This is a genomic window from Sphingopyxis sp. Root1497, from assembly GCF_001427085.1.
Taxonomy (GTDB): Bacteria; Pseudomonadota; Alphaproteobacteria; order Sphingomonadales; family Sphingomonadaceae; genus Sphingopyxis.
In genome coordinates, this window is record NZ_LMGF01000003.1 from 887,866 (window position 1) to 944,233 (window position 56,368).

General features: G+C 66.4%; 56 protein-coding genes (1 of these 56 cut by a window edge). 32 read left to right on the forward strand and 24 right to left on the reverse strand.

The window, feature by feature from the left end:
* Window positions 1-327 precede the first annotated feature (327 nt).
* The 8 genes from glnA to ASD67_RS07635 form a co-directional block, all read right to left on the reverse strand.
* A complete protein-coding gene (gene glnA / locus ASD67_RS07600; protein ID WP_056345560.1) occupies window positions 328-1,740 on the reverse strand; it encodes a type I glutamate--ammonia ligase in 1,413 nt (470 codons plus the stop codon).
* 72 nt (window positions 1,741-1,812) lie between these two features.
* On the reverse strand, window positions 1,813-2,151 hold the full coding sequence (locus tag ASD67_RS07605; protein WP_037518110.1) for a P-II family nitrogen regulator: 339 nt from the start codon (window positions 2,149-2,151) through the stop codon (window positions 1,813-1,815).
* Window positions 2,152-2,379: 228 nt separating this feature from the next.
* Window positions 2,380-4,566 carry a PQQ-dependent dehydrogenase, methanol/ethanol family gene (locus tag ASD67_RS07610; RefSeq protein WP_056345563.1) on the reverse strand — a complete coding sequence of 729 codons (2,187 nt, stop codon included), beginning with the start codon at window positions 4,564-4,566 and terminating at the stop codon, window positions 2,380-2,382.
* A 222-nt stretch (window positions 4,567-4,788) separates the two neighbouring features.
* Complete coding sequence (gene map / locus ASD67_RS07615; RefSeq protein ID WP_056345566.1) at window positions 4,789-5,628, reverse strand: type I methionyl aminopeptidase; 840 nt, start codon at window positions 5,626-5,628, stop codon at window positions 4,789-4,791.
* Window positions 5,629-5,679: 51 nt separating this feature from the next.
* Complete coding sequence (locus ASD67_RS07620) at window positions 5,680-6,747, reverse strand: hypothetical protein (RefSeq protein ID WP_056345568.1); 1,068 nt, start codon at window positions 6,745-6,747, stop codon at window positions 5,680-5,682.
* A gap of 225 nt (window positions 6,748-6,972) precedes the next feature.
* A complete protein-coding gene (gene clpA / locus ASD67_RS07625) occupies window positions 6,973-9,318 on the reverse strand; it encodes an ATP-dependent Clp protease ATP-binding subunit ClpA (RefSeq protein ID WP_056345572.1) in 2,346 nt (781 codons plus the stop codon).
* A 298-nt stretch (window positions 9,319-9,616) separates the two neighbouring features.
* The gene (locus ASD67_RS07630; protein ID WP_056345575.1) at window positions 9,617-9,883 is read right to left on the reverse strand and encodes a hypothetical protein; all 267 of its coding nucleotides are present in this window, start codon (window positions 9,881-9,883) and stop codon (window positions 9,617-9,619) included.
* Between the two features lie 32 nt (window positions 9,884-9,915).
* Window positions 9,916-10,113 carry a DUF1192 domain-containing protein gene (locus tag ASD67_RS07635; RefSeq protein WP_056345577.1) on the reverse strand — a complete coding sequence of 66 codons (198 nt, stop codon included), beginning with the start codon at window positions 10,111-10,113 and terminating at the stop codon, window positions 9,916-9,918.
* 106 nt (window positions 10,114-10,219) lie between these two features.
* Here ASD67_RS07635 and ASD67_RS07640 point away from each other — a divergent pair, with 106 nt between their 5' ends.
* The 6 genes from ASD67_RS07640 to ASD67_RS07665 all read left to right on the forward strand — a co-directional run bounded on the left by ASD67_RS07640 (window position 10,220) and on the right by ASD67_RS07665 (window position 15,429).
* A complete protein-coding gene (locus ASD67_RS07640) occupies window positions 10,220-11,221 on the forward strand; it encodes an NAD(P)H-quinone oxidoreductase (protein WP_082544897.1) in 1,002 nt (333 codons plus the stop codon).
* 83 nt (window positions 11,222-11,304) lie between these two features.
* Window positions 11,305-11,763 (forward strand): MaoC family dehydratase, encoded by a 459-nt coding sequence (locus tag ASD67_RS07645; protein WP_200937990.1) that lies wholly within the window; start codon window positions 11,305-11,307, stop codon window positions 11,761-11,763.
* A 27-nt stretch (window positions 11,764-11,790) separates the two neighbouring features.
* Window positions 11,791-12,414, forward strand: a complete 624-nt coding sequence (locus ASD67_RS07650) for a glutathione S-transferase family protein (protein ID WP_056345583.1) — start codon at window positions 11,791-11,793, stop codon at window positions 12,412-12,414.
* Between the two features lie 232 nt (window positions 12,415-12,646).
* The gene (locus ASD67_RS07655; RefSeq protein ID WP_056347151.1) at window positions 12,647-13,306 is read left to right on the forward strand and encodes a DUF1013 domain-containing protein; all 660 of its coding nucleotides are present in this window, start codon (window positions 12,647-12,649) and stop codon (window positions 13,304-13,306) included.
* Between the two features lie 3 nt (window positions 13,307-13,309).
* The gene (locus tag ASD67_RS07660; protein ID WP_082544898.1) at window positions 13,310-14,452 is read left to right on the forward strand and encodes an MBL fold metallo-hydrolase; all 1,143 of its coding nucleotides are present in this window, start codon (window positions 13,310-13,312) and stop codon (window positions 14,450-14,452) included.
* The gene (locus ASD67_RS07665) at window positions 14,449-15,429 is read left to right on the forward strand and encodes a TraB/GumN family protein (protein ID WP_235535604.1); all 981 of its coding nucleotides are present in this window, start codon (window positions 14,449-14,451) and stop codon (window positions 15,427-15,429) included. Before ASD67_RS07660 ends, ASD67_RS07665 begins: the two co-directional genes overlap by 4 nt.
* Here the strand turns inward: ASD67_RS07665 and ASD67_RS07670 are convergent.
* Complete coding sequence (locus tag ASD67_RS07670) at window positions 15,401-15,676, reverse strand: hypothetical protein (RefSeq protein ID WP_056345586.1); 276 nt, start codon at window positions 15,674-15,676, stop codon at window positions 15,401-15,403. The genes ASD67_RS07665 and ASD67_RS07670 overlap by 29 nt on opposite strands.
* Window positions 15,677-15,808: 132 nt before the next feature.
* Between ASD67_RS07670 and ASD67_RS07675 the strand changes: the two genes are divergently transcribed.
* Window positions 15,809-16,990 carry a DUF481 domain-containing protein gene (locus ASD67_RS07675; RefSeq protein ID WP_235535605.1) on the forward strand — a complete coding sequence of 394 codons (1,182 nt, stop codon included), beginning with the start codon at window positions 15,809-15,811 and terminating at the stop codon, window positions 16,988-16,990.
* 105 nt (window positions 16,991-17,095) lie between these two features.
* On the opposite strand, the gene ASD67_RS07680 is transcribed toward ASD67_RS07675, so the two are convergent.
* Window positions 17,096-17,551 carry a VOC family protein gene (locus ASD67_RS07680; protein ID WP_056345589.1) on the reverse strand — a complete coding sequence of 152 codons (456 nt, stop codon included), beginning with the start codon at window positions 17,549-17,551 and terminating at the stop codon, window positions 17,096-17,098.
* Window positions 17,552-17,561: 10 nt separating this feature from the next.
* Window positions 17,562-19,097 carry a M20/M25/M40 family metallo-hydrolase gene (locus tag ASD67_RS07685; protein WP_056345592.1) on the reverse strand — a complete coding sequence of 512 codons (1,536 nt, stop codon included), beginning with the start codon at window positions 19,095-19,097 and terminating at the stop codon, window positions 17,562-17,564.
* 120 nt (window positions 19,098-19,217) lie between these two features.
* Between ASD67_RS07685 and ASD67_RS07690 the strand changes: the two genes are divergently transcribed.
* On the forward strand, window positions 19,218-20,036 hold the full coding sequence (locus ASD67_RS07690; RefSeq protein WP_056345594.1) for an SDR family NAD(P)-dependent oxidoreductase: 819 nt from the start codon (window positions 19,218-19,220) through the stop codon (window positions 20,034-20,036).
* Here ASD67_RS07690 and ASD67_RS07695 read toward each other — a convergent pair.
* The 6 genes from ASD67_RS07695 to ASD67_RS07720 form a co-directional block, all read right to left on the reverse strand.
* Window positions 20,033-20,917: a hypothetical protein gene (locus ASD67_RS07695; protein ID WP_056345597.1), complete on the reverse strand. Its 885-nt coding sequence runs from the start codon at window positions 20,915-20,917 to the stop codon at window positions 20,033-20,035. The two genes, ASD67_RS07690 and ASD67_RS07695, sit on opposite strands and share 4 nt — an antisense overlap.
* A gap of 12 nt (window positions 20,918-20,929) precedes the next feature.
* Window positions 20,930-22,453 carry a fumarate hydratase gene (locus tag ASD67_RS07700; protein WP_056345600.1) on the reverse strand — a complete coding sequence of 508 codons (1,524 nt, stop codon included), beginning with the start codon at window positions 22,451-22,453 and terminating at the stop codon, window positions 20,930-20,932.
* A gap of 340 nt (window positions 22,454-22,793) precedes the next feature.
* Window positions 22,794-23,660 (reverse strand): hypothetical protein, encoded by an 867-nt coding sequence (locus tag ASD67_RS07705; RefSeq protein WP_200937991.1) that lies wholly within the window; start codon window positions 23,658-23,660, stop codon window positions 22,794-22,796.
* Window positions 23,661-23,692: 32 nt separating this feature from the next.
* Entirely contained in the window at window positions 23,693-24,157 is a 465-nt protein-coding gene (locus ASD67_RS07710) for a Fur family transcriptional regulator (RefSeq protein ID WP_056345603.1), read from the reverse strand.
* 113 nt (window positions 24,158-24,270) lie between these two features.
* Complete coding sequence (locus ASD67_RS07715) at window positions 24,271-24,705, reverse strand: MerC domain-containing protein (protein WP_082544899.1); 435 nt, start codon at window positions 24,703-24,705, stop codon at window positions 24,271-24,273.
* 139 nt (window positions 24,706-24,844) lie between these two features.
* Window positions 24,845-26,512, reverse strand: a complete 1,668-nt coding sequence (locus ASD67_RS07720; protein WP_056345607.1) for an AMP-binding protein — start codon at window positions 26,510-26,512, stop codon at window positions 24,845-24,847.
* 147 nt (window positions 26,513-26,659) lie between these two features.
* On the opposite strand from ASD67_RS07720, the gene ASD67_RS07725 reads away from it, so the two are divergent.
* From ASD67_RS07725 to ASD67_RS07785, 13 genes are all read left to right on the forward strand, one after another.
* Window positions 26,660-27,196, forward strand: coding sequence for a hypothetical protein (locus tag ASD67_RS07725; RefSeq protein ID WP_056345610.1), 537 nt, complete (start codon window positions 26,660-26,662; stop codon window positions 27,194-27,196).
* A gap of 37 nt (window positions 27,197-27,233) precedes the next feature.
* Window positions 27,234-29,081, forward strand: coding sequence for an aminodeoxychorismate synthase component I (gene pabB / locus ASD67_RS07730; protein WP_200937992.1), 1,848 nt, complete (start codon window positions 27,234-27,236; stop codon window positions 29,079-29,081).
* A gap of 135 nt (window positions 29,082-29,216) precedes the next feature.
* On the forward strand, window positions 29,217-30,431 hold the full coding sequence (locus tag ASD67_RS07735; protein WP_056345613.1) for a pyridoxal phosphate-dependent aminotransferase: 1,215 nt from the start codon (window positions 29,217-29,219) through the stop codon (window positions 30,429-30,431).
* A 310-nt stretch (window positions 30,432-30,741) separates the two neighbouring features.
* Window positions 30,742-31,416, forward strand: coding sequence for a peptide-methionine (S)-S-oxide reductase MsrA (gene msrA / locus ASD67_RS07740; RefSeq protein WP_082544900.1), 675 nt, complete (start codon window positions 30,742-30,744; stop codon window positions 31,414-31,416).
* 142 nt (window positions 31,417-31,558) lie between these two features.
* A complete protein-coding gene (locus tag ASD67_RS07745) occupies window positions 31,559-32,698 on the forward strand; it encodes a serine hydrolase (protein ID WP_056345616.1) in 1,140 nt (379 codons plus the stop codon).
* Window positions 32,699-32,702: 4 nt separating this feature from the next.
* Window positions 32,703-33,014: a hypothetical protein gene (locus ASD67_RS07750; protein ID WP_056345619.1), complete on the forward strand. Its 312-nt coding sequence runs from the start codon at window positions 32,703-32,705 to the stop codon at window positions 33,012-33,014.
* A 113-nt stretch (window positions 33,015-33,127) separates the two neighbouring features.
* A complete protein-coding gene (gene sucC, locus ASD67_RS07755; protein ID WP_056345622.1) occupies window positions 33,128-34,336 on the forward strand; it encodes an ADP-forming succinate--CoA ligase subunit beta in 1,209 nt (402 codons plus the stop codon).
* A 107-nt stretch (window positions 34,337-34,443) separates the two neighbouring features.
* Entirely contained in the window at window positions 34,444-35,193 is a 750-nt protein-coding gene (locus ASD67_RS07760; RefSeq protein WP_056345625.1) for an electron transfer flavoprotein subunit beta/FixA family protein, read from the forward strand.
* Complete coding sequence (locus tag ASD67_RS07765; RefSeq protein ID WP_056345627.1) at window positions 35,190-36,128, forward strand: electron transfer flavoprotein subunit alpha/FixB family protein; 939 nt, start codon at window positions 35,190-35,192, stop codon at window positions 36,126-36,128. Before ASD67_RS07760 ends, ASD67_RS07765 begins: the two co-directional genes overlap by 4 nt.
* 2 nt (window positions 36,129-36,130) lie before the next feature.
* Window positions 36,131-37,468: a DUF389 domain-containing protein gene (locus ASD67_RS07770; RefSeq protein WP_056345629.1), complete on the forward strand. Its 1,338-nt coding sequence runs from the start codon at window positions 36,131-36,133 to the stop codon at window positions 37,466-37,468.
* A 103-nt stretch (window positions 37,469-37,571) separates the two neighbouring features.
* Complete coding sequence (locus tag ASD67_RS07775; RefSeq protein WP_056345632.1) at window positions 37,572-38,849, forward strand: serine hydrolase domain-containing protein; 1,278 nt, start codon at window positions 37,572-37,574, stop codon at window positions 38,847-38,849.
* A gap of 203 nt (window positions 38,850-39,052) precedes the next feature.
* Window positions 39,053-40,048, forward strand: coding sequence for a cupin-like domain-containing protein (locus ASD67_RS07780; RefSeq protein WP_162248554.1), 996 nt, complete (start codon window positions 39,053-39,055; stop codon window positions 40,046-40,048).
* Window positions 40,048-40,830 carry an enoyl-CoA hydratase gene (locus tag ASD67_RS07785; RefSeq protein ID WP_056345639.1) on the forward strand — a complete coding sequence of 261 codons (783 nt, stop codon included), beginning with the start codon at window positions 40,048-40,050 and terminating at the stop codon, window positions 40,828-40,830. The genes ASD67_RS07780 and ASD67_RS07785 overlap by 1 nt, the downstream gene beginning before the upstream one ends.
* Window positions 40,831-40,836: 6 nt before the next feature.
* Here ASD67_RS07785 and ASD67_RS07790 read toward each other — a convergent pair whose 3' ends face one another.
* Window positions 40,837-41,652 (reverse strand): energy transducer TonB, encoded by an 816-nt coding sequence (locus ASD67_RS07790; RefSeq protein ID WP_162248555.1) that lies wholly within the window; start codon window positions 41,650-41,652, stop codon window positions 40,837-40,839.
* Between the two features lie 804 nt (window positions 41,653-42,456).
* Here ASD67_RS07790 and ASD67_RS07800 point away from each other — a divergent pair.
* The 7 genes from ASD67_RS07800 (at window position 42,457) to ASD67_RS07830 (ending at window position 48,732) form a co-directional block, all read left to right on the forward strand.
* Window positions 42,457-43,350, forward strand: a complete 894-nt coding sequence (locus ASD67_RS07800; RefSeq protein ID WP_082544903.1) for an energy transducer TonB — start codon at window positions 42,457-42,459, stop codon at window positions 43,348-43,350.
* Between the two features lie 79 nt (window positions 43,351-43,429).
* Entirely contained in the window at window positions 43,430-44,761 is a 1,332-nt protein-coding gene (locus tag ASD67_RS07805) for a phosphotransferase family protein (RefSeq protein ID WP_056345650.1), read from the forward strand.
* Window positions 44,758-45,312 (forward strand): glycine-rich domain-containing protein, encoded by a 555-nt coding sequence (locus ASD67_RS07810; RefSeq protein WP_056345652.1) that lies wholly within the window; start codon window positions 44,758-44,760, stop codon window positions 45,310-45,312. The genes ASD67_RS07805 and ASD67_RS07810 overlap by 4 nt, the downstream gene beginning before the upstream one ends.
* Window positions 45,313-45,325: 13 nt before the next feature.
* Window positions 45,326-46,150 (forward strand): TIGR04222 domain-containing membrane protein, encoded by an 825-nt coding sequence (locus tag ASD67_RS07815; RefSeq protein ID WP_056345655.1) that lies wholly within the window; start codon window positions 45,326-45,328, stop codon window positions 46,148-46,150.
* Window positions 46,151-46,171: 21 nt separating this feature from the next.
* On the forward strand, window positions 46,172-46,768 hold the full coding sequence (locus ASD67_RS07820; protein WP_056345658.1) for an HAD family hydrolase: 597 nt from the start codon (window positions 46,172-46,174) through the stop codon (window positions 46,766-46,768).
* A 74-nt stretch (window positions 46,769-46,842) separates the two neighbouring features.
* The gene (locus ASD67_RS07825; RefSeq protein WP_056345662.1) at window positions 46,843-48,138 is read left to right on the forward strand and encodes an acyl-CoA dehydrogenase family protein; all 1,296 of its coding nucleotides are present in this window, start codon (window positions 46,843-46,845) and stop codon (window positions 48,136-48,138) included.
* A gap of 72 nt (window positions 48,139-48,210) precedes the next feature.
* Complete coding sequence (locus tag ASD67_RS07830) at window positions 48,211-48,732, forward strand: cupin domain-containing protein (RefSeq protein ID WP_056345664.1); 522 nt, start codon at window positions 48,211-48,213, stop codon at window positions 48,730-48,732.
* A gap of 4 nt (window positions 48,733-48,736) precedes the next feature.
* On the opposite strand, the gene ASD67_RS07835 is transcribed toward ASD67_RS07830, so the two are convergent.
* From ASD67_RS07835 to ASD67_RS22985, 5 genes are all read right to left on the reverse strand, one after another.
* The gene (locus tag ASD67_RS07835; protein ID WP_056345667.1) at window positions 48,737-49,042 is read right to left on the reverse strand and encodes an alkylphosphonate utilization protein; all 306 of its coding nucleotides are present in this window, start codon (window positions 49,040-49,042) and stop codon (window positions 48,737-48,739) included.
* A gap of 8 nt (window positions 49,043-49,050) precedes the next feature.
* Window positions 49,051-49,809, reverse strand: coding sequence for a class I SAM-dependent methyltransferase (locus ASD67_RS07840; protein WP_056345671.1), 759 nt, complete (start codon window positions 49,807-49,809; stop codon window positions 49,051-49,053).
* Window positions 49,810-49,876: 67 nt separating this feature from the next.
* Window positions 49,877-50,380, reverse strand: coding sequence for a hypothetical protein (locus ASD67_RS07845; RefSeq protein WP_056345674.1), 504 nt, complete (start codon window positions 50,378-50,380; stop codon window positions 49,877-49,879).
* Window positions 50,367-51,203, reverse strand: a complete 837-nt coding sequence (locus ASD67_RS07850) for an archaeosortase/exosortase family protein (protein WP_056345678.1) — start codon at window positions 51,201-51,203, stop codon at window positions 50,367-50,369. The genes ASD67_RS07845 and ASD67_RS07850 overlap by 14 nt, the downstream gene beginning before the upstream one ends.
* A 7-nt stretch (window positions 51,204-51,210) precedes the next feature.
* The gene (locus tag ASD67_RS22985; RefSeq protein ID WP_156377610.1) at window positions 51,211-51,366 is read right to left on the reverse strand and encodes a hypothetical protein; all 156 of its coding nucleotides are present in this window, start codon (window positions 51,364-51,366) and stop codon (window positions 51,211-51,213) included.
* A gap of 86 nt (window positions 51,367-51,452) precedes the next feature.
* Here ASD67_RS22985 and ASD67_RS07855 point away from each other — a divergent pair, with 86 nt between their 5' ends.
* The 4 genes from ASD67_RS07855 (at window position 51,453) to ASD67_RS07870 (ending at window position 55,431) form a co-directional block, all read left to right on the forward strand.
* Window positions 51,453-52,259: a sterol desaturase family protein gene (locus tag ASD67_RS07855; protein WP_082544904.1), complete on the forward strand. Its 807-nt coding sequence runs from the start codon at window positions 51,453-51,455 to the stop codon at window positions 52,257-52,259.
* An 82-nt stretch (window positions 52,260-52,341) separates the two neighbouring features.
* On the forward strand, window positions 52,342-54,081 hold the full coding sequence (locus ASD67_RS07860; RefSeq protein ID WP_056345682.1) for an N-acyl-D-amino-acid deacylase family protein: 1,740 nt from the start codon (window positions 52,342-52,344) through the stop codon (window positions 54,079-54,081).
* Window positions 54,078-54,389 carry a hypothetical protein gene (locus ASD67_RS07865; RefSeq protein WP_056345685.1) on the forward strand — a complete coding sequence of 104 codons (312 nt, stop codon included), beginning with the start codon at window positions 54,078-54,080 and terminating at the stop codon, window positions 54,387-54,389. The genes ASD67_RS07860 and ASD67_RS07865 overlap by 4 nt, the downstream gene beginning before the upstream one ends.
* Before the next feature lie 34 nt (window positions 54,390-54,423).
* On the forward strand, window positions 54,424-55,431 hold the full coding sequence (locus tag ASD67_RS07870) for a zinc-dependent alcohol dehydrogenase family protein (protein ID WP_056347165.1): 1,008 nt from the start codon (window positions 54,424-54,426) through the stop codon (window positions 55,429-55,431).
* On the opposite strand, the gene ASD67_RS07875 is transcribed toward ASD67_RS07870, so the two are convergent.
* On the reverse strand, window positions 55,428-56,368 hold the 3' portion of the coding sequence (locus ASD67_RS07875; RefSeq protein ID WP_056345688.1) for an aminotransferase class V-fold PLP-dependent enzyme. It continues 187 nt past the right edge of the window; only the last 941 of its 1,128 coding nucleotides appear in the window; its start codon lies beyond the right edge, outside the window; it ends in the stop codon at window positions 55,428-55,430. The genes ASD67_RS07870 and ASD67_RS07875 overlap by 4 nt on opposite strands.

Below are 56,368 nucleotides of genomic sequence, written 5' to 3' on the forward strand. Positions count from 1 at the left end.
TGGGTCAGCCTCTTCGTGCCTTTGCGTCTTTAGGTGAACCAAATAAGGTCGGGGCTGTCGGCTTGGCCCTTGTGGAACGGTAGCGAGCGATCGATTGCCGCCTCATCTCTCACATTGTCATTCCCGCGAAAGCGGGAAGCCAGGGATGGGCCAGCTAACGGACGCTCTGGGTCCCCGCTTTCGCGGGGATGACAAAGTAAGAAAGCTGCAATGTCCGCTTCCCACCCCAACGCCGACATTCTCCGTTGCGCCGCTCGCACCACCAACAAAAAGGGCGCCCGGTCCCCCCGAACCGGGCGCCCCCCTTGGCAACGCTGATCGCGTGGATCAGGCGCTGTAGTACATGTCATACTCGACCGGGCTCGGGGTCTGTTCGACGCGATAGACCTCGTCCCACTTCAGTTCGACATAGGCTTCGATCTGGTCCTTGGTGAAGACGTCGCCCTTGAGCAGGAAGTCATGGTCGGCGAGCAGCGCGTCGAGCGCTTCGCGCAAGGACGCGCAGACGGTCGGGACTTCGGCGAGTTCCTCGGGCGGCAGGTCGTAGAGATTCTTGTCCATCGGGTCGCCCGGGTGGATCTTGTTCTGGATGCCGTCGAGCCCCGCCATCAGCAGTGCCGAATAGCAGAGATAGGGGTTCGCCATCGCGTCGGGGAAGCGGAATTCGACGCGCTTCGACTTGGCGCCGGCACCATAAGGGATGCGGCACGAGGCCGAACGGTTGCGGCTCGAATAGGCGAGCAGCACCGGGGCTTCGAAGCCGGGGACGAGGCGCTTGTAGCTGTTCGTCGTCGGGTTGGTGAAGGCGTTCAAGGCCTTGGCATGCTTGACGACGCCGCCGATGAAATAGAGGCACATGTCGCTGAGGCCCGCATAGCCGTTGCCGGCGAAGAGCGGCTTGCCCTTTTCCCAGATCGAGATGTGGGTGTGCATGCCGCTGCCGTTGTCGTCCTTGATCGGCTTGGGCATGAAGGTCGCGGTCTTGCCATAAGCATGGGCGACCTGGTGGACGACATATTTGTAAATCTGCATGCGGTCGGCGGTTTCGGTCAGCGTGCCGAAGGTCAGGCCGAGTTCGTGCTGCGCCGCGGCGACCTCATGGTGATGCTTGTCGCACGGCAGGCCGAGTTCGAGCATGGTCGAGACCATCTCGGCGCGGATGTCGACGGCGCTGTCGACCGGCGCGACGGGGAAATAGCCGCCCTTGGCGCGCGGACGGTGGCCGAGGTTGCCGCCTTCATAGCTGCGGCCGGTGTTGGTCGGCAATTCGATGTCGTCGATCTCGAAGCCCGACTTGTTGTAGCCGGTTTCGAAACGGACGTCGTCGAACATGAAGAATTCGGCTTCGGGACCGACATAGACGGTGTCGCCGATGCCGGTCGAGGCGACATAGGCCTCGGCGCGCTTCGCGGTGGTGCGCGGGTCGCGGGCATAGCCTTCGCCGGTCGACGGTTCGACGATGTCGCAGAAGATCACGAGCATCGGGGTCGCCGAGAAGGGGTCGTCATAGACCGCGTCGAGGTCGGGCATCAGGATCATGTCGGATTCGTTGATCGCCTTCCAGCCTTCGATCGACGAGCCGTCGAACATCAGCCCGTCTTCGAGTTCGTCCTCGCCGAGGACCGAGGCGACCATCGTCAGGTGCTGCCACTTGCCCTTGGGGTCGGTGAAGCGCAGGTCGACCCACTCGATGTCGTTTTCCTTGATCCGCGCGATGATATCCTTGGGCTTCGTAGCCATCGTCTATGCTTCCTTCTTGCGAAATGGTCCGGCGTGCCGGGGGTTTTCGGGTTTTCGAAAAGTGCGGAGAATTTAGAGCGCGTCCTCGTTGCGTTCGCCGGTGCGGATCCGCAGCGCGGTTTCGACCGGAATGACAAAGATCTTGCCATCGCCGATGCGGCCGGTCTGCGCGGCGGCGGCGATCGCCTCCACCACGCGTTCGGCCATCGAATCCTCGACGATGACTTCGAGCTTCACCTTGGGCAGAAAGTCGACGACATATTCGGCGCCGCGATACAACTCGGTGTGACCCTTCTGCCGACCGAAGCCCTTGGCCTCGGTGACGGTGATGCCGCTGACACCCACTTCGTGCAGCGCTTCCTTCACTTCGTCGAGCTTGAACGGCTTGATGATCGCCTCAATCTTCTTCACGCTTCTCGTCCCCCTTTGGGCTGGCCGCCGCCCCTTGCGCATCGAGCCGGATCAGGTCGGCCTGTCCGGTTCGCCGTCGAGTCGGTGCGGTGTCCCGCCATCTTGCACCAATCAAAAGCCGTGCCAATTGGCGAATCGCAGGGTTTCAGCAAGAATTTTGAAAGCAAATTGCGCCGCTGCCCAAGGGGTGGGCAGCGGCGCTATGTTGCTGCCTAAAAAAGCGGCAGATCAGCGTCCCATCGGCGCCGCGGTGTCGGCGAGGTTGGCCTTGGTCCAGATCGAGCGGTCGACGACGTAGGCGCGGATCGCCTCGGCATCGGCGGGCGTGAGCACCTTGGCGAAGCTGACCATGCCGTTGTCCTTGAGCGCCCCGTCGATGATCACGCCCTTCCACGCATCGGCATTGCCCAGCAGGCCCGAGACGCGCAGGTCGGGGGTGAAGCCGTTGCCGATCGCGCTGTCGCCATGGCAGACCATGCAATAGCGCCCGAAATGCGCCTTGCCCGCCGCGACCTGCGCCGCGGTGCCGAACTGCGCCGGCGGGTTCCAGGCGAGCGCCGCCGCCGCGGGCAGGGCGGGGAGCTTTGCGGTGCCGCCGATCTTCATGACGACGAGGCGCGGGATGTTCGGCACCTTGCGCGTGACGCCGCCGGCAACCCCGGCGACGAGCGGGAAGGCGCCGCCCTTGCTGGTCATGAACGCCACATATTGGACGCCGCCGACGCGGAAGGTCGAAGGCGCGCTGACGATCCCCGACTGCATGTCGAGGTCGAGCAACTGCTTGCCGGTGTCGGCGGTGTAGGCGCGGAAGCGGCCGGTGCTGGTGCCCTGGAAGACGAGGTTGCCCGCGGTGGTCATCGTGCCGCCGTTCCACGCCGCCGGATAATCGACCGCCCAGGCGACCTTGCCGGTGCGCGGGTCGAAGGCGACGAGGCGGCCGGTGGTCGCGGCGATGGCGGCGCGGAAGGCGGCCTTGTCGTCGGGCAGCATCGTCTTGTTGAGCGAGGTGCCGACGTTGAAGCCGAGCACCTTGCGCTTGTCGAGCTCGTCCATGTCCTGGAGATAGCCTTGCGGAATCTGCTGCGCCGGGATGTAGACGAGACCCGTCGCCGGGTTGTAGCTCATCGGGTGCCAGTTGTGCGCGCCGAGCGCGCCGGGGATCGCGATGAAGGGCTTGCCGGTCTTGTAGAAGCGCGCCTCGGGATTCTCGATCGGGCGGCCCGTCGCCATGTCGTAGCCGGTCGCCCAGTTGATCCCGTCGACAAAGGGCTTGGCATCGATCAGTTTGCCGCTGGTGCGGTCGATGGTGAAGAAAAAGCCGTTCTTCGGCGCATGGTACAACACCTTGGTCGGCTTGCCGCCCACCGCCTGCTCGGCGAGGATGATCGGCTGGGTCGCGGTATAATCCCACGTCTCGGCCGGGGTTTCCTGATAATGCCATTTATATTTGCCGGTCGACGCGTCGAGCGCGACGACCGAGGAGAGGAACCAGTTGTCGCCTTCGCCGTTCGAGCGCTCGCCGTGGTTCCATGGATTGCCGTTGCCGACGCCGAGGTAGATCTGGTCGAGATCCTTGTCGTAGACGATCGCGTCCCACACGGTGCCGCCGCCGCCCGACACCTTCCACTCGCCCTTGTCGGACCAGGTCGCGTTGGCCTTGCTCGCGAAAATGTCGTCGCTGACCGCGCCGTCCGCCTTCTTCTCGGGGTTCGGTGCGGTGTAGAAGCGCCAGCGTTCCTTGCCGGTGTCGGCGTCATAGGCGGTGACATAGCCGCGCACCCCGAATTCGGCGCCGCCGTTGCCGATCAGCACCATGTCCTTCACGACGCGCGGGGCGCCGGTGACGGTGTAAGGCTTTGACGTGTCGAAGGTCTGCGTCGACCATAGTTCCTTGCCGGTCTTGCGGTCGAGCGCGATCAGGCGGCCGTCGAGCGCGCCGACGAACAGCTTGTCGCCCCAGACGGCGACGCCGCGATTGACGACGTCGCAGCAGGCCGAAACCGCGCGTTCGCCAGGGACCTTGGGGTCGAATTTCCACAGCAGCTTGCCGGTCGCGGCGTCCCAGGCGCTGACCTTTGACCAGGCGTGGCTGACATAGAGGGTGCCGTCGACGACGACCGGGGTCGCCTCCTGCCCGCGCGCATCGTCGAGATCGGCGGTCCAGGCGACGCCGAGCTGGCCGACATTCTTGTCGTTGATGTCGGTGAGCGGGCTGAACCGCTGTTCGTCGTAGCTGAAACCGATCGCGCCCCAGTCGTCGCCATTGCCGCCGGTCTTGAGCAGGGTCTCGCTGGCCTGTTCCGCCGCGTCGAGCGATCCGCCGCTGCTTGCGCTCTCATTCTTCGATGCGTTGCATGCTGCCAATGCCAGCAGCGCGCCGCCCAGCAGCGCGACCGAAAAGACCCGTTTCGCCATCCCATGCTCTCCCGTTCGACGCCTATGCTTGACGTTAACGTCAAGACTGCGCCCGAAGGGCGGAGCGTGCAAGCGGGAAAATGGGGGGTGAGGGAGGGGGTGGGGCAACTGAGCCGGGCGGGAGGGTGTTCCCCGGCGAAGGCCGGGGTCCAGAGCGAAATGGAGCCGGCTTGCCTTGTAACGCTCTGGGGCCCGGCCTTCGCCGGGGAACGGCTTAGCGGTTTACTGCCAGGGCGGGGCGTTGAGGCCCGTCGGGCTGGCGGTGAAAATCTCGCACCCCGTCTCGGTAATGCCGATGCTATGCTCGAACTGCGCCGAAAGCGAGCGGTCGCGAGTCACCGCGGTCCAGCCGTCGGCGAGCATCTTCACCGCATATTTGCCGGTGTTGATCATCGGTTCGATGGTGAAGAACATGCCGGGGCGCAGTTCGGGGCCGGTGCCGGGGCGGCCGGCGTGGACCACTTCGGGGGCGTCGTGGAACATCTGTCCCAGCCCATGGCCGCAGAAATCGCGGACGACCGAATAGCGATGCTTTTCGGCGTGGGTCTGGATCGCATGCGCGACGTCGCCCATGCGGTTGCCGGGCTTCGCCTGCTCGATGCCGAGCATCAGGCATTCATAGGTGACCTCGACCAGCCGTCGCGCCTTGATCGGGACATCGCCGACCAGATACATGCGGCTGGTGTCGCCGTGCCAGCCGTCGATGATGCTGGTGACGTCGATGTTGACGATGTCGCCGTCGCGCACCGGCTTGTCGTCGGGGATGCCGTGGCAGACAACATGGTTGATGCTGGTGCAGCAGCTGTGGGTGAAGCCGCGGTATCCGAGCGTCGCCGGAATACCACCGCCGTCGAGCATCATCGTGCGAACGAGGTCGTCGATCGCACCGGTGGTCACCCCGGGCTGGACGAAGGGGACGAGCGCGTCGAGGATTTCGGCCGACAGCCGCCCCGCCTTGCGCATCCCGTCGAAGCCCGCCGCATCGTGCAGCTTGATCGTGCCGTCGCGCACGGGGGTGGTCGCGCCGGGCTCGCGGGTGGTCACGGAGACATAGTCGTACATGCCGGTGATATAGGCGCGGAGGGCGGAAAAAGCGAGAGCAGCCGCCCCGCGTCAAGACGCCCGGCTGAACAGCCCGAACAATCCGCCGCGCGGTGCTTCCGGAATTGCGATCGCGTCGGGGTCGTCGCCGATCTTTTCGGCGCGCTGGCGCTGCCAGGCATAGAGCAGCATCTCATATTCATGGTCCGACAGCTCGTGCGACGGGCGGCCGTCGCCGAGGCCGGTGATGCTGTGGAACATCGCGTCCTGCGCGATGCTGAGGTCGATGAACGCCTGCTGCTTGTCGGCGCGGAGCTGGCGGCGCGTGATCACGTTGCGGCGGTCGCGCCATTCGGCGATCTTCATTTCGGTTTCGGCCTGGAAGCGCGCCCGGTTCGCCTCGTCGCGCGCGTCGAGGATCGAGGCGATCTTGTCGTCGCCGGCGTGCGCGGTTTCGCACCAATAGCCGGCTTCATACCATGGATCGACGTCGTGCGCGCCGCCGAGCAGCACCATCGGGCGGGGCAGACCCTCGTTCGTCGCGTCGCGGACGAGCGCCTGATGGAAGCGCAGGGTGATGAAATAGCGGCCGAGTCGGTCGGCGACGACATCGACCGGCGCGGGTTCGCCGAAGGGAATGCGGCCGGGGGCATTGGCCGAGATCGCGCGATAGATGCGGCCGAGCCCGACGACGGTCAGGCTGTTGACGATGTCGCGGAACTCGCCCTGCCAGGGCGTGCTGGTGTCGGCGGCGGCGGCGTTGATGTCGGTAAGGTCGCCGTCGCCGAACGGGAAGGCCTCATCGTCGTAGAAATTGACTTCGAGCTGCCAGGCGTCGTCGTCGGGTTCGCAGTGCGCCGACAGGTCGACACCGATCGCGGTGACGGGGCCTGCGGCGGCGTGGCGTTCCTCGTCGCGCAGCACATCGGCGGCGAGTTCGTCCCAGCCGGTGACCCGCACCGCCGACAGCGGCCGCGCGAGGCAGAGCGAGGTGATCGGATGGACATGCGCGAGCAGCTCTTCGGTCAGGAAGGCGTCGAGTTCGTCGAAATTGCCGCTGCGCATCACGCTGTCGAACCAGCGGTCGAATTCGCGGAGCATATTCGCTTCGCCCAGCCATTGCTGCAATTGTGTCGTCATCGTCTGCCCCGGTCCCCCATTGTCAGGAGCGGCGAGCATAGCAGCGGGGGGTTGCGATCCGTTTAACGCGAACCAAGCATCAAGCGCCTCCCCTTCAGGGGAGGGGTTGGGGTGGAGGCCAGCGGCCTTGTGCAAGGTCGATGGCCCCCACCCGCTGCTACTACGGCCCGGCTACGCCGGTCCAAGTCTCGCTGCCCTCCCCTGAGGGGAGGGCGTTTTCGGTCGCTATTCGGCTTCCTTCTTCGCCTTGTCGGCTTTAGGCTTGGCTTTCGCCTTGGTCGCCTTGGGGGGCGCCGAGACGATTTCGAAGGTCAGCGGGTTGCCGACCTTGGCATCGTCGCCGGTCTTCATCTTCACCTTGACCTCGCCGCCATGGACGAGCTTGCCGAATAATAGTTCCTCGGCGAGCGGCTGCTTGATCTTTTCCTGGATCAGGCGGCCCATCGGGCGGGCGCCGTACAGCTTGTCATAGCCCTTGCCGGTCAGCCATTCGCGTGCGGCTTCGTCGAGCTGGATATGGACGTTGCGGTCGGCGAGCTGCATTTCGAGCTGGAGGATGAACTTGTCGACGACGCGCGCGACGACTTCGGGCGGCAGGTAACCGAACGGCACGATCGCATCGAGGCGGTTGCGGAATTCGGGAGTGAAGAGATTCTTCACCGCTTCCTCCTGGACATCCTCGCGGGTGAAGGCGCCGAAGCCGATGCCTTCGCGCGCCATGTCGCTGGCGCCGGCATTGGTCGTCATGATCAGGATGACGTTGCGGAAATCGACGGTCTTGCCGTGATGATCGGTCAGGCGGCCATGATCCATCACCTGCAACAATATGTTGAACAGGTCGGGATGCGCCTTTTCGATCTCGTCGAGCAGCAGCACGCAATGCGGATTCTGGTCGATCGCATCGGTGAGCAGCCCGCCCTGATCATAACCGACATAGCCCGGAGGCGCGCCGATCAGGCGGCTGACCGAATGGCGCTCCATATATTCGGACATGTCGAAACGCTGGAGCGGGATGCCCATGATCGATGCGAGCTGCTTGGCGACCTCGGTCTTGCCGACGCCGGTGGGGCCGCTGAACAGATAGTTGCCGATCGGCTTTTCGGGATCGCGCAGGCCCGCGCGGCTCAGCTTGATCGCCGACGACAGCACCTCGATCGCGGTGTTCTGACCGAAGACGACGCGCTTCAGGTCGGTTTCGAGATTGGCGAGCGTCGCCTTGTCGTCGCTCGACACCGATTTGGGCGGGATGCGCGCCATCGTCGCGATGACCTGCTCGATCTCCTTCGCCGTAATCGTCTTTTTGCGCTTCGACGGAGCGACGAGCATCTGCATCGCGCCGACCTCGTCGATCACGTCGATCGCCTTGTCGGGCAATTTGCGGTCGTTGATGTAGCGCGCCGACAGGTCGACCGCGGCGTTGATCGCATCCTGCGTATAACGCACCTGGTGATGCGCCTCGAACGCGCTGCGCAGCCCGGCGAGGATTTTCTTGGTATCCTCGAGGCTCGGTTCGATCACGTCGATCTTCTGGAAGCGGCGCAGCAGCGCGCGATCCTTTTCGAAGTGATTGCGGAACTCCTTGTAGGTCGTCGAGCCGATGCAGCGGATCACGCCGCCCGACAGTGCGGGTTTCAAGAGGTTCGACGCATCCATCGCGCCACCCGAAGTGGCACCTGCGCCGATGACGGTGTGAATCTCGTCGATGAACAGGATCGCGTGCGGCAGCCCTTCGAGTTCGGTCACGACCTGTTTCAGCCGTTCCTCGAAATCGCCGCGATAACGCGTGCCCGCGAGCAAGGCGCCCATGTCGAGCGAATAGATGACCGCGGGCAGCAGCACCTCGGGCACGTCGCCTTCGATGATCTTGCGCGCGAGACCTTCGGCGATCGCGGTCTTGCCGACGCCGGGATCACCCACATAAAGCGGGTTGTTCTTCGACCGGCGGCAAAGGATCTGGATCGTGCGATCGACCTCGGCGGTGCGGCCGATCAGCGGGTCGACCTTGCCGACCTTGGCCTTTTCGTTGAGGTTGACGGTGAACTGGTCGAGCGCGGTCTCTTTTTTGTTCTTCGCGTCGGCCTTGTCCTTCGTTTCTTCCTTTTCCTCGGGCTCGGCCTGCGGCGAGGGCTTGCCGCCCTTGCCGACGCCGTGGCTGAGGTAGGAGACCGCGTCGAGGCGCGTCAGGTCCTGCTGCTGCAGGAAATAGACGGCATAGCTTTCGCGTTCGGAGAAGAGCGCGACGAGGACGTTGGCGCCGGTCACCTCATCCTTGCCCGACGACTGGACGTGCAGGATGGCGCGCTGGACGACGCGCTGGAATCCGCTCGTCGGCGACGGGTCGCTGTGTCCTTCGACCTTCAGGCTGTCGAGTTCGGTGTCGAGATAATGGACGACCGCCGATTGCAGGTCGTCGAGCGCGACGCCGCAGGCGCGCATCACTTCGGCGGCATGATCGTCGTCGATCAGCGCGTAGAGCAGATGCTCGAGCGTCGCATATTCGTGATGGCGCTCGGAAGCCGCCTTCAGCGCATTGTGCAGGGTCTTTTCGAGGCTCTCCGAAAAGGACGGCATAGGCTTATCTCCTTGGGGACAAGCCGGGGAGAGGCCCGCCCGATAGACACAAGGTGGCGACGCCGCCGCCAGCCTGCAAGGGAAAAGCGGTCGGTGCCACGAATTTGCGCAGATCGGGGTTGGAATATGGTTAACGCGGCGTTGGGGATTGGGGTGGGAAGCGGACCTTGCCGATCCTCCCTGTCGCGCAGCGATGGGGAGGTGGCAGCCCGTAGGGCTGACGGAGGGGCCGACGCCGTCAAAGACTGGCGCGCGGCCGCGGCCCCTCCACCACCGCTNTTATGCCCGCAACCGGTGGTCAGCCGTCATCCTCACCCGCCCGGTCGACCATATCCATGAAATCGCGGGCCAGATCGCGCTCGCCCGCGTCCTTGAACGCGACATCGAGGTCGGGCGCGACGCCGAGCATGTGCATCAACGCCCACAAGGCAAAGCGGCGGCCGGGGTTGGTTTCGAGGCCGAAATCGACGCGCATGCGTTCGGTGCCCGCGGCGAGCGCCTCGGGGTGGATCGCCGCAAGGTCGGCGGTGCCGAAATAGCGGGTCAGCTGGTCGTTGAAATCCATGGCGCCTTATGGAGGGAGTCCGGGCCGCGCGGCTAGCTTTTCTTGAACAAGGCGTCGGCGCTCAGCTTGTGGCTCGTCGCAAAGCTGATCCGCGCGCGCGTCCGTTCGATCTCTTCCTGCAAGACGACGATGCGGTCGTTCAGTTCGTCGACCGACAAGGGGTCGAGCGGCTGTTTGGTCAGCGCCGCCAGCACATCGTCGTGGCGGCGGGGTTCGTTGTCGTCGTCCATCGCCCGGATCCTTTTGTCCTCATCCTCTTGATTGGCGGCGAAGTTGTTGACCCGCCGCCCCGCGCTGTCAATAAGGCGCGCCTGTGGGAAGCAGGGGGACCAAGACGTGACCAGCGTGCCGGAAAGCATGACCGCCATCGCGATAAGCGCGCCGGGCGGCTCCGAAGTTTTGGTGCCCGAAACGCGCCCCGTGCCGCGGCCGGGACCGGGCGAGGTGCTGATCCGCGTCGCCGCGGCGGGGGTCAACCGCCCCGACGTGCTGCAGCGCATGGGCTTTTATCCGCCGCCGCCCGGAGCAAGCGACCTGCCGGGGCTGGAGGTCGCGGGGACGATCGTCGCGGTCGGGCCGGGGGGCGATCCCGAACAGCTGGGGCAGGCGGTGTGCGCGCTGATCGCGGGCGGCGGTTACGCCGAATATTGCACCGCGCCGGCGGGCAGCTGTTTGCCGGTGCCGAACGGCTTTTCGATGGCCGAGGCGGCGGCGCTGCCCGAAACGGTGTTCACCGTGTGGCACAATCTGTTCGAACGCGCTTGGGTGATGGAGGGCGAGACGGTACTCGTCCATGGCGGCACCAGCGGCATCGGCACCACCGCGATCGGGCTGTGTAAATTGTTCGGCATCAAGGTGATCGTGACCTGCGGCAGCACCGACAAATGCGCCGCGGCGACCGCGCTCGGCGCCGACTTGGCGGTCGATTATTCGAACGACGACTATGTCGCGGCGGTGAAGGCGTTCACCGACGGCAAGGGCGTCAATGCGGTGCTCGACATGGTCGGCGGCGACTATGTGCCGCGCAATCTCGAATGCCTCGCCGACGACGGGCGCCATGTCACCATCGCTTTCCAGCGCGGGGCGAAGGTCGAGATCGACATCAGCCAGCTGATGCGCCGCCGCCTGACGATGACCGGATCGACGCTGCGCGCGCGCAGCGCCGACTTCAAGGCGGCGCTGGCCGACGAAATCCACCGCACATTGTGGCCGCGCCTGGCGGAGGGCGCGTGGAAGCCCGCGATGGACCAAACCTTCCCGCTCACCGAAGCCGCCGCGGCGCACGCGCGGATGCAGGCGGGCGCGCATGTCGGGAAGATCGTGCTGACGGTGGGCTAGGCCGCCGCGCCTGCGGTTGACAGAAGCGACGGGACCCATCACCCGGCGTAGCGGGTGCGGGGGCATCGGTTCCGGAGATGATTTTGGCTGCGCATTCGCTCTTTCTCGAAGACCTTGAAATCGGGCAGGTCTGGACTGGCGGTCCGATCGAGATGACCGAGGCGGACATCATCCGCTTCGCCCGCGAATATGACCCGCAGCCGATGCATGTCGATGCCGAGGCAGCGGCCAGGGGACGCTTTGGCGGCCTGATCGCCAGCGGCTGGCATGTCGCTGCGGTGGTGATGCGCGAATTCGTCGATTCGGCGCCCTTCGGCGACACGCCGCTGCTCGGCCTCAAGGTCGACGACCTGCAGTGGCGGAGCGCGGTGCGGCCGGGCGATCTGCTGTCGATCCGGCGCGAAATCATCGATGTTCGGCGGTCCGACAGCAAACCCGATCGAGGGGTCCTGACCATGTTGATGACCGTGACCAACCAGCACGGCGCGGTGGCGATGTCCTTTGTCAACCTGATCCAGATACCGGCGCGCCAGGCCACTTAGCCGCGCGGAAAGAGCCTTGGGGGCATTATGAGCGAGAGACCGATCCTTCACGAATATGCGGCGAGCGGCAATTGCTACAAGATCCGGCTGACCGCGGCGCTGCTTGCCTATCCGATCGAGCGGCGCGAATATGATATCATCGCGGGCGAGACGCGGACGCCTGCGTTTCTGGCGGAGGTCAACCCGAACGGGCGCATCCCGGTGCTGCAGATCGGCGACAAATTCCTGCCCGAAAGCAATGCCGCCTGTTTCTGGCTCGCCGACGGCACACATCTGGTGCCGCACGATCGCTTCGCGCGTGCCGACATGCTGCACTGGATGTTCTGGGAACAATATAATCACGAACCCAATGTCGCGACCTTGCGTTTCTGGATGAAGTGGATCGGCGAGGCGAATCTGAGCGATGTGCAGCGCGCGCTGCTGCCGGGGAAGCGCGAGGCGGGGGCGGCGGCGCTGGCGTTGATGGACGGGCATCTGGCGGCGCGCGACTGGCTGGTCGGCGCCGGGCTGACGCTCGCCGATATCGTGCTCTATGCGTACACGCATGTTGCCGAGGACAGCGGGTTCTTCGCGCTGGCGGACTATCCGGCGGTGCAGGCGTGGATCGCGCGGATCGAGGGCGAGCCGGGGTTTGTGGCGATGGGGGATTAGTGGGAAGGCCGTATCGGACGGTTGCGGATAAATCCCGTTCGACACGAACGGAAATGGAGGGCGGTCTGGAAACCGCTCCAAGTCCGACATCTGCCCCGCCAATCCCCGCACTTGCCCCTTTTTCGAAACCGGCATATAGCCGCTGCCAATGTCCGGCCGCCCCGCGAGGGGCGGCCCTTATTATTTGCGCTTTTGGAGAGCAGTCATGGTCAACCCCGACGCCACCCCGTTGATGCCGCATGCGACCGCCGCCTGGCTGGTCGACAACACCGGCCTCACCTTCGTCCAGATCGCCGATTATTGCGGCATCCACATCCTCGAAGTGCAGGCGATCGCCGACGAAACCGCGGCGACCAAATATACCGGTCGCGATCCGGTTCGCGCGCACGAACTGTCGATGGACGAGATCGAAAAGGGTCAGAACGACCCGAACTACAAGCTCAAGATGAGCAAGCAGGCGCAGGACACGATCCGCCGCACCCGCGGCCCGCGCTATACCCCGGTCAGCAAGCGCCAGGACAAGCCCGACGGCATCGCCTGGATCCTGAAGAACCATCCCGAGGTTTCGGACGGCGCGATCGGCAAGCTGATCGGCACCACCCGCAACACGATCGGCGCGATCCGCGACCGCAGCCACTGGAACAGCGCGAACATCGTCGCCAAGGACCCGGTGACGCTCGGCCTCTGTTCGCAGCGCGAACTCGATGCGCTGGTCGCCAAGGCCGCGAAGAAGGCCGGTATCGCCGCGCCGACCGACAATCGTTTCGAGGGCGACCGCGAGGCGCTGCTCGAGGAACTGCGCGCCGAGCGCATCGCCGCGAACGAGCTGCGCGCCGCGGAGGAAGCCAGCGAAGCCGCGCTTGCCGCCGCGAACGACGAAACGGCGGCATAAGGCGTGGCGTCGGTCAGTGACGAAGAGGGTATTCCGGCGGCCAGCGGTTCGCCGGACGCCTCGCTGACCCAGGACGACAGTTTCACCGCGACGAGCCGCGCCGGGCTGACCTATCCATGGGGCGACGCCGCACCGGGGGTGGGCGAGACGATCCGCATCGCGCCGGGAATCCGCTGGGCACGCATCCCGATGCCCGGCTCGCTCGGCCATATCAACAGCTGGCTGCTCGACGATGCTGCCAGTGACGGAGGGGACGGCGTCGCGGTGGTCGACACCGGCGTCTGCCTGACCATCTGTTCGGACGCGTGGAAGGCGCTTTATGCCGGCGCGCTTGCCGACACGCGGATCACCCGCGTTATCGGCACCCACCTGCACCCCGACCATATCGGCCTTGCCGGCTGGATCGCGAAGAAGAAGGGCGTCCAGCTGTGGATGACGCGCGGCGAGATGCTGACCGCGCGAATGATCGTCGGCGACACCAGCGATACCGCGCCCGACGAGGCGCTGGCGCAGTCGCGCGCCGCCGGTTGGGACGAGGCGGCGATCGAGCGGCAGAAGAGCGAGGGTTGGGGCCGCTTCGGCCTGATGGTCTATCCGCTGCCGCGCAGCTACCAGCGGATCAAGGACGGCGATGTCCTCGACATGGGCGCGCACCAGTGGCGCGTCGTTGTCGGGTCGGGGCATAGCCCCGAGCATGCGTGCCTGTGGAACGAGCGCGAGGGCGTGCTGGTGTCGGGCGACCAGGTGCTGCCGCGGATCAGTTCGAACGTGTCGATCAACATCACCGAACCCGGTGCCGATCCGCTGGGCGAATGGCTCGATTCGATCGACAAGCTGATCGCGACGGTGCCCGGCGACGTCCTGACCTGCCCTGCGCATGGCGAACCGTTCAAGGGATTGCACGTCCGGCTGATGGCGCTGCGCGACGAGCATCGCATGCGGCTCTATAATCTGGCCGAGGCGATCGCGAAGGCGCCGATGCGCGCGGTGGAGTCCTTCCCGCTGCTGTTCAACCGCCCGATCGGCCCGGACCAGCTGGGCATGGCGACCGGCGAGGCGCTCGCGCATCTGAAGCGGCTCGAGGTCGAAGGGCGCGTCCAGCGTGAGGATCGCGACGGGGTGTGGTGGTACCACGGCGTCGCGTGACGGCGCGCGGCGTTCTGATCGCCGCGCTGCTGGCGGCGACGGCGCCGCATGCGATGGCGGCGGAGCCAGCCGCCGGCCCAGCCGCGACAGGCGAAATCACCGACGAGATCGTCGTCACCGCGCGCCGGTCGGGCGCCCCGATGTGGACGATCAAGACGCCCACGGGCGCGGTGATCCTGGTCGGCGAAATCCGCAACGTGCCGAAAGCGACGCCATGGCGTCCCGAGCGACTGGAGGGCGCGACCGAGCGCGCGCAGCGGGTCATCCTGGGGACCAAGGCGAAGGTGTCGCCGGGCGACATATTGCGGCTGATCTTCAAGGGTGGCGGACTGACCAAATTGCCCAAGGGTCGCGTCGCCGCTGACTATCTCGACGTGCATCAGATCGCGCGGCTGCGGGCGCTCGAGGCGCGGTTCGATCAGGATTATGCGCAGAAGAATTTCCTGATGACCGCGTTCGATCTGCTCGCCAAGCGGCTCGCCTTCAACCGCGACACGGCCGACGACGCGTCCGATATCGTCCGCAAGGCGGCGAACCGCGCCGACATTCCGGCGCAGCCGGTGGGCGAGATGCGCGGCGAGGACATGCTCGACAATCTGTTCGCGGCGGCACCCGCAACGCATATCCCCTGCCTCGACGCGGCGATGACGGCGACCGAGGCCGGCGGCGATATCGTCGCCGCGCGCGGGCAGGCGTGGACCGAGTTCGACGTGCCAGCGGTGATGGCCAATCCGCTCGAAAGGGCACTCGGGCGCTGCTGGCCGTGGACCAACGACGGCTTCGGCCCGGCGCTGCGCCAGCAGTGGGTCGGCGCGATCAGCGATGCGGCGGCGAAGCCCGGCGTGACGCTGGCGGTGGTGCCGTTGCTGGTGCTCGCCGAACCCGACGGGGTGCTCGACCGGCTGCGGGCGCAGGGCCTGCCGATCGTCGGGCCGGCGTGGACCGCGCCTATTTCGGCCGGTGCATCACCCAGCTGAACGCCATCGCGTTGAAGATGGTGTAGAGGCCGTAGAGCAGCAGCCCGGTGAACCAGTTGCGCGTCGCGATCGCCATCGCGCCGACGAGTAGCAGGAACTCGAAGACATAGGTGATATTCGGCCCGACCTTGTCGGTGAACGGCCGGAGCATCTCCTGCACCAACGGGTCGTCGCTTTCCATGAACGCGCGGTGCATCGCGAAATTGCCGATGCCGGCGCCGAAAATGGCGATGATCGCGATCCACATAGGTTTGCAAATGGGACAGCCGGGGTGGAAATGCCAGCGACTTTCGGGTTATAGGGCGCCATCGAACGTGCGCAGGCCCGCGCGATCGGTCGAACGAACCCGGCTTCTGCCCCCAAGCGAAGGACGTCTTCGGTGACCTCTCTCCCCCGACTGGCCGCGCTTTGCCTGCCGCTCGCCCTTGCGATTTCGCCCGCGCATGCGGCACAGGATCCCGCGATGCCGCTCCAGCCCGACCCGGCGCTCGCCGACCCGTTGCTGGTCGAACCGCTCCCGCTGATGCTGATGGACCCCGACCCGCCCTTGCCCGATGCGGTGCGCGCGATGATCGACGCCGCCTTCGCGAGCGGCGAGGACAGCGATGTCGAAGCGGTGGTCAGGCTCGCCCGCAGGACCAATCCGGGCAGCCGGGGCGAGATCGACGCGCTGATCGCCTATTACCGGAGCGCGAACCCCGCGGTGGTGCCGCCCAATCCGGTGAGCGACATGCTGACCGCGGCCATCGCGAGCGGCAAGGACGCCGATGTCGAAGCCGTCGCCAAGCTGGCGAAAGCGGCCAATCCCGACGATGCGGCGGAAATCGACGCGCGGGTCGTCGCCTATCGCGCCGAACGGCAACGGCTGAAGGACGAAGCGGCGGCGGCGGCGCGCGCCAAATTGGCGGCGGCGAAATTCTGGGAAAACTGGAAGGGCGAGGGGCAGATCGGCGGATCGCTGAGCACTGGCAACACCAAATCGGCGGGGCTGAGCGCGGGGCTGGCGCTAGCGCGCAAGGGGATCGACTGGACGCACAAATTGCGGTTGCAGGCCGATTATCAGCGTACCAACGGCCGCACCTCGATCGAACGTTATCTCGGCGAAGTCGAGCCGCAATACCGGCTGAGCGACCGCGGCTTCGTCTATGGGCTGGGGCGCTGGGAGAAGGATCGCATCCTCGGCTACGACAGCCGCTGGAACCTGTCGGGCGGGCTAGGTTACAAGCTGATCGACAGCAAGTCGGTGGCACTCAGCCTGAAGGGTGGGCCGGCATGGCGGCGCACCGATTTCGTGCGCGGCGACATCGACAATGAACTGACCGCGCTCGCCGGACTCGACTTCGGCTGGCAATTGTCACCGACGCTGCGGTTGACGCAGGTCGCCTCGACCGTCGTCGGCGAGGCAAACAGCTCGACCAGTTCGCTGACCTCGCTCAACGCCAAGCTGAGCGGCAAATTGTCGGCACGGATCGCCTATTCGGCACAGATCGATTCGAGCCCGCCGCCGGGGGTGGAGAGCGTCGATACGCAGACGCGATTCACGTTGGTGTACGGGTTTTAGGTCAGCGTCATTGCGAGCGAAGCGAAGCAATCCAGGGCGGATTATGCCACGCTGGATTGCCGCGTCGCTTTGCTCCTCGCAATGACGAAGTGCGAGAACGGCCAGCTAGTCGAACACCTCCGCCCCGCCGATGGTCTCGCCCTCCGCCAGCAACCCGACCCCCGGCACATGGTTGAACTCGATGCGGATGCCGTCGGGGTCCTCGAACAGGATCGAATAATAGCCGGGCGCCCAGGGTTCCTCCTGCGGGCCGTGGACCAAGACGATGTCGCCGCGATTCTTGAGGAATTCATGGATCGCATCGACCGCGGCGCGGTCGCGCAGGCGGAAGCAGGCGTGGTGGAGGCCGGGGGCGCCCTGGTCGAAACGCTTGCCGGCGTTCTCGGGGCTGCCGGTGCGGATGCCGATCGCGGTGCGCCCGCCGACGCCATAGAGCATCGCGTCGCTGTCGAGTACGATCTTGAGATCGAGATAGGTGATGACGTCGCGCCAGAAAGCCGTCGAGCGGGCGAAGTCGCCCGCGGTCAGGATGACGTGCGCGACGCCGGTGAGGTCGGTCATTTGCCCCTTCCTATTTGATGGCGGCGAGGGTGTAGAGGAATTCGGCGAAGCCCATCGTCGCATCGACCAGCCCCGCGACCTTGGGGTTGGTCGAATCGATCAGATAATATTCGTTCGGTGCGTGCGCGCCCGCGCCATGACCGGTGCCGAAATGGCCCGCCGGGATCGACACCGGCGGCGCGGTGAAGGTCGCGCCGGGCCAGCTGCCCGCGAGCCGCGCGTTGATGTTGGTCGCGATGCCGAGTTTTTTGTAGGTCGCGAGTTCGGTGCGGATCAGGCGGCTGTCCTCGGCGACCTCGGTCGGATCATAGCCGCCCGACACATTCATCTCGACGTCGGCGAAGCCATGTTTGTCGAGATGGGCGCGCAGCTTCTTTTCGGCCTCGGCGCGGGTCTGGTTGGGGACGAGGCGCAGGTCGAGCTTGGCGACCGCGCGGCCGGGCAGCACGGTCTTGCCGCCGGGGCCGGTGTAACCCGCGACCAGCCCCTCGATATTGACCGTCGGTTCCTGCGCGAGGCGGATCAGCGCGTCGTCATAGCTGAGATTGTCGATCCAGGTCTGGACCCCCAGCGCCTGTTTTTCGGCCGCTTCGTCGGCGCCCTTCGCGGCTTCGCGGATCAGCGTCTTTTCGCGGTCGGTGAGCGGGCGGACATTTTCGAACCAGCCCTCGATCGCCGGGGTGTTGCCGTCGGGGGTGACCAGCGTCTGTAGCGCCTGCACCAGCCGCCAGGCGGGCGAGTCGATCATCGCCTTCAGGCTGCTATGCACGTCGCCCTTCGGCCCGCGGCCCCATTTCTCGCCGCTCGCGACCAGTTCGAGTTCGATGATCCCCTTCGACCCCAGGTTGACGTCGACCGCGCCGGTCTTGTCCTGCGACGGGAAGGGAATGAAGATGCCGTCGCATTTCTTGAGCGCGGCGAGGACATTGGGCTTGGTCGCGACCTGGCGGAAATGCGGCGAGCCGATCTCTTCCTCGCCCTCGCAGATCAGCACGATGTTGACCGGCAGCGTCGCCTTGGCGGCGCGGATCGCGTGGAGCGCGGCGAGGAAGGCGGCTTCGGGGCCCTTCTGGTTCGTCGCACCGCGCCCGACGATCGCGGTTCCGAGGCCTTCCTTGGCGACGAACTTGCCCTCGAGCGGCGGCGACGACCATTCGGCGGGGTCAAACTGTTTGACGTCGTACATAAAATAGATGCCGAGGGTGCGTTTGGCGCCGACGTGGATCGTGCCGAAGACGCCGGGATGGCCGTCGGTCGGCACGATCTCGACATTGGTGAAGCCCGCGTCGCGCGCGAGTTCGGCCATATAGGCCGCGCCCTCGGGCATGTTGCGGTTCTCGGCGGCGATCGAGGGGAGGGCGATCCAGTCGCGTAGTCGCTTGATCGAGGCTTCCTTGCCCGCTTCCGCCGCCTTGCGGATGCCGGCCATCGGGCCGGTCGCGGCGAGCGAGGGCAGCGGGCGCATCAGCATGGCGCCGGCGCCGAGCATCGTGGTGCCGCGAATCAGGTCGCGGCGGTTCAAGCGGTCGAAGGTGCGGAAATCCATGCTGCGTCCCCTATGCGGTTTGGCCCCGGCAAGTCTGGACGAACTGGCGTGGAAGGCAAGCCGGCGATTGACGATCGACGCGGGGCGAGCCTAGCCTGATCCGCAAGGGAGGGCCGAGCGATGGATTTTGCTGGCAAATGCGTCGTGATCACCGGCGGCGCGACGGGGATCGGTTTTGCACTGGCGAAGCGGCTCGGGGTTACGGGGGCGAAGCTGATATTGTGCGAACCGCGCGAGGCGAGGCTGGCCGAGGCGGCGGCGGCGCTGGCGGCGCTTGGCATCGATGCGCGTGCCTTCGTCGGCGACGTGACCGATGCAGCTTCGGTCGAGGCGCTCGCCGACTTCGCCTGGGCGGCGCATGGCCGCGCCGATGCGATCATCGCCAACGCCGGGATCGGCGGGCCGCGTGCATCGGTGATCGATTGCGATCCGGCGGCGGCGCGCGCCTTGTTCGAGGTCAATTTCTGGGGGGCGTGGAACTGTATCCGCAGCTTCGGGCGCCGTTTTCAGGCCGACGGGCTTCCGGCCGGGATTTATGCCACCGCGTCGGAAAATGCGCTGTTCAACGCGGTGCGCGTGAAGGGCGGGGCCTATGTCGCGAGCAAGCATGCGGTGCTGGGGCTGATGGACATGCTGCGGAACGAGGTGTCGTCCGCGATCGAGGTCGGCGTGATCATCCCCGGCTGGGTCAAGTCCGACATGACGCGCCATGCCGAACCCGCGATGGATGCCGATGCCTTTGCGGCGCGGATCGTGCCGCAGATGGAGGCGGGGCAATTCTATCTCGTCAGCCACCCCTATAATGTCGTGCGGATGGAGGAGCGCTGGGCCGAGGCCTATGCGGCGTTCGCCGATTATGCGCCGCGCGAGGAAGGCGACGAAGCGATGGACGTGCAAATGGTGATCGAAAGCGGCGCGGCGGTGAAGCGCCGCGACTAGGGCGTGTCGCCCGCCGCAAAGGGTTTGGCGTCGCTCACCCATTCCCAGACGCAGCGGCCCTGCGGTTTCAGCTTGAGCGCGGCATTGAGCGCCTCGACCGCGCCGTCGGGCAGGGCCGCGATCCATGCGCCCTGATCGGTCCACAACCAGGCGAAGCGGCGGCCGGCCTTGGCGGCATCGAGGTGCAGCGCGAGCGCGTGCTGGATGTGGCTGCTCGCATATTTGACGTCGCCGTCATAAGCGATGGTGAGCGGCGCGCCGTTCACGGTCAGGGAGATGCGGACGGGCATGATCCGCTCGGCTGGCGGCCAGACGGCGTCGATAACGACGTCGGATATCCGCAGCGCCCCGTCCGCGAGCCGTTCGAGGTCGGCGATTTGCCCGCGCAGATAATCGGGATCCTGCTCGGTCTTCGCATCGAGCATCGCAAGATTGGCCATGAAGCGCGCGGGGTCGGTGCCGGGATGATAATGGTCGAGTTCGCCGAGCGCGGCGAGGACGGTGTCGGGCTTCACGCTCTCGTCCATGTCGGCGACGCCGGGAAAGAAGAGCGCGGGATCGGGGGTTTCGGGCGCGAAGAGGTCATGTGCGGCCAGGACTGCCACGGTCTTGCGCACCGCCGCTTTGCGCGCGGGCGAGAGGTCGGGCGGCGGCGCGCGCGGGACGATCGGCGGCTGCGGTGCAGCGCAGCGACGGGCCAGGCCGGCGAGGTCGCGGAGGAATGACAGGATCACCGCCGCGCCGCCGGTGATGAGGCCGCCCATCAGAATCGAGAAAAACGCTCGCGCGCCGGTGCTGGTGCCGGGGCCGAAGGGCACGGCGAGGAAGAACAGCGCCGCGACGCCGATGGCGACGGTGAACCAGATCGGGAAGCGGCTCATGGCCGCCGGACCTTATGCCTTCTCCAGCAACCCTTCGTCCTTGATTCGCCTTTGCCACAGCGCGGGGGCGTTGACGTGGACATTCTGGCCCTCGCTGTCGACCGCGACGGTCACCGGGAAGTCCTGCACCTCGAACTCGTAGATCGCTTCCATGCCGAGGTCGGCGAAGCCGACGACCTTGCTGCCCTTGATCGCGCGCGCGACGAGATAGGCGGCGCCGCCGACCGCCATCAGATAGGCGCTCTTGTGCTTCGCGATCGCCTGCGTCGCGGCGGGGCCGCGTTCGGCCTTGCCGACGCAGGCGAGCAGGCCCTGATCGAGCATCATGTCCATGAACTTGTCCATGCGCGTCGCGGTGGTGGGACCTGCGGGGCCGACGATTTCTTCGCCGACCGGATCGACCGGGCCGACATAATAGATGACGCGGTCCTTGAACGCGACGGGCAGCTCTTCGCCCTTGGCGAGCATCTCGGCGATGCGCTTGTGCGCGGCGTCGCGGCCGGTGAGCATCTTGCCGTTGAGGAGCAGGCGGTCGCCCTGCTTCCAGCTCGCGACGACTTCGGGCGTGAGATTGTCAAGGTCGACGCGGATCGCCGCCTGGTCGGGTTTCCAGTCGATCTGTGGATAATCTGCGAGTTTCGGCGGTTCGAGAAACGCCGGGCCGCTGCCGTCGAGGGTGACATGCGCGTGGCGGGTCGCGGCGCAGTTGGGGATCATCGCGACGGGCTTCGATGCGGCGTGGGTCGGCCAGTCGGCGATCTTGACGTCGAGCACGGTGGCGAGGCCGCCGAGGCCCTGCGCGCCGATGCCGAGCGCATTGACCTTTTCATACAGCTCGACGCGCAGTTCCTCGGTCGGGTTCGACGGACCGCGCGCGAGCAGTTCGGTCATATCGATCGGGTCCATCAGCGACTGCTTCGCCAGCAGCATCGCCTTTTCGGCGGTGCCGCCGATGCCGATGCCGAGCATGCCCGGCGGGCACCAGCCGGCGCCCATCTGCGGCACCATTTCGAGCACCCAGTCGACGATGCTGTCGGACGGGTTCAGCATCTTGAACTTCGACTTGTTCTCGCTGCCGCCGCCCTTCGCGGCGACGTCGATCACGACCTTGGCGCCGGGGACCATTTCGACATTGAGCACCGAGGGCGTGTTGTCCTTGGTGTTGACGCGGCTGAACGCCGGGTCGGCGAGGATCGAGGCGCGCAGCTTGTTTTCGGGGTGGAGATAGGCGCGGCGCACGCCTTCATCGACGACCTGTTGCAGGCTGCGGGGCGAGTCGAGGCGGCAATCCATGCCCCATTTGATGAAGACGGTGACGATGCCGGTGTCCTGGCAGATGGGGCGATGCCCCTCGGCGCACATGCGGCTGTTCGACAATATCTGCGCCATCGCGTCCTTCGCGGCGGGCGAGACCTCGCGCTCATAGGCGGCGCCCAATGCGCGGATATAGTCCATCGGGTGGAAATAGCTGATGTACTGGAGCGCGTCGGCGATGGTTTCGACGAGGTCGTCCTCGCGGATGATGACGGTGTTCATGGGTGCAGTCCCCTTTGCCCTGTGTCAGGATTCGCCCGTGTCCCTAGACCCGCCGCGCCGCGACGAAAAGAGGCTAAGGGTCCGTACTCCCTTACAGCACCGTCGAGGCGCCCAAATGGCGAACAGGTCGGACCGAAAGGTGCGCCGGGAAGGCTGGTTGCCTTTCCAAGCGGCTTTCGGTTCGAGATGGAAGCCATTTGGGCGTCCCGAAGGGGTTTGACCAAAATGGCCCATTGCTTCGTCGAGAAGTCTCGAAATATTGACATATGTCTTCGCCTTCTCTCCTCGCAGTGGGCCATTTTGCCTCAAACCTCGACGGTGCTGTAAGGGAGTACGGACCCTAAATATCTTCCTTTCGGCGCCCGAAATGGCGGCGCTTGCCGGGCGCGAGCGAAATTTCGGGTTCGTCGCGATCGGCGGCGCGGCGGTGCGGGGTTTCGGGATCGAAATTGACCAGCGGCTCGCGGCGAACCAGCGCGTACCATGCGCCGATCGCCGCCATGACGAGCAGCGCGAACCAGCCGGCGCCGATGACCGCGGTCAACGTCCAGCCGAAGGCGGCGGGGGCGATCAGCGCCATGATCGTGGCGAGGCAGGGGATCAGGACGAGCGTGCCTGCGAACTGCCACCATCGCCCCATCTGCACCATGGCATAGCCGATCGCGACATTGGTCAGGGTGAGCGCGAGGAATTTGGCCGCGACCGGCCAGGGCAGGCTGGCCATGGCGGGCGAATAGTCGCCCAGCGTGAAGGCCGCCTGGATGTCGAACAGCAGCCAATTCTCATAAGCGTCGCAGAGCGCGGCGAAAATCGGCAGGGCGACAGCGGCGAGCAGCCAGCGCAGCCGGAGTTCGCGCCACAGCGCGAAACAGCCGCTGCCGAGGAAGGCGGCGTAGAGCAGCATGAACAGATAGTCCTGCTCGTTGCCCGCGCGCATCGCGGCGAGGCGGGCGACCTGCAACGGATCGGCGCTGGTGCCGAAGACCGCGAACAGATCGGCCTCGCCGCGTGCGAATTCGAAGGCGATGACCGGCGCGCCATAGCCGGGGTGGATCGCCGCGGCATCGGCCGGGAAGACCCGCCCGAGGTGAAGGCCGAACAGGAGCATGGCGGCCCCCATCGCGACGGTCAGCACCCACCAGCGGGTCGGGGCGGGCGGGCGCGTGCGCTGCGCCTCGATCCAGCGATGGAGCCCCCCGCCAGCCATTTACGGGTCCGACGGGGTGCGATCGGGGCGCCCTATTGGCACTCGGCGCATTTGCCGCGCACTTCGATCACCGGGCGTTCGGCGGCAAAGCCGGTCGCGTCGGCGGCGGCGCGGACGCCGTCGGACAATTTGTCGTTGTCGATATGAACGGCGGACCCGCAGCTGTCGCAGATCAGGAAGATGCAGTCGTGGAGGCAACCGGGATGGCTGTTGGCGACAAAGGCATTGGCGCTTTCGACCCGGCGGACGAGGTTGTTCGCCACGAACAGGTCGAGGATGCGATAGACGCTGTTCGGCGCGACGCGCTTGCCGCGGTTCTTCGACACGATGTCGGCGATTTCATAGGCGCTGGCGGGCTTGCCGATCTCGGCGACGGCGTCAAAAATCTGCGCGCGCATGTCGGTCCAGGCTTCGCCCGCAGCCTCGAGCGCGGTCTGCGCGGCACTGGCGAGCGAGGCGCCACTGGCCTCGACGTGCGGATGATCATGCTTGCCCATCGGCGTTTCCTTATGCGCGTGGCCGAAATGGCGCGCGCCAATCTGCCCAACTGGGCACAATGTAGGCTCTTTGCAGGGGTGCCGCAAGCGGCGGACCGGTCCGTTTCGGCGCGCTAGTGCCGTGCCCGCCGGTTGAGGTCGTGGCCGAGCGCGACGATCGCGACGCCGATCATCGTCGCCAGCACTTCGCTGCCGTCATGCGGCCGCGACAGCGCGCCGCCCATCATGCCCAGCCCGAAACTGCCGACCGCGAAGGGCATCATATAGCCATGGCTGAGCACACCCGAGACGAGCGTGATCAGCGCGAAGCCGATCGCGACGACGAGGCCGACTTCGTGGAACAGGTGATTGTCGAACATCACCCCGCCGACCGAGGCGATCGAGGCGAAAAAGACCGTCGTCGCGAGGCAGTGGACGAGGCACAGCCCCGACAGGCCCATCGCCAGCTGGTCGCCCGACAGCGAGGTCAGCGGCTTCGAATCGCGCGCAGCCCGGACCAGCGCGCCGAGGCGCGTCGTGGCATGGTCGTGGCTGGCGACGTGGGTCACCCGATTCTCCGTTGGGGCAATTGCGATGGTGGATATGGCATATCATGACAAAGGTTACAATGTCTCATTGTCACAAGTCGCGCCCTCCCGTCACCCCCGCCTTCGCGGGGGTGACGAAGAAAAAGGGTGGCGGCACAATTCACGCCCCTTCCTCCGCGCGCAAGGCCTTGCGATCGAGCTTCCCGATCATCGTCTTGGGCAAATTCAGCCGCACCTCGACCGCGTTCACCCGCTCATGCTTGCCGAGCTGCGGGTTGAGCCAGGCGGCGAGCGCTTCGCCCGAGACGTCGAAACCGTCCTCGAGCGTCACAAACGCCTTGGGCGCCTCGCCGCGATAGGCGTCGGGGACGCCGAGGACGATCGCTTCCTTGACTGCGGGATGTTCATAGAGATGCGCCTCGATGACGCTGGGGTAGACCTTGAAGCCGCCGACCGCGATCATGTCCTTCAGTCGGTCGACGATCCGGACATAGCCGTCTTCGTCGATCACCGCGACGTCGCCGGTGCGCAGCCAGCCGTCTTCGGTGAAGCTGTCGCCATCGGCGTCGGCGCGGTTCCAATAGCCGCGCATGATCTGCGGGCCCTTGACGACCAGTTCCCCTGGTTCGCCCGCCGGGGCGTCCTTCATCGGGTCTTCCTTGTCGACGAGGCGGATGTGCGTCGCGGGCAGCGGCTGGCCGATCGTGCCGGCCTTGACCGGACCGTCATAGGGGTTGGTCGAGACGACGCCCGAACTTTCGGTGAGGCCATAGCCCTCGACCAGCGAAGCACCCGTTGCAGCGACGAATTTCTCGCGCAGCTCGGCGGGCATCGGCGCCCCCCCCGAAATGCAGACGCGCAGGCTGGAGAAGTCGGTCTTCGCGAGGTTGGGATGGTCGAGCAGCGCCTGATACATCGTCGGCACGCCGGGCAGCGCGGTCGTTTTTGTGCGGGTGATCGCCTCCAGCGCCTGTTTGGCATCGAAACGTGGCAGCATCGCGATCATGCCGCCGTTGAGCACCGTGCGGTTGAGGACGCAGGTGTTGGCGAAGACATGGAAGAAGGGGAGGACGCCGAGGATGCGGTCGTCGGCGTCGTGATCGGGGTCGATGCTGTTGACCTGCCGCGCGTTTGCGGTGAGATTCTGGTGGGTCAGCATCGCGCCCTTCGGCGTGCCGGTGGTGCCGCCGGTGTACTGGATCAGCGCGACGTCGGCTTCGGGATCGATCGTTGCGGGTTCGTAATGGCCGTCATTGGCGACCAGCGCCGAGAAGCGGGTGACGCGGCTGTCGTCGGGCAGCGCCGAGACCTCCTTGCGGCGCAGCATCCGGTAGAGCAGCGACTTGGCGCCGGGCAATCCGCCAGCGACCGACCCGACGATCAACTGTTTCAAGCTCGATCCGTCGAGCACCTTCAAGGCGGTCGGCAGCAGCGCGGTCGCGCTCATCGTAAAGAGGATTTCGGTACCCGAATCCTCGACCTGCGCCTCGAGTTCGGTCGCGGTGTAGAGCGGCGAGAAATTGACCACCGTCGCCCCGGCGGCGAGTGCGCCATAATAGGCCGCGACATAATGCGGGACGTTGGGGAGGAAGAGGCCGATGCGCGTCCCCTTGCCGATGCCGCGTTCCTGCAGGCCCCTGGCGACGCGGGCGACCCCGTGCGCGACCTCGTTGTAGCTGAAATGGCGTCCCATGAAATCGAGCATCGGCGCATCGCGGCGCTTCGCGACGCTTGCGGCGAGCATGTCGGGGAGCGAGAGCGGCGGGAAATCCTGGTCCCAGGGCGTGGGGTGGTTGTACTTCGTCGACCAGGAAAAACCGCTATCCATCTCTATGCCAGATCCTTTTTCTCGGGGGGAAGCTTCCTGACACTAGGGTAAGCAAGCCAGTGTCGCAACAGGGCCAGCTTGCGGCGCGGCGGCGCGGCGGCTAGGCAGGGGTGATATCGTCCGCACGCCATATTTCAGGGGGTTTCGATGCTGCATCCGTCTTTCCGGCTGATCGCGCCGCTCGCCATTATCGCGACCGTCATGGCGGTTCCGGCCGTCGCCAAGGACAAGGCGCCGCCGCCGCTTCCGACGCAGATTCAGGAACTTTACGCGTGCCGCGACATCGGCGACGCCGCCGCGCGCCTTGCCTGTTTCGACCGCGAGGTCGGCGAGTTGTCGGCGGCCGACCAGGCGAAGGAAATCACCTTCACCGACCGCGAGACCGCCAAGAAGACGCGGCGCGGGCTGTTCGGCTTCTCCTTCCCCAAGCTCGGCGGGATTTTCGGCGGCGACGAGGACGAGATCAGGGAAGTCGAAACGACGATCCGTTCGGCGAGCATCGACCGGTCGGGCAAATATACGCTGGTGATGGAGGACGATGCGGTGTGGGTGCAGATCGACACCACCAAGCTGCCGCGCCAGCCGAAGCCGGGGCAGAAGGTCAAGATCAAGACCGCGACGATGGGCAGCTATTTCGCGACGATCGATGGCGGCCGCACCATCCGCATGAAGCGCGACCGCTGATCGTGGCGGACGGCGGGGGCGACCCGCCGGGACGGAGATGATCGACGCAGTCGCCTTGCCGCTCCCCGGCCCGGGATGCGCGCCTTTCGTCCTGCTCGACGATGCGCGCGTCGAGGATGCCGTGGCGGCGCGGCTGTTCGCCGATCCGGTCGAGATTTTGCGCGCCGACGGCGCCGCCGAAATCCCCGCGCTGCTCGACGCGGTCGAGGCGGCGGCAGCGCGCGGGCTGCATGTCGCGGGCTATCTCGCCTATGAAGGCGGCAAGGGGCTGGCGCCGGCGTGGCGCGGCGGTGCGCCCGCAGGCGACGGCACGCCGCTCGGCTGGTTCGGCCTGTTCGAGCGGGTCGAGCGGATCGACGCCGATGCCGTGTCGGCGCGGTTGCCCGATCCGGCGGCGAGCTGGATCGGCGCGGTCGAACCGGGAATCGCGCGCGCCGGTTACGAGGCCGCGGTCGAAGCGGTGCTCGCCTATATCCGCGCCGGCGACATCTATCAGGCGAACCTAACCTTTCGGGCCGCGGTGCCGGTCATCGGCAATCCGCTCGCGGTCTATGCGCGGCTGCGGCGGACGGCACGGGCGGGCTATGGCGGCTTTATCTGGACCGGCGAACAGGCGATCGCGTCGCTGTCGCCCGAGCTGTTCTTCGGCTTGCGCGGACGCGAGGCGATCGCGCGACCGATGAAGGGGACGGCGGCGCGGCTGGCCGATGCCGAGGCCGACGGGGCGGCGGCGCGACTGCTTGCCACCGATCCCAAGCAGCGCGCCGAAAACCTGATGATCGTCGACCTGATCCGCAACGACCTGTCGCGCGTCGCGCGGCCGGGGTCGGTCGCGGTGCCCGACCTGTTTCGCGTCGAAAGCTTTCCGACGATCCACCAATTGGTGTCCGACGTCACCGCGACCTTGCCCGCCGACAAGGGCGCGGTCGACGTGCTGCGCGCCGCCTTCCCGTGTGGATCGATCACGGGCGCGCCGAAGGTGCGCGCGATGGAGGTCATCGACGAACTGGAGGCAAGCCCGCGCGGGCTTTATACCGGCTCGATCGGCTTCATCGAGCCCGGCGGTGACGCGGCCTTCAACGTCGCGATCCGCACGCTTGTGTTTCCGGCACCCTGCTCGCCGCTATCCGGCTTGCAGGACGGGCCGATTCGCGCCACGCTGGGACTGGGATCGGGCATCGTCGCCGACAGCCTGCCGTCGGAGGAATGGCGGGAGTGTCTGGCCAAGGGGGAATTTGTGGGGGCAGCGCGCGAAAGTTTCGACCTGATCGAAACGATGCTTTTCGATCCTGTCGAGGGGGTGCAGCGGCTTGAGGGGCATCTGGCGCGGATGAAGGCGAGCGCGGCGGCGCTGGGCTTCACCTTCGACCGGCACGGTGCGCGCAACGTCCTGCAATCGGCGACTTTCCGCCTGCGCAGTGCGGCGCGGGTGCGGATGCGGCTGGCGCCGTCGGGCGCGCTCGCGGTCGAGGTGTCGCCGCTGCCGCGCCTCGCCGAACTGCCAGTCCCCGTCGCGGTACGGCCGGCGCCGATGGCTGCCGACGATTTCCGCCTCGTCCACAAGACCAGCCTGCGCGCCGCCTTCGACGCCGCACGCAGCGAGGCCGGAACGGCGGAGGTGGTGTTCGTCGACGAACCTGGCTTCGTCACCGAGGGCAGCTGGAGCAGCATCTTCGTCGAGCGCGCCGGCCAACTGCTCACCCCGCCGCTGTCGCTCGGGCTGTTGCCCGGGGTGCTGCGCGCCGAACTGATCGAGAAAGGGCGCGCGGTCGAATCGCATCTGCGCCTCGCGGACCTTGCCGATGGCTTTTTCATCGGCAACAGCTTGCGCGGGCTGATCCCGGCGCGGCTCGCCGACGGGACTCAAACCCAGTCGCCGGGATGACGGGCGGAGTTTAGGCCTGCATAGGTAAATTATCCCCGCATCGCCTTGCGATTTGCGGGCGGAAGCTTTAGGCGCGGCCCCGCGCAATTTTCTGCCAAATCGCTCGCTTCCAGTGCCAATCAGGGGACGCTTTCCATGTCGACCTTTCCGCCCCATGTCTCGGCCGCGCTCGGCCGTATCCAGCCTTCGGCGACGCTCGCGATGACCGCGCGGGTGACCAAGCTGAAAGCGGAGGGCGTCGACGTCATCGGCCTCAGCGCCGGCGAACCCGATTTCGACACGCCCGATTTCGTCAAGGAAGCTGCGATCGAGGCGATCCGCAACGGCCAGACCAAATATACGCTCGTCGATGGCACCGTCGCGCTGAAGGACGCGATCCGCGGCAAGTTCCGCCGCGACAACGGCCTCGATTTCGGACTCGACCAGATCTCGGTCAACGTCGGCGGCAAGCACACCCTGTTCAACGCGCTCGTCGCGACGGTCGATCCGGGCGACGAGGTGATCATCCCCGCGCCCTATTGGGTCAGCTATCCCGACATCGTCGCCTTCTGCGGCGGCACGCCGGTGATCGTCGAAGGAACGGCGGCACAAAACTATAAGATTACCTCGCAGCAGCTCGACAAGGCGATCACCAAAAAGACGCGCTGGGTGATGTTCAACTCGCCGTCGAACCCGTCGGGCGCCGCCTATTCGGGCGAGGAACTCGAAGCGCTCGGCGAGGTGATCCGTCGCCACCCGCACGTCATGGTGATGACCGACGATATGTACGAGCATGTCTGGTACGCCGACTTCGCCTTCACCACCTTCGCGCAGCGTTGCCCTGACCTTGCCGATCGCATCCTGACCGTGAACGGCTGTTCGAAGGCCTATGCGATGACCGGCTGGCGCATCGGCTATGCCGCCGGCCCGGCGTGGATCATCAAGGCGATGGCCAAGCTGCAGTCGCAATCGACGTCGAATCCCTGCTCGATCGCGCAGGCCGCCGCCGCCGCCGCGCTCGGCGGGCCGCAGCAGTTCCTCGACGACCGCAACGCCGCGTTCCGCAAGCGCCGCGACATGGTGGTCGCGATGCTCAACGACGCGCCCGGCCTCAACTGCCCGACCCCCGACGGCGCCTTTTACGTCTATCCCGACGCCAGCGGCTGCATCGGCAAGAAGACCCCCGACGGCAAGCTGATCGACACCGACGAAGCGCTGATCGACTATTTCCTCGACAGCGCCAAGGTCGCGGCGGTGCACGGCGGCGCGTTTGGTCTGTCGCCGGCGTTCCGCGTGTCCTATGCGACGTCGGAAGCGGTGCTGAAGGAGGCGTGCGTGCGCATCCAGCAGGCGTGCGCGGCGCTGAGCTGATTTTGCTCCCCTCCCGCAGGCGGGAGGGGCAGCTGTTTCTGAACCCCGGACAACCAGCCGGTTCACCGGAAAGTAAGGCCTGCCGCCTAAAGGTGACCCACGTCACTGCACGACGGCTCGGGGCGCGTCATATCGTTCGGTGTAACCAACAAGGCTTCGGCCACGAACGATAGATATGACAGGACAAACCGATGCTCTCCATGATTCGCTCCGACTGGTTTCCGACCATGCTCGCAGGCTTCGCCATCGGCGGGCTGCTCGTGATGATGCAGCAGCCGGCGCTCGCGATGACGCTGTGAAACCGATCCGGATGAATTTCGCCCGCCATGTCATCGTAGCGCTGGCGGGGGTCGTCATCTTCACCCATGTCTGGCCGGCGCAGGCGGAGACGGTGGTCAAGCTGCCCGCCGCCGCGGTCGACCCAGCGGTCAAGGCGAAGCGCGCGACCGCGGTACTCGCCGGCGGCTGCTTCTGGGGCGTCGAGGGCGTGTTTTCGAACGTCAAGGGCGTCGTCTCGGTGGAATCGGGCTATCATGGCGGCAGCGCCGCGACCGCGAAATATGAGCTGACCCACGATGGCAAGTCGGGCCATGCCGAGGCGGTACGGATCGTTTATGATCCCACGCAGGTGAGCTATGGCACCCTGCTGCGCGTGCTGTTTTCGGTCGTCGCCGACCCGACGCTCAGGAATCGCCAGGGTCCCGACACGGGGACCCAATATCGCGCCGCGATCGTGCCGATGGACGCGACCCAGCGCCAGGTCGCGACCGCCTATCTGTCGCAGATCGGCAAGGGCAAATTTTTCGCCAAGCCGATCGTCGTGCCGGTCGAGTCCTACAAGACCTTCTATCGCGCCGAGGCCGGTCATCAGGATTTCATGAAGCGGAATCCGTCGAACGGCTACATCGTCCGCTGGGACGCCCCCAAGCTCGCGGCGTTCAAGCGACTCTATCCCAATCTCGTGCGGGCCACCCCGGCCCCCTGATCCGGCGAAAGGTTCCGCCGCTCATCGTGCGCAAGGAATCGTTCGTCGCAAACCGCTGGTCGCCGCACGGCCGGTGCGGGACGGGTGAAACCGGCCAAAAAGGCCGGGATAGAATGACGGTCGCAGTCGCTTCGGGGTTTGAATGAAAGTCGATTTTTCGGGCAAGGCGGCGTTCGCGGTTCTGATGGGTGCCATGGTGCTCGCGGGTTGCGTCAGCAGTGCTGCCGTGGTGCCAACGCCGCGCGCGGTGCCGCCGACCAAAAATCCCCCCGGCGCGGTCAGCGTGCCGATCGGGCCGCCGGTGCGCAGTTCGACGCCGACGCCGCAGCTTCCCGCTGACCCGGGCTTCCGCCGTGCACCGGCGGGTCTCGACGACCGAATCTTCCAGATCTGGAAAGCCTTTCCCGGCAAGACCGGAATCGCGGTGCAGCGGATCGACGGTGAATGGACGCTCGCCCAGCGCGGCGCCGAACTGTTTCCACAGCAGAGCGTATCGAAATTCTGGGTCACGCTGACCGTCCTCGACGCGGTCGACAACGGCCGGCTCAGCCTCGACCAGAAGGTTCGTATCGGCCCCGAGGATCTCACCGTCTTTCACCAGCCGATCGCGGCGCGCGTCCAATCGCAGGGGGCGGTGACGATGACTGTCCGCGATCTCATCGAAACCGCGATCACCCACAGCGACAACACCGCGAACGACAGCCTGCTGCGCACCGTCGGTGGTCCCGACGCGATCCGGCGCTTCATCGACAAGAAGGATCTCGGCGCGATCCGCTTCGGTCCCGGCGAGCGGCTGCTGCAGGCCGGCACTGCGGGCCTCAAATGGCAGCAAAGCTATTCGAACGCGCGCAATTTCCAGACCGCGCGCGCGGCCTTGCCCGAGGCGACGCGCAAGGCGGCGATGGATGCCTATCGCGCCAATCCGCCCGACGGCGCCAGCCCCGTTGCGATTGCGGGCGCGCTCACCCGGCTGGCGCGCGGCACGTTGCTGTCGTCCGAATCGACCCAATATATGCTGGGCGTGATGAGCCGCACCAAGAGCGGGCCGCAGCGCTTGAAGGCCGGGCTGCCCGCCGGCTGGACCTTCCTCCACAAGACCGGTACCGGGCAGGATTACAAGGGCATGACCGTGGGGTATAACGACATCGGCATCGCGACCGCCCCCGACGGCACCCGTTATGCGATCGTGGTGATGATGGGCGAGGCGACGTCGCCGATCCCGGCGCGGATGGCGACGATGCAGGCGGTGTCGCGCGCGGTCGCCGAATTTCATGGAAGATAAAGCGATGAAAAAGCTGTTGCTGGGTCCGGTGCTGGCGGCGCTGACGCTGACGGGTTGCGCGACCCCCGAGACGCGGCTGCGCACGGGGCTCGTCGATGCCGGTCTGTCGCAGCGCGTCGCCGGATGCATGGCCGAACGCATGGTCGACCGGCTGTCCGTCGTCCAGCTGCGACGGATCGGCTCGCTCGCCAGCCTCAAGGACAAGAATGCCAGCGACCTGTCGCTCAATCAATTTCTGCACAAGGTCCGCGCGCTCAAGGATGCCGAGATATTGGCGGTGACGACGAGTTCGGCGGCGGTGTGCGCTTTTGGCTGATCAAGAAAAACTGTCGGCGCCCTAGCGGGAGCTAGGGGTAGCCTTGGCGTCTGACTTGTGCTTAGGCGGCGCCAATTCTCCCCGCCCCAGACTCGAAAGGCCCGGCAGACCTCATGAACATCCACGAATATCAGGCGAAAGAACTGCTCGCGAAATTTGGCGTCGCCATCCCCAAGGGCATCGCCGCGATGAGTGTTGAAGAAGCCGTCGCCGCTGCGAAGCAGCTTCCCGGGCCGCTCTATGTCGTGAAATCGCAGATCCACGCCGGTGGCCGGGGCAAGGGCAAGTTCAAGGAACTCGGCCCCGACGCGAAGGGCGGCGTCCGTCTCGCCAAGACGATCGAAGAGGTCGAAGCGCACGCCAAAGACATGCTCGGCAACACGCTGGTGACCATCCAGACCGGCGACGCCGGCAAGCAGGTCAACCGCCTCTACATCACTGACGGCGCCGACATTAAGCAGGAATTCTACCTTGCTCTGCTCGTCGATCGTGGCTCGAGCCGCGTCGCGGTCGTTGCCTCGACCGAGGGCGGCATGGACATCGAAACCGTCGCGCACGACACGCCGGAAAAGATCCACACCATCACCATCGACCCCGCCACGGGCCTGCAGCCGCACCACGGCCGCAGCGTTGCCGCGGCGCTCGGGCTGTCGGGCGACCTCGCCAAGCAGGCCGCGAAAGTGCTCGCCGGGCTTTATGACGCCTTCCTCGCGACCGACGCCGAGCAGATCGAAATCAACCCGCTCGCGGTGTGCAAAGGCGCGAATGGCGACGAACTGCTCGTCCTCGATGCCAAGGTCGCGTTCGACGGCAATGCGATGTTCCGCCACAAGGACCTCGCCGAGCTGCGCGACCTGACCGAGGAAGACCCGGCCGAGGTCGAGGCGTCGGAATATGACCTCGCCTATATCAAGCTCGACGGCAATATCGGCTGCATGGTCAATGGCGCCGGCCTCGCGATGTCGACGATGGACATCATCAAGCTGAACGGCGAATTCCCCGCCAACTTCCTCGACGTCGGCGGCGGCGCCTCGAAGGAAAAGGTCACCGCGGCGTTCAAGATCATCCTCAAGGACCCGGCGGTGAAGGGCATCCTCGTCAACATCTTCGGCGGCATCATGAAGTGCGACATCATCGCCGACGGCATCGTCGCGGCGGCGAAGGAAGTGAATCTGTCGGTGCCGCTGGTCGTCCGCCTCGAAGGCACGAACGTCCAGGAAGGCAAGGATATCCTCGCCAATTCGGGCCTGCCGATCGTTGCGGCCAACGATCTGGGCGACGCCGCACAGAAGATCGTCGCCGAGGTCCGCGCGGTCGCGTGATAACCAGCACCCCCTCCTCGAAGAGGGGGTGCGGGACTGCTAGTTGACGTTTACGTAAACGCCAATTATGGCGCAGTGCACAATTTTTGAGAGGAGCTTTAAAAGCCATGAAAATCCTCGTCCCCGTGAAGCGGGTGCTCGATTATAACGTCAAGCCGCGGGTCAAGTCCGACGGCACCGGCGTCGACCTGGCGAATGTCAAAATGTCGATGAACCCGTTCGACGAGATCGGGGTCGAAGAAGCGATCCGCCTGAAGGAAAAGGGCGTCGCGACCGAGATCGTCGCGGTTTCCGTCGGCCCGCAGAAGGCGCAGGAAACGCTGCGCACCGCGCTCGCGATGGGCGCCGATCGCGCGATCCTGGTGCAGACCGACGATGCGGTCGAGCCGCTCGCGATCGCCAAGATCCTGAAGGGCATCGCCGACGCGGAGCAGCCCGGCCTTGTCATCCTCGGCAAGCAGGCGATCGACGACGACAACAACCAGACCGGGCAAATGCTCGCTGCGCTCACCGGCTGGGCGCAGGGCACCTTCGCCAGCGCGGTCAATGTCGACGGCGACAGCGTCAACGTGACGCGCGAAGTCGATGGCGGCCTCGAGACGGTGAAGCTCAAGCTTCCTGCCATCGTCACCACCGATCTTCGCCTCAACGAGCCGCGTTATGCCTCGCTGCCGAACATCATGAAGGCGAAGTCGAAGCCGCTCGATACCAAGACCCCCGCCGACTACGGCGTCGACACGACGCCGCGCGTCAAGGTCGTCAAGGTTTCGGAACCGCCGGTTCGCTCGGCCGGCGTCAAGGTCGCCGATGTCGATGAACTGGTTGCCAAGTTGAAAGCCATGGGAGTGCACTCATGAAAACGCTCGTTTGGGTCGAACATGACGGTTCGTCGGTAAAGGACGCCACGCTCGCGGTGGTCACTGCCGCATCGAAGCTTGGCGAAGTCCATCTGCTGGTCGCCGGTAGCGGCGTCGATGGCGTCGATGGCGTCGCCAAGGAAGCCGCGCAGATCGCCGGCGTTGGCAAGGTGCATGTCGCCGACAACGCCGCTTTCGGTCACAATCTGCCCGAAAATATCGCACCGCTGGTTGCCGAACTGATGGCAAGCCATGACGCGTTCCTCGCCCCCGCAACCACGACCGGCAAGAATATCGCGCCGCGCGTCGCCGCCTTGCTCGACGTGATGCAGATTTCGGAAATCCTGTCGGTCGAGGGCGACAAGAGCTTCACCCGCCCGATCTACGCCGGCAACGCGATCGCGACCGTCGAATCGAGCGACGCCAAGCTGGTCCTTACCGTGCGCGGCACCGCGTTCGACAAGGCCGCGACCTCGGGCGGTTCGGGTACGATCGAAGCCGTCTCGGCGGGCGGCGACGCCGGCCTGTCGAGCTTCGTCGGCGCCGAAATCGCCAAGCAGGATCGCCCCGAACTGACCTCGGCGAAGATCATCGTGTCGGGCGGCCGTGCGCTGGGTTCGAGCGAAAAGTACGAAGAAGTCATCGTCCCGCTCGCCGACAAGCTCGGCGCTGCGCTCGGGGCTTCGCGCGCCGCTGTCGATGCGGGCTATGTCCCCAACGACTATCAGGTCGGCCAGACCGGCAAGATCGTCGCGCCGCAGGTCTATTTCGCGATCGGCATCTCGGGCGCGATCCAGCATCTCGCCGGCATGAAGGATTCGAAGACCATCGTCGCGATCAACAAGGACGAAGACGCCCCGATCTTCCAGGTCGCCGACTTCGGCCTCGTCGCCGACCTGTTCAGCGCCGTTCCGGAGCTGACCGGCAAGATCTGACGATGACCGGCGATCATCCCGGCGTGCCCGGTCTCGGCGATGCCCCCTTCAACGCGGGCGGCCGACGGGCAACGCGGAATGACGCGAATGACGAAGCGGTCGGGGGCGACGACGCCCTCGACCGCTCGTTGATTCTGGCGAGCGTCGCGCGCGACGCACGGCTCGACAAGAAATTCCTGCTCCTGATCATCCTCGCTGCCGCGATCGCGACGCTTGGCCTGCTGCAAAGTTCGACCGCCGTGGTCATCGGCGCGATGCTCGTGTCGCCGCTGATGGGGCCGATCATGGGCCTCGGCTTTGGCCTGGCGACGATCGAAAGCCATTTGATCAAACGCTCGCTGGTCACGCTCGCGGCAGGCATGGCGGTGGCGATCCTCGTCGCGGCGCTGATCATCTGGGTCTCGCCGATCGCCGACGTTACGCCCGAACTGCGGGCGCGGACCCAGCCGACGCTGCTCGACCTCGGCGTTGCGGTCGTTGGCGGTATCGCCGGCGTCTATGCGATCATGCGCAAGCTGTCGGGGGTGATGGTGGGCGTCGCGATCGCGACCGCGCTGGTGCCGCCGCTGTCGACGGTCGCGTTCGGACTGGTCACCGGACGAATGGATTTCGCGCTCGGCGCGTCGCTGCTTTTCCTGACCAATACGCTGGCGATCGCCTTCGCCGCAACGATCGTCGCCCGCCTGAACCATTTCGGTCCGTCGCTGACGCGGCAGCATACGGCGATGCAGGTCGTCGGTATCGTCGGGGCGCTCGGGGTTTTATCGATCCCGCTGGCGCTGTCGCTCAACTCGATCGTTCGCGAGATCGGCGCGCGCAATGCCGTGCAGAGCGAACTTGGCGGCCTGCTGGCAAAGGACGACCGGGTCGACAGCCTGAACGTGCGGATCGAGGATGACGCGGTCGCCGTCGACGGTGTGGTCCTTGTCGACCGCTATGCGTCGCAGCTCGACAGCGACCTCGCGCGGAAGGTGCGCGCCAAGCTGAAACGTGACGTGCGCGTCAGCATCGTCCAGATCCGGCAGCAGAGCAATGCCGCGGCGCAGGTCGAGGAACAGCTCAACCGCCGCCTTTCGGCACTCGAGCAGCGCGAGGATGACAGCCGCAACATTCTGGCCGGGCTGACCGTCGGTGAGCTGGTGCCGCGAGACCGGGTGCTGATCGACGCGCAGGCGCGCCGCGTCGTCGTCGCGCGCGACCGCGAGGCCGAAGGCGAACAGGTCGCCGCCGCGATCGACCGCATCATGGCGTCGGTGCAGGCGGGACACCCGCAATGGCTGATCCAGAATGGTGCGCTGACCGAGGCCGAAACGCCCGAAGAGTCGGCGGCGGCGCCCTGATCGGCTTGCAGACCTATTCAACCGCGGCGCGTGCTGACGAACGCGGTTCAATCCGGTAGGTAGAGCCTAAGGCCCGCCAGGAAGGGCCGTGGGAGATGGCTTTATGCGGACCGCGCGAATAGCACTGGCTCTGGCTGCGGCAGCGGTCGCGCTGGCGCCAGCCATATTGCCCGCACAGGCGCAGACCGCGACCCCATCGCTAGCCATCGACAAGGCCCGGATCGACGCGGCGCTCCAGCGGATGATCGCCAGCGACCGTGCGGGCGGCGTCTCGGCGCTGATCTGGCAGGACGGGCGCGAGGTCTATTTCGGCACCGCCGGCATGGCCGACCGGGCCGCGAACCGCCCGATGCGTCGCGACACGATCGCGCAAATCTATTCGATGACCAAGCCGGTGACGGGCGTCGCGTTGATGCAGCTGTGGGAGGCGGGCAAGGTCCGCCTCGATGACCCGCTGTCCAAATATCTGCCCGAATATGCGAGCATGCGCGTCTATGCGGGCAAGGACGATGCGGGGCAGCCGCGCTATGTTGCCACCGAACGGCCGATCACGGTGCGCGACGTCCTCCGCCACACTGCGGGCTTCGCCTATGGCGCGGGACCGACTCCTGCGCACGACGCCTATGTCGCCGCCGCGCCGCTCGCGCTCGACATCGACCTCTCCGAGGCGAACCGCCGCCTCGCGACCGTGCCTTTGCTGTACCAGCCGGGCAGCCAGTGGGAGTATAGTATCGCGGTCGATGTGCAGGCGGCGCTGGTCGAGAAGCTCTCGGGCCAGCGTTTCGCCGACTATGTCCGCACCCATATCTTCGAACCGCTGAAGATGACCGAGACCGCCTGGCGCCAGCCCGACACGCGACTGCCGCGCTTTGCCGCCATGTACGAGAAGCGCGACGGCAAGATGGTGCAGCAAGATGCGGCGACCGCGCAGGTGCTGAACTTTCGCGATCACAAACTGACCCCCGGCGGCTTCGGCCTCGCCTCGACGCTCGACGATTACCAGCGTTTCGCGCGCATGCTGCTCAATGGCGGCAGCCTCGACGGTGCGCACATCCTCAAACCCTCGACGGTCAAGCTGATGGCGAGCGACCAACTCGACCCGGCGATCAAGGAGCGCTCGTGGTTGCCGAGCAAAGGCAATGTCGGGTTCGGTTTCGACTTCGCGGTGCGCAAGGGGCAGCCGCTGAGTGCCGAGGAAAGCCGGGGCGCGGCGGGCGAATTTTTTTGGGACGGCATGGCCTCGACCTTGTTCTGGGTCGATCCGGCGAACAAGCTGACCGCGGTCTTCTTCGTCCAGACTTTGCCCTATGACGGAACGCTGCACCGCGATTTCCGCGCGGCGGTCTATGGGCCGGCTTACAAGGGGCCCATGGGCGACTGAGAGCGATCCTCCCAGTCGCGTAGCGATGGGGAGGGGGACCGTTCGCGAAGCGAATGGTGGAGGGGCCAGCAACGTCGCGCCATAGCCCCTCCGTCAGCGCTTCGCGCTGCCACCTCCCCATGGCTGCGCCACAGGGAGGATCGGCGTTATCGTCATCCTTTTGTCATCGAGATGACGTTGGGCGGACCCAAGGAGATTCTGCCGTGGCCCAATCCGACAAGCGAGCGTTGATCGCCGAAGGCCTCGCCGCCGGCGACGATGATGCCGCGCTGCAGGCGCGGCTCGTCGGCGCAGGGGTGTCGGCGGCCTCGGCGAAGTACGAGATCGACCGACTGGTAAAGGACCCGATGGCGGCGATGCTGCGGCGGCAGGCGGCGCGCATCGCGAAGCAGCGCTGGATCTTCGCGAACCAGGAACGGCTGGCGCGCGAGGCCGAGGGCGGCTTTGCGCTCGACCTGGTGGAGACGCCGGCTGCCGATCATTTTTACCGGCACTATTATGAGAGCAACCGCCCGGCGAAACTCACCGGGCTGATCGACCATTGGCCGGCGCTGACGCGCTGGTCGCTCGACCATTTTGCCGCCGTCGCGGGCGATGCGGTGGTCGAGGCGCAGGTCGAGCGCGAGCGCGACCCCGATTACGAACTCGCCAAGGATGACCACCGCCGCCTCATCCGCTTCGGCGACCTGATCGGCTGGCTGCGTCAGGACGAGGCGAGCAACGACATCTATCTGACCGCCTACAACAGCGGCACCAACGCCGCGGCGCTCGGGCCGTTGTGGGACGATTTGGCGCCGATCGAACTGCTCGATACCGGTCGGACCCGCGACGGGTTTTTCTGGCTCGGCCCCCGGGGCACGCTCACCCCCTGGCACCACGACCTCACCAACAATCTGCTGGTGCAGGTGCTGGGCCGCAAGCGCGTGCGGATGGCGCCGCCCTGGGCCTTTGCGCGGATGAAGAACAGCCGCCACTGCTTCTCCGACTGGGGCAACGAGCCGTTGCCCGCCGGGGCGGGCGATGCCGATACGCCGCCGGTGCTGGAAACGATCATCGGACCCGGCGAATCGATCTTCCTGCCCGTCGGCTGGTGGCATCAGGTCGAGGCGCTCGATTTGTCGGCGAGCATGAGTTTTACCAGCTTTCGTCGGCCGAATGTCCATGTAGAGGATTACGCATCCTATGGAGAAATAGCCTGATGTCCCTCGTCCTCATCACTCGCGACGACGGTGTCGCCACCGTCACCCTCAACCGCCCCGAAGCGATGAACGCGCTGTCGAAGGCGCTGCGCGCCGACCTCGCCGCCGCGATGCGCGAGGTTGCCGGCGACGACAGCATCCGCGCGATCGTGTTGACCGGGGCGGGGACACGCGCGTTCACCGCGGGGCTCGATCTCAAGGAACTCGGCGCCGATACCAGCAACCTCGGCGCCGCCAATGCGACCGGCGCCGACGAAAATCCGGTGAAGGCGATCGAGCTGTGCCCGCAGCCGGTGATCGGCGCGATCAACGGGGTCGCGATCACCGGCGGGTTCGAGGTCGCGCTGGCGTGCGACATCCGCATTGCATCGACCAACGCGCGCTTCGCGGACACCCATGCGCGTGTCGGGGTGATGCCCGGCTGGGGGCTGTCGCAGAAACTGTCGCGGCTGATTGGCATCGGCCGCGCCAAGGAATTGTCGCTGACCGGCAATTTCCTCGACGCGGAGACCGCGTGCACCTGGGGCCTCGTCAATCGGGTGGTCGCGCCCGACGACCTGCTGCCCGCCGCGCAGGCATTGGCGCGCGATATCGCGAGCGCCGACCCGGCGATGGTGCGCGCGTACAAGGCGTTGATCGACGACGGCTATGCGCTGCCCTTCGGCGCGGCGATGGCGCTCGAGCAGGAGCGCTCGTCGGCGGCGAACCGCAGCGTCAGCGCCGACGAAGTCGAGGCGCGGCGGATCGCGGTGATGGAGCGCGGGCGCGAACGCGCGGGGTGACGCCCTCTACTGCGGAATTTTCCACATGATGCGGCCGAGGTAATAGCCCGTCACCGGTGCACCCGCTGCGTCGCGCGCGGGCTCGAATTTGGCGCGTCGCCGGATGAGCGGGCAGGTGCCGTCGTCGAGATTGGCAAAACCGCTGCTGCTCGCCACGCGGCACTCGCTGACATTACCGTCGGTTCCGATCGTGACGAGGAAGCCGACCTCGCCTTCCTCCCGCGCGCGCATGGCCGATGAAGGATAGTCTGCGTTTGTCGCCCAGTAGCCCGGTACGTTTGCGGGCTTTGCCGACACGGGCGCTGCGCGCACGATCGACGTATCGACGCCCGCCTGCGCGAGGACTGCGTCATGGCAGCCGCCGAGTTGGCGAAAGGCCTCACCCGCTCCGGACCAACTCAGCTCGGCGTCGAACCTGCCGCTTGAAAACCGGAAATTCTGGTCATCCTTTACGAGCGGCGGGAGGTAAAAGTCATGCGCGTACCATTGCAGCAAGCGTTCTTTCCGGTTCGGTACGGTGCCGGTTTGCGCATCGAATTCGCGTGCGGCGTCCGATCCCGCCAGCGCCAGCTCGACTTTGCCGGGGCGGACGTCGCGCAGCGCCGTCGCGCTGGCGAGCGTGACCCGATAGGTCGCGAGCGAGAAGGTCGTCTGGAACTGGACGAGCAACCGTTCCTCGCCGACCGTGAATTCGCGCGACAGCGTGCATTGCGTCGGCTGCTGGTCGAGCCGCGCCGGTCCGGCTGGCTGCCACATTGTTGGCGCCGCGGTGGCGGTGCCCGTGACGGTCAGAGCGGATGCCGCGAATATTGTGAGGAGCATAGATCGCATGGCCCGATGTTCGCCATCGCCGGGCAAAGGTCAAGCGCCTGTTATCGGGCTGGTAACCGCATTTGGCTAAAGCGGCATGCGGAGGGCGATGCATGGCATTCACGAGCGACTATCAGCAGCGGCAGATCCGCGACGGTGAACTGCGCCGCTTCGACCGCTGGTTCGTCGAGACCGCGATGGGCCCCGCCTATCGCGGCCGCGACGGGCGGGTGCGCGGGGTGAAGGCCGACGAGGTCGCGCGCTGGCGCGCCGACCTGGAGGCGCATATCGACGCGATGATCGCGGGGCTGCCGTTCCAGGCGATGTGGGCGGTCGGCGGCTTGCTGACGGTGGTCTTCCTCGGCGGCTGGCTGCTCGACCTGCTCGCGATCGAGCCGCGCTTTCATGGCCCCGCGATCGGCCTCGCGATCTTCATCGTCGAGGCCGGCACGATCGGGATTGAGGCGTGGGATTATATCGGCGGCTGGCGCGAGCGGCGCGACGCCATCGAGGCGGCGGTCGCGGCGCGCGCGCCGCTGCCNATCGATCCGCAGAATATCGCGAGCGGCCATAACTGGTATCAGATCGGGGTCTATGTCGTCATCGCGCCGGTGATCCTGCTCGCGATGTTCGGGCATCTAGGCGGCGACACGATGATCGAGAGCATCCAATGGGGCTGGTTCCTCGCCGCGGTGCCGCTGGCGTGGGGGCTGCACTTCGCGGCGAAATGGCACGACCGGCGGACGAAGGGCCGCTTGCGGCGTTAAGGTCCGCCGCCGGATTGCGCGCGCCAAAACAGCGGTGTAGCATCGCGCCATGGGAAGCAGGATGGGAATGGCGGGCCTTGCCTCGCTGATCGTGGCGGCGCCGTCGATGGCGGCCGAGAAGGCGCCGGTCGAACTCGCGCCGACGACCCCGTGGAATGTGCCTTATGCCGATGATTATTGTCGGCTGGCGCGTTTTTTCGGCGAGGGCAAGCAGCGGGTCATCCTGTCGATGGAACAGGGCGAGCCGGGCGACGGCTTTCGGTTGACGCTGGCGGGGGCGATTCTCGACGGGCCAGGCGGCAAGGACGAAGCGTCGATCACATTCGGCGAGCTGGGCGAGCAGAAGCTCCAGTTTTTCCCGGGGACGGTTGGCGACGATATGCCGGCCTGGATTTTCAGCGGCAACATCCGGATCCGCCCCTATTCGACCGACGACGGCCGTTTTGCCGCCAAGCATGGTTATTATCCCGATTCGGCGGGACCCATCAGCGAGGCCGACAAGGCCGCGGCGGCCAGCCTGCTGATCGGACGGCCGCTGCGCCAGCCGGTGCGGTTGAAGACGGGGCCGATGAAAGCCGCCTTTACCGCGATGAACAGCTGCACCGACGAGTTGCTCGAGCATTGGGGAATCGACGCGGCGCGGCACCGCGAACGGTCGCGGTCGGCGATGCCGGTCGGATCGCCGGGAAAATGGTTGAACAGCAACGACTATCCACCCGCCATGCTCGCGAAGGGCCAACCGGGTCTTGTGCGTTTCCGGCTGTCGGTCGGTGCCGATGGGGTTCCCACCGCTTGCCATATCCAGCGCTCGACCAACGGCAAGCCATTCGACGATGCGGTGTGCAAGGGCGTGATGCGCCGTGCGCGCTTTGAGCCAGCGCTCGACAAGGACGGGCAGCCGCTGGCGTCCTATTATGTCAACGCGGTCCAGTTCCAGTTCTGACCGCCCGTGTAGGCGCACTTCGTTCGTTGAAAGCCGAAAACGGCTTGCGGTGATCCGAAAAGCTTAGCATCGGAAAGTAATGACCGATCTCGACACCCTGCTCGCCGCTTTCATGACCCGCGCCGTCGGCCCCGGAACGCTCTCGGGCCTCGGCCGCCTGTCGGGGGGCGCGAACATGGAAAGCTGGGCGTTCGATTTCGCGGGCGAACCCTATGTGCTGCGCCGCGCGCCGTCGGCCGAATATATGGCGGACCGCCCCTATGGCCATGTAACCGAAGCGGCGCTGGTGATGGCCGCGCATGCCGCCGGGGTGAAGGCGCCCGAAGTCGTCGGCGTGCTGGCGGACGGCGACGGCATGGGCACCGGCTATGTGATGAAGCGCGTGATCGCCGAGGTGAACCCGGCGAAGATTCTCGCGAGCCCGCCGCCATCGCTCGTCGCAGACCTGGGGCGCGAACTCGCGCGCATCCATGCGATCCCCGCCGAAACCATTCCCGACGCGATCCCGCATATGGACACCGCCGCGGCGCTCGCCGAATTGAAGGCGCGCTTCCTGACCTATGGCGGCGACCGGCCGGCGATCGCGCTCGCGATCAAATGGTGCGAGGATCATCTGTCCGAACCGGCGCCGCCGGTGCTCGTCCATGCCGACTATCGCATGGGCAATATCATGGTCGATGCCGATGGCCTTGCGGTCGTACTCGACTGGGAACTCGCGCATCGCGGCGACGCGCACGAGGACCTCGCTTTCGGCTGCATGACCGTGTGGCGTTTCGGCCGGCTCGACAACCCCGCCTTCGGGGTCGGCAGCCTCGACGAATATTTCGCGGCCTATGAAGCCGCCGGCGGCACCCCCGTCGACCGCACCCGCTTCCGCTTCTGGCTGGTCTATCGCACCTTGTGGTGGGCACTCGGCTGTTTGCAGATGGGGCAGGCCTGGCGCAGCGGTGCCGACACCACGGTCGAGCGCGTCGTCGTCGGGCGGCGCACCGCCGAACAGGAACTCGACCTCGTGCTCCTGCTCGAAGAGGAAGCGCCCGAGGCCGAACGCGCGCGCGCGCTGCCGGCATCGCCGCCCGCCGCCGCCGCACCGGCGGGCGAGCCGACCAACCGCGAAATCGTGCAGGCGGTGCGCGACTGGATCGAGGGTGCGATCAAGCCGCGCGCCGAGGGCCATGCCAAGTTCGAAGCGGTGGTCGCGATGAACGCGCTGGGCATCGTGATGCGCGACCTAGACGCCGGGACGCGCGCCGAGGATGCGGCCTTGTCCGCCGCCTTGATGGCGGGGACGACGACGCTCGCCCAACCCGGCCTGCTTGCGAAGTTGCGACGCGCGGCGATCGACAAATGCGCGGTCGACAGCCCCAAATATGCCGCGCTCGGCGCGGCGCGCAGCCTCTGGGGCGGATGATCGCCACAGAGCATCCGCTCTGGATTGTCCTTCGCGAGTATCGCGTCGGTCCCGCCGACGCCGTCCTGACCTTCGAGGCGCGGCTGGCCCGCGAAAATGGCTGGTCCGCCGCTTTTTCCGAAACGGTGATGGACGAATATCGCCGCTTCCTGTTCCTCGCCATGACCGCGGGCCATATGGTCGTGCCGTCCGACGCGGTCGACCAGGCGTGGCACCTGCACCTTACCTATAGCCGCGACTATTGGGATCGCTTGTGCGGGCAGGTGTTGGCGGCGCCGCTCCACCATGGCCCGACCAGCGGCGGCGCCGAGGAAGGCCGGCGTTATGCCCATTATTACGCCGAAACGCTGGCGAGCTATGAGCGGCTGTTCGGCGCCCTTCCGCCCGAAAAAATCTGGCCCTCGGCGTGGCGGCGCTTTCATGTCGACCCGCACGCGCGCCGCGTCGCGCTCGCCGATGTGTGGATCGTGCCGCGCCGCACCCTTCGCCTTGGCGCCACCGCCGCGGCTGTGATAGCGCTGGCCGGGGTCGCGCTGTGGGCATGGGGATGAGGATGCGCCGGAGATGAATCCGCTCGATTGGGACCCGCTGGCCTTTATCGGCATATATTTCCTGTTGTTGATGATCGTCGGACCGGTCGCCTGGCTGCTGCCGCGGCTGCTTCGTCCTGCGGGCCGGGTGCAGCGACTGCACGACCCCGACAGCCTCGCCTATCTTGCCGGCCGCGGGGCGCGCTTTGCCGACACCGTCGCGACGCGCGCCGTCGCGTCGGGTGCGATCGCGGTCGAGGGCAAGATTTTCCGCACGGCGGACGGGGCGGCGTCCTCGGGCGCTGAGCGCGCGATCCTCGCGCTGCGCTCGCCGTTCGGCTGGGACCATATCGTTGCGGCGTTGCAGCCCGAAACGGTCGCCCTGCGTCGCCGGCTCGAATCAGCAGGCCTGCTGCTCGATCCCGACGAGCACCGTCGCCTGCGGCTGCTGGCGATCGCGCCCTATGCGGTGCTGTTGCTGTTCGGCGCGATCCGACTGCTCGCCGACATCGCGCGGGGCGGCCCGCTTTTCGTGCTGTCGCTGCTGATGCTGCTGACGCTAATCCCGCTGGCGATCCGCTGGCGCTTCGTCAGCGACCAGACGCGCGCCGGCCGCGCGGCGGTCAAGGACGCGCGCCGCGCGCATCAACGGCTGCGGCGCGCACCGACGCGGCGCGAAAGCGACCTCGCCGTCGCGCTGTTCGGCACCGGTGTCCTCGCCGGATCGGAACTCGCCGCCTTCTATCAGCTGCGCAACCCGCACAACTCGCCCGAGGGCTCCAATTCGAGCGGCAGCTGCGGCAGCAGCTGCGGCGGCGACAGTGGATGCGGCAGCGGTTGCGGCGGAGGTGGAGATTGAGATACCGGTCTCCAAATCACAATGAACAACCTACCTCTCAATAAGCGGCGCCATCTGCTCGTCCTCGATCTGGACGAAACTCTCATTCATGCCAGCGAGACATCGCTGCACCGGGCCGCTGACCATAGGGTCTATGGCTATCATGTGTATCGGCGGCCGCATCTGGACGCGTTTCTGGCAAGCTGTTTTGAGCATTATTCGGTTGGGATCTGGTCGTCGGCGTCGGACGAATATGTCGAGGCGGTTGCCAAACTGATCGTTCCCGATCCGGGGCGGCTCGAATTCATTTGGGGTCGAAGCAAGGCAAGCTTCAGCCGGGTGCGACGCGACGATGATGACTACACCTTCTTCGATCCGTGGAACCACCGCCACTATCTGAAGCCGCTCGCCAAGCTCAAACGCTTCGGCTGGACGCTCGACCAGATGCTGATTGTCGACGACACCCCCGAAAAATGCGTCCGGAACTACGGCAACGCCATCTATCCGCGCGAATATGACGGGCGGGAAGATGACGACGAACTGCTGCTGCTCGCACATTATCTCGAACGGCTGAAAGACGCAGCCAACCTGCGGAAGCTCGAAAAGCGGCATTGGCGGGCGCAGGTCCAAGAAGATTAGTCTACGAAGCATTTTGCGCTTTTGCGGCTCGCCGAACGCTGGCAAGGCAGGGGCGACAGCCAAAGGAGAGAGACATGGATTTTGCCGTACCGGCCGATTTGCAGGCCTATCTGGACGAACTCGACGCCTTCATCGAGGCGGAGATCAAGCCGCTCGAACTCGCTGACGACAATATCCGTTTCTTCGACCACCGCCGCGAACATAGCCGCACCGACTGGGACAATCAGGGCCTGCCGCGCCACGACTGGGAACAATTGCTGAAGGCGGCCACGCGCAAGGCCGATGCCGCGGGCCACTGGCGCTTTTCGGCGCCGAAGAAGTACGGCGGCAAGGACGGGTCGAACCTGTGGATGGCGGTGATCCGCGAGCATTTCGCCGCTAAGGGCCTCGGTCTCCACAACGACCTGCAGAACGAGCACAGCATCGTTGGCAATTTCCCCTTCGTCCAGATGTTCGAGCAATTCGCGACGAGCGAGGAGCAGAAGCAGGAGTTCATCCTCGGCGGGTTCGAGGGCAAGCGCCGCACCGCCTTCGGCCTGACCGAACCCGATCACGGGTCGGACGCGACGCATATGGAAACGCGCGCGGTGCGCGAGACCCGCGACGGGGTCGAGGGCTGGCTGATCAACGGGCGCAAGATGTGGATCACCGGCATGCATGTCGCAACCCACTGCGCGACCTTCTGCCGCACCGACGGTGAGGACGGCGACGCGAAAGGCATCTCCTGCCTGCTGGTGCCCACCGGCACCCCGGGGATGACGGTCGACGAATATATGTGGACCTTCAACATGCCGACCGACCACCCGCGCATGACCTTCACCGATGTGTGGGTCCCCGACAGCGCGCGGCTCGGCCCGGTCGGCGGCGGGCTGTCGATTGCGCAGAGCTTCGTCCACCAGAACCGTATCCGGCAGGCAGCATCGTCGCTGGGTGCGGCGGTCTTCTGCATCGAGGAAAGCGTGCGTTATGCGCGCGAGCGCAAGCCGTTCGGCGAGGCGCTGGCGAAGAACCAGGCGATCCAGTTCCCGCTCGTCGAACTGGCGACGCAGGCCGAAATGCTGCGCCTGCTGATCCGCAAGACCGCGTGGGACATGGACAATATGCCGCACAAGGAAATCGAGCGGAACCTGTCCGACAAGGTCAGCATGTGCAATTACTGGGCGAACCGCCTGTGCTGCGAAGCCGCCGACCGCGCGATGCAGGTGCATGGCGGCATCGGCTATTCGCGCCACAAACCGTTCGAGCATATCTATCGCCACCACCGTCGTTACCGGATCACCGAGGGGGCCGAGGAAATCCAGATGCGCAAGGTTGGCGCCTATCTGTTCGGCTATCTCGGACCGCGCCGGGAAACGCTGGGCAAAATCTGACCGGGCTATGGACTCTCCTCCTCCCGTTGCGGCATGATACGTCGCAAATCAAAACGGGAAGAGGAGAGAGCCATGGCCGAGGCCGATCGTAAGCCGGACGCAGCGCCGTTCCGCGTCTATCGGGGCATCGATGCCCCCGACCTCAACGAGACCGAAAAGATGACGCTCGTGGGGCTGACCCCGATCGTCGAGGCGGGCATCGGCCGCTGGGTCGCGGCCGGGGTGGACGAGGGCAATGTCACCAAAGTGCTGTTCGCGCTGCCGCACATGAGCCTGACCTATGCCTGGTTCAAAAGCGGCTTCGCGCTGCCGCTGCACAGCCACGACGCCGACTGCCTCTATTATATCATCGCCGGATCGCTCAAACTCGGCACCGAGGAACTGGGCGCGGGCGACGGCTTCTTCGTCGGGCGCGACGTCCCCTATACCTACAAGCCCGGACCCGAGGGGGTCGAGGTGCTCGAGTTCCGCACCGTCGATGCGTTCGACATGAAGTTCCAGGGGCGGACCGAGGCCTATTGGGACAAGGTCGTCGCCGGCATGGACGCGGCGCGCCCGAACTGGAGCGCCGAAAAGCCGCCGTCGCAGCACTAACGCGTCAGCGCTTGCGCACGAACTCCGCGCGCAGCACCAGCCCCTTGATGCCGTCGTGGCGGCAGTCGATTTCCTGCGCGTCGCCGGTCAGGCGGATCGACTTGATCACCGTGCCGACCTTGAGCGTCTGGCCCGCGCCTTTGACCGTCAAATCCTTGATCAGCGCCACGCTGTCACCGTCGGCGAGCAGATTGCCGACCGCGTCGCGCACCTCGGGACCTGCCGATGCGGCAGCATCGCGCGCCGCGATATCGCTTGCGGACATCCATTCGCCGCTCGCTTCGTCATAGACATAATCATCGTCGGCCATGTTGGTCCCTATTTCGGTTTGCGGAAGCGTAGCGCGAACTGGTCGGTCTTGCCGCGAATGGCGGGGTCGAAGACGTTCGTGGTGCGCGGGTCGTCGGGGCGTTTATAGATGTCGCTCGTCGCATCAAGCCTGAAACCCGCCCGGGTCAATGCTTCGACCACCGCGGCCTGGTCGATCCGGTGCAGGCTGTCGGACAAGGTCGTGCCGCTGCCGTCGGCGGCGCTGTGATCGACGACGACGAGCGTCCCGCCCGGCTTGAGCGCCGCGAACAGCGCCGCGCTCGCCCGGGCGCCGGTCCCTTCGGGGAAGGGTTTGAGGTAGAGGTCGTGGAAATTCTGCACCGTGATGATCGTGTCGAGCGGCACAGGAAAGGCGGGCGCGGCGAACGCCCCGCCGACCGCGTCGACATTGGCATAGGCGGCATCGACCGCCGCCTGATCGTCGCCATATTGTTTCTTGAAGGCGATGAATTCGGCGGGCTGGAAGGCATAGACCTTGCCCTCGGGGCCGACCGCGGCGGCGAGCAGTCGCGTGACATACCCGCCGCCCATCACATAGTCGCCGACCGCCTCGCCCGGCGCGATCTGGGCGAAGGCAAGCAGTTCGGCGGGTTTGCGCGCCGCGTCGCGCTCGCGATCGGTCGCGGGGCGGGCGGGGTCGGCAAGCGTCGCGGCATAATCGGCGGTGGGTGGCGGCGCGGCGCCGTCGGCGACGCATCCCGCGAGCAGCAGCGCGAGGGCGAAGGGGGCGGCGAGCTTGCGGTTCATGGCATCGACTCCTTGCTGGTATCGCGCGACTCTAACGGCTCGCCGGGGTGCTGGCGCGCGAAATCGGTCAGGGCAGCGCGGGCGGTCCGGCGCGCGGCCGGAGCTTGAGGCCCGCGAGCAGCGCCGCCGGATCTGGACAGCCGGGCGACGCGGCGACGCCGATGATCGGGTCGATCGCGACCGACAGGCCGAGCCGCGCCGCCTGCCGCTGATATTGGTCGCGCAGCACCGTGCCGGTGCGTGGGAAATCGGTCCGCACGCCATCGCCATATAGATAGCGCACCGGACCGATGGTGCGTGCGCGTTCGGCGAAAATGCTCTTTTCCGCCGCCTCGACGTCGAGTTGCTGGACGATCATCGTACAGGCGCCGCCGGCGGCACGGATACGAAAGGGTGCCGCTTCCCACGGCCGGCTGCTCGTCAGGCCCGCCGTGGCGAGCCGCGTCTCGATCGCCGCCGCCAGCCGTTCGCGATCGGGGTAGACGTTGCGCGGCAGCCACAGCAATTTCGCCGCGACAAGCGCCACGGCGAGCAGCGCCGCGCCGATCAGGATGCGATCAGCGCGCCGCAAAATCGGGGTGACGCGCGACGGCGGTGCCGACGATCGCGGCGGTGACGAGCAGCGAGGCCCAGCCGAACAACATCATCCCCGCGCCGCCGTGCAGATAGTCGTAGAGGTCGGGATGGCGTGCGATCGTCGCGAGGCGGATGCCGTTGACGACGATCGTGCCGAGCATCGCGATTAGCGTGGCGATGACGAGACGGCGATCGAAGCGCAGTTCGAACAATTGCGCCAGCGTCACCGCGAGGACCCCGGCGAGCGAGAGATTGGTCAGCGACGAGCAGTTCTGGCCGACCGTGAAAGCCTGAGATCCCGCCTGACCGAAGATGTTGCCGTCGGCATTGCCGCCCGCGAACAGCGCGGCGATTTGCGCATCGAAGGCGAGCAACTCGCTGCCGAGCAGCTTCAGGATTAGCGGACCCCAGAGCAGATGGGCGCTGAGAGCCAGTGCAACCAGTCCGATCCGCCGCGCGCCCGATGCCGGTTCGGAGCGCAGCGCCAGCCATGCGCCTGCGCCAAAGACCGCCGCCGCGCCGAGCGCGGGGAGCGGCAGCAGCGCCGCGCCGACCATCGCGGCGAGGACCGGCGCGTCGCCGCGCCGCCAGGCCGATCGGCCATCATTGTCGCGCGCGATCGCGCATATCGCGAAGGCGGCGAACCAGACGATCGCGCTGACGCCGAACAATTCGAAAAGCGACGGGACGAGGCCGCGATGCGCGACCGCCGCGCCGATGCGTGTGGTCAGCGCCGATGCGATGACGATTAGCAACGCGGCGGCGAAAACGACACTGCGCTCGATCCGTCGCGGCGAAACCGCCGCCGCTGCGGTCATCGCCGGTTTAGCGGCTGCGACGGCGCTTCAGGAACAGATAGCCCGCGGCGACGGCCGCCATCGCTGCGGCACCGACGCCGGCTTCGGGGCCGGGGGTCGGGGCAACGCCGGCAAAGGCGGCGGTCGGGATGGCAAGAAGAATGGTGACGGCCAATGCGCGCATGATCGAAGCCCCTCGGAAAAATAACGTCGTGCCGGAATCGTAGCGAGCGCTTGCCACGGCGGCAAGCGGCTTTACCGCTTGGCACGATGGAGCAGATATTCGCACGGGAGGTGATGGCGTGGGCGCCCTTTGTGATGGCCGGCGCTTTCGTTGCGGCTGCCTGCGCCGAGGCGCTGTTCGGCACGCGCGACGATGCGGGGGCGGGGTTGCGGCGCCCGGCGACCAATTTGCTGCTCGGTATCCTCGGCCTGTTGCTCGCCGCGCTCGTGCCGGTCAGCCTGATCGCCTTTGCCGCATGGGCCGGACGAGAAGGGACGGCGCCCCTGCCGCTACCGTCCGCGCCGCTCGCGCTCGCGGTGCTTGTGACGGTGTTGCTGCGCAGCCTGTCGGCCTATTGGGCCCACCGCGCCTCGCACCGCATCGGCTGGCTGTGGCGGCTGCATCGCGTCCATCACAGCGACACCGGGGTCGATGCGACGACGGGGTTCCGCCATCATCCGGTCGAGCAGTTCGTGTCGTTCCTGTGCGCGCTGCCGGCGATCTGGCTGTTCGCGCTGCCGCCGACGGCGGTCGCGATCGCTGAACTCGTGCTTATCGTCGCGGGTATCGCCGAGCACGCCAATATTCGTGCCGAGGGGCGTGTCTGGCGCGCCGCCACCTGGCTGTTCGCGACCCCCGCTGTCCACCTGATCCATCACAGCAGCCGGCAGGCGCAGACCGACAGCAATTATGGCTCGCTCTTTACCGTCTGGGACCGCCTCTTCGGCACCTGGCGCGATCCCCATGTCGAACGCGTCGAGACGCTGGGACTGGGACCCACGCATGATCGCGATGCCGACCGCTGGGACCGGCAGCTGCTTTCACCCTTCCTTCGCGATGTGCCGCCCGGCTGATTGTCCTCCGGTCGCGAGGCCTTGGCATATCGAATATCCGTGATAGGTTTCTCCCTGAAACGAAAAAATCGGGAGAGTGGACATGCATGATCTGGTGATTCGCGGCGGCACCGTCGTCGATGGAACGGGCGGCGACGCCTTTGTCGCGGACATCGCGATCGACGGCGACCGGATCGTCGCGGTGGGCGAGAATCTGGGCAAGGGGCGCGAGGAAATCGACGCCGCCGGCAAGGTCGTCACCCCGGGCTTCGTCGATGTTCACACCCATTATGACGGGCAGGCGACCTGGGACGCCGAAATGGCGCCGTCGAGCTGGCACGGCGTCACCACGGTCGTGATGGGCAATTGCGGCGTCGGCTTCGCCCCCGCCAAGCCCGACCGCCACGAATGGCTGATCTCGCTGATGGAAGGCGTCGAGGATATTCCGGGCACCGCGCTCGCCGAAGGCATGTCGTGGGATTGGGAGACCTTCCCCGAATATATGGACGCGCTCGAAAAGCTGCCGCGCACCGTCGACGTCGCGTGCCACGTTCCGCACGGCGCGGTGCGCGCCTATGTGCTCGGCGACCGCGAAAAGCCCGGCGCGATCCCGACCGAGGCGGACATCGCCGAAATGTCGCGCATCGTCGAGGAAGGCGTACGCGCGGGTGCGCTCGGCTTTTCGACCAGCCGCACCGTGCTCCACAAGTCGATCGACGGCGAACTCGTTCCCGGCACCACCGCGACCGCAGAGGAACTGGTCGCGATCGGCCGCGCGATGGGGCGCGTCGGGTATGGCGTGTTCGAGATGGCGAGCGACATGAAGCGCGAGTGGAACGAGTTTCAGTGGATGGGCGACCTCAGCCGCGAAACCGGGTTGCCGGTGACCTTCGCCGCGCTCCAGTCGATCGCCAAGGAATTGCCGCTGGAAGAGCAGATCGAGGAGATGCGCAAGCAGAACGCGACCGGCGCGAACATCGTCGCGCAGATCGCGCTGCGCGGCAATGGCGTGATCATGGCGTGGCAGGGCACGGTGCATCCGTTCCGCTTCAAGCCGGCGTGGAACGAAATCATCGACCTGCCGTGGGAGCAGCAGCTCGCGCATCTGAAGGACCCGGCGTTCCGCACCCGCATGACGCAGGAAGCCAATATCTGGCCCGAAAGCGATATCCTCGACTTTCTGAAGGTCGTCGCCGAGGGCTGGCCGGTCCATTTCGAGATGGACCCCGACTTCAACTATGAGCCGCGGATGGACGAAAGCATCGCGCATCGCGCTGCTGCGGCGGGGGTGACGCCGTCCGAATATGCCTATGACCTGCTGATGAAGGACGACGGCAAGGGCTTCATCTATTTCCCGATCCTCAACTACCGCGACGGCAATCTCAATTTCCTCGAGGACCTGCAGGCCGCCGACGATACGGTGAACAGCCTGTCCGACGGCGGCGCGCATTGCGGGACGATCTGCGACGCGGCGTCGCCGACCTTCATGCTCCAGCATTGGGTGCGCGACCGCAACGGCAACCGCATCGGGCTGGAACATGCGATCAAGCGCCAGTGCCGCGACACGGCGGTGCTGTACGGGCTGGAGGATCGCGGGGTGCTCGCGCCGGGCTATCTCGCCGACCTCAACGTCATTGACATGGACGCGATCAAGCTGGGCAAGCCCTGGCTTGCTTTCGACCTGCCCGCGGGCGGCAAGCGCCTGCTGCAAAAGGCCGACGGCTATGTCGCGACGATCAAGTCGGGCGAAGTTACCTTCCGCGACGGCGCGATGCAGGGGCCGACCCCCGGCGGCGTGATCCGCGGACCGCAGCGCGTCGAACTGGCGATGGCCGCCGAATGAGGCGCGCGTCGATCGGGGCAGGCGCGGCGCTCGCCGCCGCGCTGCTGCTCTCCGCGTGCGGCGGCGATGCCGCGCCCGCCAACAAGGCGCCGACCGCCAAGGATGCCGAGGCCTATCTGACCAAGCGCAAGGCGGCCGTCGGCGAAAAGGTGCTCAAGGCCGACCTCAGCGCGCAGGCCGATGGCAGCTTCGAAGGCAAGGCGACGATCCAGGCCGAGGGCGCAGCGCCCGAGGAATGGGATTGCTCGGTGCGGATCGCCGACGCGCTGGGCAGCGGTACGGCGAGCTACGGCTGCTTTCAGAAATAGCGCGGCGGAGCCGCTTTTCAGGAGATACTTCATGGTGAAGGCCATGCGCCTCGGCGCGCCCTCGTCGCTCGACAGTCTGGCGGTCGCCACCCTCGCCGATCCGGGCGATCCGGGTCCGGGCGAGATCCGCGTCCGGCTGGCGGCGTCGTCGCTCAACTTCCACGACTTTGCCGTCGTCGCCGGGATGATCCCGACCGCCGCCGGGCGCATCCCGATGTCCGATGGCGCAGGGACGGTCGAGGCGGTGGGTGAGGGCGTGACAGACTATCGGGTCGGCGACCCGGTCGTATCGCTCTTTTTCCCCGAATGGAATGACGGCGCACCGCCCGCCAGTGCCTTTGCCAAAGTGCCGGGCGACGGCATCGACGGTTATGCGCGCGAGGTGGTGGTGACCCCGCAGCACTGGTTCACCCGCGTGCCGCAGGGCTGGTCGGCGGCCGAGGCGGCTACGCTGACCTGCGCGGGCCTCACCGCATGGCGCGCGCTGTTCGTCGACGGGGCGACCCGGCCGGGCTCGACCGTGCTGATCCAGGGCAGCGGCGGGGTGTCGGTGTTCGCGCTGCAATTCGCCAAGGCGGCGGGCGCGAAGGTGATCGCGACCAGCTCGTCCGATGCGAAGCTCGACAAGCTGAAGACGCTCGGCGCCGACGAACTGATCAACTACAAGGAAGAGCCGAAATGGGGCGCGAAGGCGCTCGAACTGACCGGCGGGCGCGGAGTCGACACGGTGGTCGAAATCGGCGGCGCGGGTACGCTCGACCAGTCGATGGTCGCGGCGCGCGTCGGCGGCCATGTCGCGCTGATCGGCGTGCTGGCCGGCATCGCCGGACCGGTGCAGACCGCGCTGCTGATGGGCAAGAATTTGCGGGTGCAAGGGCTGACCGTCGGCAGCCGTGCGCAGCAACTCGCGCTGATCGACGGCGTCGAGACGAATGGCATCCGGCCGGTGATCAGCGATCATTTCCCGCTGGAACGGCTCGGCGACGCCTTCCGTCACCAGATCGCCAACGCGCATTTCGGCAAGATTGTCGTCGATATCTAGCCGAGCGCGGCGAGCGCCCGCTCCACATCGGCGACGCCATTATAGGCATGGAACGACAGACGCAGGATCGTGCCGCGGAAATCGGCGCGAAGATCGTGCCGGTCGAGCGCCTCGGCAACGCGCGGCTGGTCGGTGCCGGTATCGATGCAGAGCGTCCCGCCGACAGCGCCTTCGGCCCAGCTCCACCCGGGGGTCTTCGGTTCCAGCGCGTCGCGCAGCATTGCTTGCAGCGTGCGATTGTGCGCGCCGATCGCATCGACGCCGATCGCCGCGATCTCGCCGATCCCCGCCGTCGACAGGATGAAGGGCGCGACATCGGGGGTGCCGCCCCACCAGCGCCGGGCGTCGGGGGCGTAGCGAAAGTCGGCGATGTCCATCTCGAAGGGATTTTCGTGGCTCCACCAGCCGCGCTCCATCGGGTCGAGCGCCGTCCGGTCGTGCGGGGCAACCCACAGCCACGCCGCGCCGGGGCCGCCGCACAGCCATTTGACGCTGGTGCCGATCACGGCATCGGCGCCCCATGCAGCGGGGTTCACGGGGAGGATGCCGACCGACTGCGCGCAGTCGGCGACGCAGCGCGCGCCGGCGGCCTTGGCGGCGCGCGCCACCGCCGCGATATCGGTCAGCGCGCCGCTGTTCGAACTGACATGCATCGCGACGACGAGCGCGACGCTGTCGTCGAGCGCTGCGGTCCAGCTCGCCGGATCGCGCACGTCGGTATCGACGGGCAAATAGCGCGTCGTCCAGCCCGCCGCCGCCAGCCCGCTCGCGACATAGCCGATCGTCGGGAAGGCGCTCGGTGCGAGCAGGATCGTGCGGCGGCGGGTGGCCTGTCCAAGCGCCGACAGGTAACGCGACAGCGCGGCGCTGACATTGGTTGCTGGGCACAGGTCGCGCGCCTCGACGCCGACCAGCTGCCCGAGCGCCGCGCGCCAGT

Coding starts and splice junctions, on each gene's coding strand:
- glnA (WP_056345560.1), bottom strand. CDS start 1,740: ATGGCTACGAAGCCCAAGGATATCATCGCGCGGATCAAGGAAAACGAC.
- ASD67_RS07610 (WP_056345563.1), bottom strand. CDS start 4,566: ATGGCGAAACGGGTCTTTTCGGTCGCGCTGCTGGGCGGCGCGCTGCTG.
- map (WP_056345566.1), bottom strand. CDS start 5,628: ATGTACGACTATGTCTCCGTGACCACCCGCGAGCCCGGCGCGACCACC.
- ASD67_RS07620 (WP_056345568.1), bottom strand. CDS start 6,747: ATGACGACACAATTGCAGCAATGGCTGGGCGAAGCGAATATGCTCCGC.
- clpA (WP_056345572.1), bottom strand. CDS start 9,318: ATGCCGTCCTTTTCGGAGAGCCTCGAAAAGACCCTGCACAATGCGCTG.
- ASD67_RS07630 (WP_056345575.1), bottom strand. CDS start 9,883: ATGGATTTCAACGACCAGCTGACCCGCTATTTCGGCACCGCCGACCTT.
- ASD67_RS07635 (WP_056345577.1), bottom strand. CDS start 10,113: ATGGACGACGACAACGAACCCCGCCGCCACGACGATGTGCTGGCGGCG.
- ASD67_RS07650 (WP_056345583.1), top strand. CDS start 11,791: ATGAGCGAGAGACCGATCCTTCACGAATATGCGGCGAGCGGCAATTGC.
- ASD67_RS07655 (WP_056347151.1), top strand. CDS start 12,647: ATGCCGCATGCGACCGCCGCCTGGCTGGTCGACAACACCGGCCTCACC.
- ASD67_RS07670 (WP_056345586.1), bottom strand. CDS start 15,676: ATGTGGATCGCGATCATCGCCATTTTCGGCGCCGGCATCGGCAATTTC.
- ASD67_RS07680 (WP_056345589.1), bottom strand. CDS start 17,551: ATGACCGACCTCACCGGCGTCGCGCACGTCATCCTGACCGCGGGCGAC.
- ASD67_RS07685 (WP_056345592.1), bottom strand. CDS start 19,097: ATGGATTTCCGCACCTTCGACCGCTTGAACCGCCGCGACCTGATTCGC.
- ASD67_RS07690 (WP_056345594.1), top strand. CDS start 19,218: ATGGATTTTGCTGGCAAATGCGTCGTGATCACCGGCGGCGCGACGGGG.
- ASD67_RS07695 (WP_056345597.1), bottom strand. CDS start 20,917: ATGAGCCGCTTCCCGATCTGGTTCACCGTCGCCATCGGCGTCGCGGCG.
- ASD67_RS07700 (WP_056345600.1), bottom strand. CDS start 22,453: ATGAACACCGTCATCATCCGCGAGGACGACCTCGTCGAAACCATCGCC.
- ASD67_RS07705 (WP_200937991.1), bottom strand. CDS start 23,660: ATGGCTGGCGGGGGGCTCCATCGCTGGATCGAGGCGCAGCGCACGCGC.
- ASD67_RS07710 (WP_056345603.1), bottom strand. CDS start 24,157: ATGGGCAAGCATGATCATCCGCACGTCGAGGCCAGTGGCGCCTCGCTC.
- ASD67_RS07720 (WP_056345607.1), bottom strand. CDS start 26,512: ATGGATAGCGGTTTTTCCTGGTCGACGAAGTACAACCACCCCACGCCC.
- ASD67_RS07725 (WP_056345610.1), top strand. CDS start 26,660: ATGCTGCATCCGTCTTTCCGGCTGATCGCGCCGCTCGCCATTATCGCG.
- pabB (WP_200937992.1), top strand. CDS start 27,234: ATGATCGACGCAGTCGCCTTGCCGCTCCCCGGCCCGGGATGCGCGCCT.
- ASD67_RS07735 (WP_056345613.1), top strand. CDS start 29,217: ATGTCGACCTTTCCGCCCCATGTCTCGGCCGCGCTCGGCCGTATCCAG.
- msrA (WP_082544900.1), top strand. CDS start 30,742: ATGAATTTCGCCCGCCATGTCATCGTAGCGCTGGCGGGGGTCGTCATC.
- ASD67_RS07745 (WP_056345616.1), top strand. CDS start 31,559: ATGAAAGTCGATTTTTCGGGCAAGGCGGCGTTCGCGGTTCTGATGGGT.
- ASD67_RS07750 (WP_056345619.1), top strand. CDS start 32,703: ATGAAAAAGCTGTTGCTGGGTCCGGTGCTGGCGGCGCTGACGCTGACG.
- sucC (WP_056345622.1), top strand. CDS start 33,128: ATGAACATCCACGAATATCAGGCGAAAGAACTGCTCGCGAAATTTGGC.
- ASD67_RS07760 (WP_056345625.1), top strand. CDS start 34,444: ATGAAAATCCTCGTCCCCGTGAAGCGGGTGCTCGATTATAACGTCAAG.
- ASD67_RS07765 (WP_056345627.1), top strand. CDS start 35,190: ATGAAAACGCTCGTTTGGGTCGAACATGACGGTTCGTCGGTAAAGGAC.
- ASD67_RS07770 (WP_056345629.1), top strand. CDS start 36,131: ATGACCGGCGATCATCCCGGCGTGCCCGGTCTCGGCGATGCCCCCTTC.
- ASD67_RS07775 (WP_056345632.1), top strand. CDS start 37,572: ATGCGGACCGCGCGAATAGCACTGGCTCTGGCTGCGGCAGCGGTCGCG.
- ASD67_RS07785 (WP_056345639.1), top strand. CDS start 40,048: ATGTCCCTCGTCCTCATCACTCGCGACGACGGTGTCGCCACCGTCACC.
- ASD67_RS07790 (WP_162248555.1), bottom strand. CDS start 41,652: ATGCTCCTCACAATATTCGCGGCATCCGCTCTGACCGTCACGGGCACC.
- ASD67_RS07800 (WP_082544903.1), top strand. CDS start 42,457: ATGGGAAGCAGGATGGGAATGGCGGGCCTTGCCTCGCTGATCGTGGCG.
- ASD67_RS07805 (WP_056345650.1), top strand. CDS start 43,430: ATGACCGATCTCGACACCCTGCTCGCCGCTTTCATGACCCGCGCCGTC.
- ASD67_RS07810 (WP_056345652.1), top strand. CDS start 44,758: ATGATCGCCACAGAGCATCCGCTCTGGATTGTCCTTCGCGAGTATCGC.
- ASD67_RS07815 (WP_056345655.1), top strand. CDS start 45,326: ATGAATCCGCTCGATTGGGACCCGCTGGCCTTTATCGGCATATATTTC.
- ASD67_RS07820 (WP_056345658.1), top strand. CDS start 46,172: ATGAACAACCTACCTCTCAATAAGCGGCGCCATCTGCTCGTCCTCGAT.
- ASD67_RS07825 (WP_056345662.1), top strand. CDS start 46,843: ATGGATTTTGCCGTACCGGCCGATTTGCAGGCCTATCTGGACGAACTC.
- ASD67_RS07830 (WP_056345664.1), top strand. CDS start 48,211: ATGGCCGAGGCCGATCGTAAGCCGGACGCAGCGCCGTTCCGCGTCTAT.
- ASD67_RS07835 (WP_056345667.1), bottom strand. CDS start 49,042: ATGGCCGACGATGATTATGTCTATGACGAAGCGAGCGGCGAATGGATG.
- ASD67_RS07840 (WP_056345671.1), bottom strand. CDS start 49,809: ATGAACCGCAAGCTCGCCGCCCCCTTCGCCCTCGCGCTGCTGCTCGCG.
- ASD67_RS07850 (WP_056345678.1), bottom strand. CDS start 51,203: ATGACCGCAGCGGCGGCGGTTTCGCCGCGACGGATCGAGCGCAGTGTC.
- ASD67_RS22985 (WP_156377610.1), bottom strand. CDS start 51,366: ATGCGCGCATTGGCCGTCACCATTCTTCTTGCCATCCCGACCGCCGCC.
- ASD67_RS07855 (WP_082544904.1), top strand. CDS start 51,453: ATGGAGCAGATATTCGCACGGGAGGTGATGGCGTGGGCGCCCTTTGTG.
- ASD67_RS07860 (WP_056345682.1), top strand. CDS start 52,342: ATGCATGATCTGGTGATTCGCGGCGGCACCGTCGTCGATGGAACGGGC.
- ASD67_RS07865 (WP_056345685.1), top strand. CDS start 54,078: ATGAGGCGCGCGTCGATCGGGGCAGGCGCGGCGCTCGCCGCCGCGCTG.